The organism is Spirosoma terrae (assembly GCF_010435915.1).
In the GTDB taxonomy this organism is placed as follows: Bacteria; Bacteroidota; Bacteroidia; order Cytophagales; family Spirosomataceae; genus Spirosoma; species Spirosoma terrae.
The window spans coordinates 1-57,671 of record NZ_JAAFZH010000001.1; the positions used below are offsets into that span (position 1 = coordinate 1).

General features: G+C 45.8%; 46 protein-coding genes (1 of these 46 running past the window's edge). 15 read left to right on the plus strand and 31 right to left on the minus strand.

The features are described from left to right. Window positions 1–27: 27 nt before the first annotated feature. From GK108_RS00005 to GK108_RS00025, 5 genes are all read right to left on the minus strand, one after another. On the minus strand, window positions 28–1,836 hold the full coding sequence (locus GK108_RS00005; protein ID WP_246224597.1) for a tetratricopeptide repeat protein: 1,809 nt from the start codon (window positions 1,834–1,836) through the stop codon (window positions 28–30). A gap of 483 nt (window positions 1,837–2,319) precedes the next feature. After that, a complete protein-coding gene (locus GK108_RS00010; RefSeq protein WP_163940907.1) occupies window positions 2,320–3,201 on the minus strand; it encodes a class I SAM-dependent methyltransferase in 882 nt (293 codons plus the stop codon). 78 nt (window positions 3,202–3,279) lie between these two features. Continuing rightward, on the minus strand, window positions 3,280–5,139 hold the full coding sequence (gene mnmG / locus GK108_RS00015) for a tRNA uridine-5-carboxymethylaminomethyl(34) synthesis enzyme MnmG (protein ID WP_163940910.1): 1,860 nt from the start codon (window positions 5,137–5,139) through the stop codon (window positions 3,280–3,282). 155 nt (window positions 5,140–5,294) lie between these two features. After that, a complete protein-coding gene (locus tag GK108_RS00020) occupies window positions 5,295–8,597 on the minus strand; it encodes a DUF4175 family protein (protein WP_163940912.1) in 3,303 nt (1,100 codons plus the stop codon). 20 nt (window positions 8,598–8,617) lie between these two features. After that, window positions 8,618–8,962 (minus strand): hypothetical protein, encoded by a 345-nt coding sequence (locus tag GK108_RS00025; protein ID WP_163940915.1) that lies wholly within the window; start codon window positions 8,960–8,962, stop codon window positions 8,618–8,620. Between the two features lie 66 nt (window positions 8,963–9,028). Between GK108_RS00025 and GK108_RS00030 the strand changes: the two genes are divergently transcribed. After that, the gene (locus tag GK108_RS00030) at window positions 9,029–9,745 is read left to right on the plus strand and encodes a ComF family protein (protein WP_163940918.1); all 717 of its coding nucleotides are present in this window, start codon (window positions 9,029–9,031) and stop codon (window positions 9,743–9,745) included. Between the two features lie 38 nt (window positions 9,746–9,783). Here the strand turns inward: GK108_RS00030 and gldJ are convergent, their stop codons facing one another. The 8 genes from gldJ to pdhA form a co-directional block, all read right to left on the minus strand. Beyond that, window positions 9,784–11,040 (minus strand): gliding motility lipoprotein GldJ, encoded by a 1,257-nt coding sequence (gene gldJ, locus GK108_RS00035; RefSeq protein ID WP_163940921.1) that lies wholly within the window; start codon window positions 11,038–11,040, stop codon window positions 9,784–9,786. A 134-nt stretch (window positions 11,041–11,174) separates the two neighbouring features. Continuing rightward, the gene (mfd, locus tag GK108_RS00040; RefSeq protein ID WP_163940924.1) at window positions 11,175–14,528 is read right to left on the minus strand and encodes a transcription-repair coupling factor; all 3,354 of its coding nucleotides are present in this window, start codon (window positions 14,526–14,528) and stop codon (window positions 11,175–11,177) included. 104 nt (window positions 14,529–14,632) lie between these two features. After that, a complete protein-coding gene (locus GK108_RS00045) occupies window positions 14,633–15,079 on the minus strand; it encodes a barstar family protein (RefSeq protein ID WP_163940929.1) in 447 nt (148 codons plus the stop codon). Further along, the gene (locus GK108_RS00050) at window positions 15,076–15,579 is read right to left on the minus strand and encodes a ribonuclease domain-containing protein (RefSeq protein ID WP_163940932.1); all 504 of its coding nucleotides are present in this window, start codon (window positions 15,577–15,579) and stop codon (window positions 15,076–15,078) included. The genes GK108_RS00045 and GK108_RS00050 overlap by 4 nt, the downstream gene beginning before the upstream one ends. Window positions 15,580–15,662: 83 nt before the next feature. Then, window positions 15,663–15,959 carry a muconolactone Delta-isomerase family protein gene (locus GK108_RS00055; protein WP_163940935.1) on the minus strand — a complete coding sequence of 99 codons (297 nt, stop codon included), beginning with the start codon at window positions 15,957–15,959 and terminating at the stop codon, window positions 15,663–15,665. Between the two features lie 27 nt (window positions 15,960–15,986). After that, entirely contained in the window at window positions 15,987–16,619 is a 633-nt protein-coding gene (locus GK108_RS00060) for an alpha/beta hydrolase (RefSeq protein WP_163943688.1), read from the minus strand. Between the two features lie 77 nt (window positions 16,620–16,696). Continuing rightward, the gene (locus GK108_RS00065) at window positions 16,697–17,635 is read right to left on the minus strand and encodes a ring-cleaving dioxygenase (protein ID WP_163940938.1); all 939 of its coding nucleotides are present in this window, start codon (window positions 17,633–17,635) and stop codon (window positions 16,697–16,699) included. 161 nt (window positions 17,636–17,796) lie between these two features. After that, window positions 17,797–18,855, minus strand: a complete 1,059-nt coding sequence (gene pdhA, locus GK108_RS00070; protein WP_163940940.1) for a pyruvate dehydrogenase (acetyl-transferring) E1 component subunit alpha — start codon at window positions 18,853–18,855, stop codon at window positions 17,797–17,799. A gap of 176 nt (window positions 18,856–19,031) precedes the next feature. On the opposite strand from pdhA, the gene recF reads away from it, so the two are divergent. The 8 genes from recF to GK108_RS00110 all read left to right on the plus strand — a co-directional run bounded on the left by recF (window position 19,032) and on the right by GK108_RS00110 (window position 30,244). Then, window positions 19,032–20,132, plus strand: coding sequence for a DNA replication/repair protein RecF (gene recF, locus GK108_RS00075; RefSeq protein ID WP_163940943.1), 1,101 nt, complete (start codon window positions 19,032–19,034; stop codon window positions 20,130–20,132). Window positions 20,133–20,344: 212 nt separating this feature from the next. Then, window positions 20,345–20,977 (plus strand): TetR/AcrR family transcriptional regulator, encoded by a 633-nt coding sequence (locus GK108_RS00080; RefSeq protein WP_163940946.1) that lies wholly within the window; start codon window positions 20,345–20,347, stop codon window positions 20,975–20,977. Next, window positions 20,964–22,613, plus strand: a complete 1,650-nt coding sequence (locus GK108_RS00085; protein WP_163940949.1) for a TolC family protein — start codon at window positions 20,964–20,966, stop codon at window positions 22,611–22,613. Before GK108_RS00080 ends, GK108_RS00085 begins: the two co-directional genes overlap by 14 nt. A gap of 72 nt (window positions 22,614–22,685) precedes the next feature. Then, on the plus strand, window positions 22,686–23,813 hold the full coding sequence (locus tag GK108_RS00090) for an efflux RND transporter periplasmic adaptor subunit (RefSeq protein ID WP_163940952.1): 1,128 nt from the start codon (window positions 22,686–22,688) through the stop codon (window positions 23,811–23,813). 25 nt (window positions 23,814–23,838) lie between these two features. Beyond that, a complete protein-coding gene (locus tag GK108_RS00095) occupies window positions 23,839–27,273 on the plus strand; it encodes an efflux RND transporter permease subunit (RefSeq protein WP_163940955.1) in 3,435 nt (1,144 codons plus the stop codon). A 121-nt stretch (window positions 27,274–27,394) separates the two neighbouring features. Beyond that, a complete protein-coding gene (locus tag GK108_RS00100) occupies window positions 27,395–28,690 on the plus strand; it encodes a metallophosphoesterase (RefSeq protein WP_163940958.1) in 1,296 nt (431 codons plus the stop codon). A 124-nt stretch (window positions 28,691–28,814) separates the two neighbouring features. Beyond that, window positions 28,815–29,669, plus strand: a complete 855-nt coding sequence (locus GK108_RS00105; protein ID WP_163940959.1) for a dienelactone hydrolase family protein — start codon at window positions 28,815–28,817, stop codon at window positions 29,667–29,669. A 272-nt stretch (window positions 29,670–29,941) separates the two neighbouring features. Continuing rightward, entirely contained in the window at window positions 29,942–30,244 is a 303-nt protein-coding gene (locus tag GK108_RS00110; RefSeq protein ID WP_163940900.1) for a hypothetical protein, read from the plus strand. Window positions 30,245–30,339: 95 nt separating this feature from the next. On the opposite strand, the gene GK108_RS00115 is transcribed toward GK108_RS00110, so the two are convergent. Continuing rightward, the gene (locus GK108_RS00115) at window positions 30,340–30,780 is read right to left on the minus strand and encodes a gamma-glutamylcyclotransferase family protein (protein ID WP_163940961.1); all 441 of its coding nucleotides are present in this window, start codon (window positions 30,778–30,780) and stop codon (window positions 30,340–30,342) included. Between the two features lie 81 nt (window positions 30,781–30,861). Between GK108_RS00115 and GK108_RS00120 the strand changes: the two genes are divergently transcribed. Then, window positions 30,862–31,068 (plus strand): hypothetical protein, encoded by a 207-nt coding sequence (locus GK108_RS00120; RefSeq protein WP_163940963.1) that lies wholly within the window; start codon window positions 30,862–30,864, stop codon window positions 31,066–31,068. Window positions 31,069–31,285: 217 nt separating this feature from the next. After that, complete coding sequence (gene typA / locus GK108_RS00125) at window positions 31,286–33,100, plus strand: translational GTPase TypA (RefSeq protein WP_163940965.1); 1,815 nt, start codon at window positions 31,286–31,288, stop codon at window positions 33,098–33,100. 64 nt (window positions 33,101–33,164) lie between these two features. Here the strand turns inward: typA and GK108_RS00130 are convergent, their stop codons facing one another. The 10 genes from GK108_RS00130 to GK108_RS00175 form a co-directional block, all read right to left on the minus strand. After that, the gene (locus tag GK108_RS00130) at window positions 33,165–33,506 is read right to left on the minus strand and encodes a hypothetical protein (protein WP_163940967.1); all 342 of its coding nucleotides are present in this window, start codon (window positions 33,504–33,506) and stop codon (window positions 33,165–33,167) included. A 262-nt stretch (window positions 33,507–33,768) separates the two neighbouring features. Further along, window positions 33,769–34,347: a hypothetical protein gene (locus GK108_RS00135; RefSeq protein ID WP_163940969.1), complete on the minus strand. Its 579-nt coding sequence runs from the start codon at window positions 34,345–34,347 to the stop codon at window positions 33,769–33,771. Window positions 34,348–34,351: 4 nt separating this feature from the next. Beyond that, window positions 34,352–35,626, minus strand: coding sequence for an LVIVD repeat-containing protein (locus GK108_RS00140; protein ID WP_163940971.1), 1,275 nt, complete (start codon window positions 35,624–35,626; stop codon window positions 34,352–34,354). Window positions 35,627–35,807: 181 nt separating this feature from the next. Beyond that, window positions 35,808–36,242 carry a hypothetical protein gene (locus GK108_RS00145; protein ID WP_163940974.1) on the minus strand — a complete coding sequence of 145 codons (435 nt, stop codon included), beginning with the start codon at window positions 36,240–36,242 and terminating at the stop codon, window positions 35,808–35,810. Window positions 36,243–36,249: 7 nt separating this feature from the next. Then, entirely contained in the window at window positions 36,250–36,696 is a 447-nt protein-coding gene (locus GK108_RS00150) for an META domain-containing protein (RefSeq protein ID WP_163940977.1), read from the minus strand. Further along, window positions 36,697–37,140, minus strand: coding sequence for an META domain-containing protein (locus tag GK108_RS00155; RefSeq protein ID WP_163940979.1), 444 nt, complete (start codon window positions 37,138–37,140; stop codon window positions 36,697–36,699). Next, complete coding sequence (locus GK108_RS00160) at window positions 37,137–38,378, minus strand: serpin family protein (protein ID WP_163940982.1); 1,242 nt, start codon at window positions 38,376–38,378, stop codon at window positions 37,137–37,139. The genes GK108_RS00155 and GK108_RS00160 overlap by 4 nt, the downstream gene beginning before the upstream one ends. 83 nt (window positions 38,379–38,461) lie before the next feature. Further along, window positions 38,462–38,935: a hypothetical protein gene (locus GK108_RS00165; protein WP_163940985.1), complete on the minus strand. Its 474-nt coding sequence runs from the start codon at window positions 38,933–38,935 to the stop codon at window positions 38,462–38,464. Window positions 38,936–38,947: 12 nt separating this feature from the next. Next, on the minus strand, window positions 38,948–40,597 hold the full coding sequence (locus GK108_RS00170) for an anti-sigma factor (protein ID WP_163940988.1): 1,650 nt from the start codon (window positions 40,595–40,597) through the stop codon (window positions 38,948–38,950). A 17-nt stretch (window positions 40,598–40,614) separates the two neighbouring features. Further along, a complete protein-coding gene (locus GK108_RS00175; protein WP_163940991.1) occupies window positions 40,615–41,166 on the minus strand; it encodes an RNA polymerase sigma factor in 552 nt (183 codons plus the stop codon). A 161-nt stretch (window positions 41,167–41,327) separates the two neighbouring features. Here GK108_RS00175 and GK108_RS00180 point away from each other — a divergent pair, with 161 nt between their 5' ends. After that, on the plus strand, window positions 41,328–42,185 hold the full coding sequence (locus tag GK108_RS00180; RefSeq protein ID WP_163940994.1) for a sugar phosphate isomerase/epimerase family protein: 858 nt from the start codon (window positions 41,328–41,330) through the stop codon (window positions 42,183–42,185). Between the two features lie 70 nt (window positions 42,186–42,255). After that, entirely contained in the window at window positions 42,256–45,336 is a 3,081-nt protein-coding gene (locus GK108_RS00185) for a PVC-type heme-binding CxxCH protein (protein WP_163940997.1), read from the plus strand. 30 nt (window positions 45,337–45,366) lie between these two features. On the opposite strand, the gene GK108_RS00190 is transcribed toward GK108_RS00185, so the two are convergent. Next, window positions 45,367–45,951 (minus strand): peptidylprolyl isomerase, encoded by a 585-nt coding sequence (locus GK108_RS00190; protein WP_163941001.1) that lies wholly within the window; start codon window positions 45,949–45,951, stop codon window positions 45,367–45,369. A 155-nt stretch (window positions 45,952–46,106) separates the two neighbouring features. On the opposite strand from GK108_RS00190, the gene GK108_RS00195 reads away from it, so the two are divergent. After that, window positions 46,107–52,559, plus strand: a complete 6,453-nt coding sequence (locus tag GK108_RS00195) for an alpha-2-macroglobulin family protein (RefSeq protein WP_163941004.1) — start codon at window positions 46,107–46,109, stop codon at window positions 52,557–52,559. A gap of 3 nt (window positions 52,560–52,562) precedes the next feature. On the opposite strand, the gene GK108_RS00200 is transcribed toward GK108_RS00195, so the two are convergent. Further along, window positions 52,563–52,865, minus strand: a complete 303-nt coding sequence (locus tag GK108_RS00200) for a hypothetical protein (RefSeq protein WP_163941007.1) — start codon at window positions 52,863–52,865, stop codon at window positions 52,563–52,565. Window positions 52,866–53,180: 315 nt separating this feature from the next. Between GK108_RS00200 and GK108_RS00205 the strand changes: the two genes are divergently transcribed. Next, window positions 53,181–54,104, plus strand: a complete 924-nt coding sequence (locus GK108_RS00205) for a hypothetical protein (RefSeq protein WP_163941010.1) — start codon at window positions 53,181–53,183, stop codon at window positions 54,102–54,104. A gap of 32 nt (window positions 54,105–54,136) precedes the next feature. Here the strand turns inward: GK108_RS00205 and GK108_RS00210 are convergent, their stop codons facing one another. The 5 genes from GK108_RS00210 to trpB form a co-directional block, all read right to left on the minus strand. Beyond that, a complete protein-coding gene (locus GK108_RS00210; protein WP_163941013.1) occupies window positions 54,137–54,511 on the minus strand; it encodes a RidA family protein in 375 nt (124 codons plus the stop codon). Window positions 54,512–54,587: 76 nt separating this feature from the next. Beyond that, window positions 54,588–54,938, minus strand: a complete 351-nt coding sequence (locus GK108_RS00215) for a phage holin family protein (protein ID WP_163941016.1) — start codon at window positions 54,936–54,938, stop codon at window positions 54,588–54,590. A gap of 88 nt (window positions 54,939–55,026) precedes the next feature. Then, a complete protein-coding gene (gene hisIE / locus GK108_RS00220) occupies window positions 55,027–55,635 on the minus strand; it encodes a bifunctional phosphoribosyl-AMP cyclohydrolase/phosphoribosyl-ATP diphosphatase HisIE (protein ID WP_163941019.1) in 609 nt (202 codons plus the stop codon). Window positions 55,636–55,652: 17 nt separating this feature from the next. Further along, complete coding sequence (gene trpA, locus GK108_RS00225) at window positions 55,653–56,459, minus strand: tryptophan synthase subunit alpha (protein WP_163941022.1); 807 nt, start codon at window positions 56,457–56,459, stop codon at window positions 55,653–55,655. Between the two features lie 83 nt (window positions 56,460–56,542). Further along, window positions 56,543–57,671, minus strand: the 3' portion of a protein-coding gene (trpB, locus tag GK108_RS00230) for a tryptophan synthase subunit beta (protein ID WP_163941025.1). 71 nt of this gene lie beyond the right edge of the window; the window shows 1,129 of its 1,200 coding nt (coding positions 72–1,200); the start codon falls outside the window, past its right edge; it ends in the stop codon at window positions 56,543–56,545.

A 57,671-nucleotide genomic window follows, 5' to 3' on the forward strand; every position in this document is an offset into this window, starting at 1 on the left:
GTGGATAACTAATAGCATTGACATCGATTAATTTACAGTGTCTCCACGTAGTGATCGATATCGTTTCCTGGACTCTGCTCCGTAAATACTTCCTGGGTATTGAGTCAAAACTTTCTGATAAGCTTCCATAGCTGCAGTCTTATCCTTAAGCCGCTCTTCATAAATCTTAGCCTGGGTAAATAAAGCATCATCGCCTAAAATATCATTAGGAAACGCCGTAGTAATTTGCTTTAAATCTTCGAGCGCTTCAGCGTTCTTTCCCTGCTTCATATATGTATTTGCCCGAAGCCATAAGATTTCATCAGCCAGTGTATGGTCTTTATACCTGGTCCACATATCTTTCAACGCATCAATGGCCTCATCTGTCTTATTCTGGAACAGAAGCAGGTCAATACTGGCGTATTCTTTCATAGCCGCTTCTGTACTATCCATACCAGTGTTATCAACAATTAGCAAACTTAGCTGCTCAGCATCATTCGCTATTTCCCGAGATGTAGCCAGTTTCAATACGTCCAGTAAGTCTTTAGCAACGGCTAGATTTCCCTTGTAATAATGAAGCTTAGCATTTTTCAGTTTCGCTTCGTAGCCTAACAGTTCTTCCTTTTGCGATTTCTCTACCTGTGAATACAACAGGGTCGATTCCCAGGGTTCTCCTTTCAACAGATAAATATCCCCTTTGTCGAGCTTACACCGATCAACAAAATTTTTATCTGTCTTGCCTAAATCGATGGCTAAATCCAGGACAGTCAAGGCAGTGTCTTTGCTGTCTAAATAGTTACCATACAGATTGGCCGTGCTACGTAATGCTTCCAGTGTTTTTATATTTGTGCCAATCTCCTGAAGCATTTTCTGGTAATCTGTTATCAGCTTCCGGATTTCTGTTTTATCAACAGGATAGGTGTTTTTAACTTGTTCTTCTCTCGCCTGTATTACTAATCGACGAGCAAATGGATATAACTGTCCCTGTGGATATGTTGTTGTTATATACTCAAAAGCTTCGGCAGCTGTTTTATATTCCTTATTGTTCATTGCCAGCACACCCAAATCGTATACCCGGCTGCCGTTTAACTTCACCCGTTTATCGGTAGCTTTTTCCTGAAGTAATGCCCGGCTGAACTTCTGCTTCTGTATAAAGTACCAAATCAACAACTCGTTATAAGCTAATTCATTCGGCTCCTGCTGGATCTTTGTGTACAAAGCTTTTTCCACAAGCGGTTCTTCCTTTGTGTTAATATACCCTTGTAGAGCCGCTAACACCGATTCTTTCTTATCAGATTGCTTACTGGTCGTTATAATTTCGTCGATAGCTCGTTCGGTTTGGCCGGTACTTCTGTACAACGTCATTAAATCCTCGCTGTAAGCCGTTGGCTCCTTGCTGACCTCTCGGGCCATCTCGAGCGATTTAATGGCCCAGCGAGGCTCTCCGGCTTCGTTAAAGGCCGTTGCAACTTTTTCCAGCTTGTTTATCGATGATTTGCTTGCCTGCAGAGCCGCTGTATATAATTTGCTGGCAGAAATCGTATCTCCCTGCTGAGTTGCCAACTGGCCCAACAACAGTTCGTAATAGAATCGGTTTGGATCATCACTTTTTTGCTGTTTCCGCAAATATTTGTTTGCCTCATCTATTTTGTTACTTTTCTGCAAACTGTTTATATATCGCGACAGCCGTATCCACGTTACGTCTGTTCTTAACAGTTTGGCATACTCATTCGCAGCTTTTTCGAATTCACCAGCCTTATAATATTCTTCAGCCAAGGTCGTCCCGCTTTGTCCCCAAACAAGCCCGGTCGACAATAACCACATTAGCGTAATAACGACTTTTGACCTTATTAACATTTTATATAAAAGCTTTTTAAAAGAAACGTTATTATAACCATTAGCTATGTGGAAATGTGAACAAATAAGTTGTCCACTCTTCAAGATACGTATTGTGGATAATAGCTGCAAGTTATCCACTACCTTATCTTTACTTATCCACTTATAATCTATTCATTGTCAGATTAATAACATTTTATCCACAATAACCATGCTTTATTGATGTGGATTTGTGAATAAATTTTATACACAATGTTACGTGGGGAAATAGTGTGGAATTAATTGGGATATGTGGTCAATTCTCCACAAAATTCCATGTGTGGAAAAGCACTGTGGATTACTTAACGAATATTCCACAATAGAATCTCTCTTTGTAAACAGGTTATCCACTGATACTCAACAGTTATACACATAGTTATTCACACAAAACTTTAACTTTTTTAATTTAGAATAGACCTTTACCTGAATCAGAAAAAGGGTGCCCTGAGCGCCTATTTTAAGTGTCTATGCCTTCCTGAAGAGATAGATTAAACTTGACGAGTTGCCGCTTTGTTTGGCTTTGGCATTAGAGGCTAAACCAACCTCTACACTCTTCACATAATTTGTCTGCCCTGTCTGGTACTTGGTACTAAGCATAGCTATATAAAAAGCATCGAATACCATTGGCCTCTTACCTGTCAGTTTAAAACCATGCTTTTTAAATAATGGCTCAATGGTTGAAGGGGTAAAATGGTGTAAATGTCTAGGCACATCATAAGCAGCCCAATACTCTTTAAAAAATTGAGCGTCGTATGAATCTGAATTAGGTACAGCTATTAACAGCGTCCCTTCTGGTTTGAGGAGATTGTAAAGCTGTGGAATCACCTCGTTTAAATTTGGAACATGTTCTAATACGTGCCATAGTGTAATGACATTGAATGGTAACGTACCGCTTAGTGATTCTAAATTTGGTTGGATAACAGATTTCAGTTTTTCACGTGCTATAGTACGAGCGTCTTCATCCGGCTCCATGCCCTCTACCTGCCAATTTCCCTTCAGACATGTTTCCAAAAAGGCACCAGTTCCACAACCTACATCCAGTATTCGCCCCGTTCCTTTATTCAACTCATTAATCAATTTCAGCTTTGACTTGAGCGTATAATTTCGCACTAGTCGATACGCTGTATTGATGATTCCACCACTACTATCATTATGTGATACGTATTGTTCCGATTTATAATAAGCGCCTATTTCTTCTTTTCCAGGTCGAGGGCTTGTAAGTCGGAAACCACATTGCTGGCATTGCTGTATAGTGAAATTTTTCTGACTCACTAAATAATCCTGGCAGACTAAGAACGGGCTAAATGTATTGCTGCCACAATTGGGGCAGTTATCGACAGTTTCCAAAATAGTGATGGAGATTGATTGATATGAAAACAAAAAAGCCCTGGTCTTACAGTTTATTGTAAAAGCCAGGACCTGGAACTAGCGGCCTAAGTAGACCAGAAGTATTGATACATCTGAAGGACTAACGCCACTAATACGTGATGCCTGACCGATAGTTGCTGGGCGTAGACGTTTAAGTTTTTCTTTACCTTCAAATGAAAGGGCTTTTAATCTATCGTAATCAAAAGAGGGATTGATTGACAGGTTTTCCCATTTATCGAGCTTTTCTGCATTGAGCTTTTCTCTACTTAAATAGTCTTCGTATTTGATCTCAATAACGGTTTGCTCAATGATCTCCTCCCCTACCCCAGGCATATCTGGAAGTATTTCTAGCAACTCTTTGATGTCCTTTAACTCTATCTCAGGCCGTTTCAGGAGTGTATATAGATTACTTTTTTCTCGTAACGGCGCGCTACTTTTGGCCGCTAACCAGTTGTTAATCTCTTCGGGCTTTACTTTAGCCGCTCTAATGGCATCTGTTAAAAGAGATACGTCCTCTTTTTTAGCCACCATTTTTTGATACCGTTCCTCTGCCGCTAAACCAATTTTATACCCTTTTTCTGTAAGCCGTAAATCTGCATTATCCTGACGTAGCAAAGTTCTGTATTCGGCTCTTGAGGTAAACATTCGATAAGGCTCCTCGGTACCTTTCGTAATCAGGTCGTCAATCAGTACGCCTATATAGCCTTCCGAACGTTTGATGGTAAACTCGTCTTCCTCGCTTACATTCCGATGGGCATTAATGCCGGCCATTAATCCTTGGCAAGCAGCTTCTTCATAACCTGTAGTGCCATTTATTTGCCCGGCAAAGAACAAATTTTTAACAAGCTGAGTCTCTAAAGTAGGTTTCAACTGGGTTGGCGGGAAGAAGTCATATTCAACTGCATAGCCTGGTCTGAACATTCGGACGTTTTCAAAGCCCGGTATTTTTCGTAATGCATTATACTGTACCGTCTCTGGTAATGACGTAGAGAATCCATTTACGTAGACTTCCACAGTATCCCATCCTTCAGGTTCTACGAAGATCTGATGCCGATCTTTATCCGCAAATCGATTGATTTTGTCCTCCACTGATGGGCAGTAACGAGGGCCTAACCCTTTGATACGTCCCGTAAACATAGGCGATTTATCAAAGCCGGTTTTCAGCTCTTCGTGCACTTCCTGGTTTGTGTAAGTTATCCAGCAGCTACGTTGATTAGTTAAAACAGGGGTATCCATATAAGAGAACTTGCCCGGTTGCTCATCGCCGAACTGTTCTTCCATAGCGGCATAATTCAAACTTCTTCCGTCTACTCTTGGCGGAGTTCCTGTCTTCATTCTACCGGATTCAAAACCCAGTGTAACTAATTGTTCTGTTAAACCAGTTGCTGAGCGTTCAGCGGTACGACCACCTCCAAATACTTTTTCGCCTATAAACATTCGGCCATTCAGGAACGTACCGTTAGTCAAGACTACGGCACCAGCCAGGAACTCTACGCCCAGGCTTGTTTTTACGCCAGAAACTTTACCATCTTTTACCAGGATTTCATTGACTGTGTCTTGCCAGAAATCGATACGGCTATTTCCTTCCAATGCTTTTCGCCATTCCCATGCAAATACATTTCGATCGCTTTGACAACGTGGGCTCCACATTGCAGGTCCTTTTGAGCGGTTCAGCATTCGAAACTGGATCATGCTTTTGTCGCTTATAATTCCTGATAAACCTCCAAGCGCATCTACCTCTCGCACTATTTGCCCTTTGGCCACCCCTCCCATTGCCGGATTGCATGACATCTGCGCAATGGTTTGCATATTCATTGTAATCAATAAGACCTTCGAACCCATTGTTGCCGCTGCATTAGCTGCTTCACAACCGGCGTGTCCTGCTCCAACTACAATTACGTCGTAAGAAGAATGCATTTTTGCTGTCTTTTAAAAAATGTTTCACGTGGAAACTTTTCACAAATTTGTTGAAAGTTGTTGAAAAGGAGAAGTGTTATAAAAATAGGATAGTAAACCAACAAAAAACCGCCGGCCTTTGTGCCAAAGCCGACGGTTAAATAACGGATGCTTCTCTACTTACTTACTTTCTGTAAATATTGATTTGCCTCCTTCTTATAAAATAAATTATAATTCGGAGTAACTGATCTTAACACTTCAACCTGCTTGGTCTTATTTTGAAGGTTGGTTGAATCAAAAAAAGTAGGGGTACTACGCTTAGTTGATTTAGCAGTTTCAGCTTGACGCTTGGGATCTTCTTCTTGCTGCTTCAACGCTTTTTCCGATTCCAGAAGACGAGTTAAAATTTCATTTTGCCGATTAATGGTATTAGGATTGACACGCTTGTTGACTAAATCGGTTTCAGTCTCGTCCATCTTTTCCATCAACTCTTTTATTTGTTTTTCCTGTTGCTTTCCCGCTTCAGTGCCTTTTGCATTTTCTTCCAGCTTTTTAAGCATATTACGAATCATGGCTTGTTGCGCGGCAAGTTCAGAAAGTTCTTCAGAAAGCGCTCGGCCTCCTTTCCCTCCCTTCTGTAATTGTTGCATGCGACCATTCAATTCTTTCTGCATTTCGCCCATACCACCAGAATTCTCGCCCTTTTTGCTACCTTTTCCTTTACCTGGCATAGCCATTGCATTCATCTGCTGCTGCATATTTTTTAGGACATCGCTCAGCATTAAAGCTAGGTTATTGATAGAGGTCATGGCAAATTGTTGCTTAGAAGCAGCCATACTTAACCGACGATCGCGAAGTTGTTGAACACTTTCATCCATATAAGATTTCATGTTCGTTAACTCACGAGTGACAAATGACTGAATTTGAACAACACGGCTTGCCAGGGCGTTAAGACTGTCTTCGATTATTTTGGCATCATCCTGAAGTTTTAACTGCTCTTGCGACAATTTCGTAACTCGAGGATCCTGAAGACTCATGCCACGGAAATCCTTCATTACGCGTTCTTGGCCAAAAGAAAGCGTAATAAGATTGTCAAGAATATTTCGGAGATCGTCCATATTCTCTTCCATTTCCTTCATTTCGGCCGATTCCATAGATTCTTTCATCATTTTGCTCATCGCCCGCATCGATTTTGCCGATTTCTTTTGCGATGAAGAAGCTTTCTTACCCTGATTTTCTTTCATCTGCTTCATCGCTTCTTCCATCTCTTTCTCAATTTCCTTCTGCTCCTTTTCAGACGTTTCAGGTTTATTGAGATCATCTTTCTCAGCTTGCTTTTGGAGCTCTTTTAATTGCTCTTCTGTTTTCTTAAAATCTTCCTGAGACTTTTCCTGCTGATTCTGCTGCTCTTTGGATGTCTCATTTTTCTTGGAATTCTCATCCGCCTGCTTCTCAAGATTCTCCGCTTGCTTTTCAAGATTTTCGGCAATGTTATTTACCTTCTGCTCCAGTTGCATTTGCTTAAACAACTTCAAGGCACGATCTAGATCTCGCTCCATGTTGCGTTCCTTACGGCTAAGTTTATTCAGCAATTCAGAGGCTTTATCATCTTGTTTACGTTCCAGAAGTTGCTTTAATTGTTCGTACAGCTGCTTCGATTCAGGATCCATCAACTCATTGAAAAGCTTCTGCAATTGATCTAACTTTTGCTGTGTCTCCTGATTTTTTTCGGCGAAACGCTGCTGCGTATCATTTGTTTTCTGGAACTGCTCCTGAAGCTTCTGTATTTCCTTCATCAGCTCCTCCCGCTTCTGAAGTATGTCCTGGAGTTGTTTTTTATCCTGAAAATCGGACGTTTTCTTTGTTCTCATCCGATCTTCCATTGCGTTAATCTCTTTCTTAAGCTGTTGGGTTTTGCTCAACGCATTGTCAATTTGCTGTTCTGTTTGCTCTGCCGATTTATCAACTTGCTTCTGAATTTCGGAGTTAGAAGGAATAACAAAATCAAGTTGGTTTGAGCGACTCGATTTAGGTCCGTTTACGCCGTCATTATCCCATACCTGGACAAAATATTCCAAACGATCCTCCTGCCCTAACTTAAGGCTATCCAGCGACCAGTTGTAAACAAAATTCTGGGACGTAGTAGAGCGATTTACAGGAATAGATTTGCTATACTGTTGAGAAGGTTTTCCGTTACGTGTAATCTTATAATTTAATTGAAGTTTCGAAAAACCGTAATCATCAGATACCAAGCCTGAGAGCGCGATATAATTGTAGGTCACTGTATCCTGAATACGATCAACAGAAATTTGTGGGAATCGATCAGGGATAACCTGAACATTATATTGAATCGTAGATGGGCTAGCGATCTGACTATTCTTCAGCGATACTGTATACGTAGCGTTTTGCATAAGTCTACGGTTCACCGTAAACGTATTAGCTTCAGCAAGAAGCGCTGGGGTTGGTTTAGCATCAGTGTTGAAACGAAGCAAAAGCGAATCTGTATGGTCAGCGGCAAATTCCCAATTAACAACTGTGCCCTGTGGTACCAATAAATTACCAACATTAGCTAGTTGCTCCGTTGGCTTATTTAAGTAGGCAGGATAATCGAGTTTCACATTAAAAGAGAGCACAGCTGGCCGATCAATGAGTGAAATTTTATAAGTAGATGACCGATATCCGGATGCTTCTAAATAAAAATCCAGGTCGCGCTGCAGATTGTCGAAGTTATAGGTAAACTGATCGCCCGACTGATCTAACTTAAAACGTGTTCCATTGGTGACGACATAAACAGATTGAGGAATGGCGTCTCCCGTTAATTTGACAGAAAGTGGGAAGTCCTCGTTACGAAACGTTTTCATCGTTTTGTTAAGAACAAGGAACTTAAAAGGTGCTTCTTCAACGAACTCCTTGTTGTAGTTTACCAAGCGAGTCGAAGAGTTTGTGAAAAAGGTAGGGTTTACAATCAGAATCAATAAGATAAGAGCCAGTGGCGGAATTGCATATTTTAAAAACTGCTTGTTTCGGCTGATTTGAATGGCGCTGGCAAAGCGATTAATCAGTAACTGTTCGGAGCGTTGATTCAGGCTGGCTTGAAGTAAATCGCTCTGATCCGAAGTAATGCGTTGCAGTTGTAACGTATTAAGCAACTTATCCCCTACTTCAGGAAAAAAGGTCCCAATTTGGCGAGCTGCTTCATCGTTAGATAAAGGTTTGTTCAATCCATATAAGCTCATCAATGGCTTTATAACCAGAAGGTATAAGCCTGCCAAGATGGTCAGTAAAAATCCGAAGAATAGGATACCTCGGCCCACTGAATTAAAACGGCCAATAAATTCGGCTGTATTGATAAATAAATAGCCACTTCCCAGCAAAGCAATGAAGAACAAACTTCCTTTAACCAATTGGTTTTGGAAGTAACGTTTTTTGTATTCTTCGATGCGTTGCACTAACATCGTGTAAGCGTTTGACGAGTGCATAAGGATTCAGGTTGAGTAGTTTAAACGAGTTCTGATTGGAAGTAGGATATAATATGTTCTTTGAGGAAGTTTTCCTGAGTTAGCAAATCGGTATGGGGGATTGGCTTTGATAAGATCCATTGTGGCCATCCGTCTTTGTCATAACCCTCGAATGTATAATAGCCAGACTGGCTTAGTACCCGACAGACTGCAATGTGCATCAGGTCTTGTTTGGCTTCCTTAGAAAAGCGTTTAGGGCCTTTTCCAAGTTCTTGGATGCCGATCAAAAATAATACGGCGTTGAGGTCTGCAGGGCGCTTCCCAACCAGTAGTTCGAGTTGGTCGAGCAGCTCATCCCAGGCCTCATCTATGTTCTTGGTAATCACAATGATTCGGGATTTTGTTGGTATCTCTAATTTACAAGGAATTCTTATAACTAACGAACAATCACCATGTTTCGGTTTATTCAATCATATATAGCTGACTTTCTGGATCTGCTTTTTCCCAGCTTGTGCCTGGGCTGTAAACAGACACTAAGCGCAAACGAAAAAGTGCTGTGCGTAGCTTGTCGGATTAAGCTGCCCGAGACTAACCACCATGAAGATCCTTACAATCAAAATAGCCTCAATAAGTTTGCCGGAAAAGTGCCTATTCGATTTGTTATTTCATTCCTTTATTTTTCGAGAGGGAATCTTGTTCAGAAGCTGATTCATCAAATCAAATACCGAGGCCAAAAAGAAGCCGCTAAAGAAATTGCTACGTGGTACGGATTGAAGATTAAGTCGGAAAGCCAGCTTAGCGATGAAATAGACGTAATAATCGGTGTGCCGTTGCACAAGAATCGTTTACAGCAACGAGGTTATAATCAGGCCGATTGGATCGCAGAAGGTCTAGCGGAAGCGCTTGAATTACCGTCTCGGAAAGATATTCTAGTTCGTAAGCATTTTAAAGAATCTCAAACGCACAAAAATCGTCTAGAACGGTGGGAAAACGTTAGCAATGTGTTCGCAGTCGCGGAGGGTAAACAAAATGAATTAGAAGGCAAAAGAATAGCTCTCGTCGACGATGTATTGACTACTGGATCAACTCTTGAAGCCTGCGCGGCAGAATTAGTAAAAGCAGGCTGTAAATCAGTGGGTATAATAACAATAGCGGCCACTCATCGCTGAGTAGCCGCTACGTTACTTTGTAAGCTAGTTAGCTTATTTTATTTGTTACGTCCTACGCCGATCATGGCGCAACGGAAACCAATCATAGCTGTAGCTGAATCCTGATCCAGGAATCGACGCGTACCGGGTGATAACCAATAGGCTACGTCGTTCCAGGAACCGCCTTTGTAAACGCGGAGTCTGTCATCAATTAGCGATTGCTTATTTTTTGTATCGTAGTTTTTAGCATCATCCAGGTAACCATTCCGACGAATTGGGTTTAGATCATTTACGTCCTGATAAGACAGTGGACGATAAACGTCATATACCCACTCATTTACGTTACCAGCCATATTATACAGACCGAAGTCATTGGCAGGATAAGCATAAATTTCGGCTGTGATGATAGCGCCATCGTTCGAACGACCAGCTATACCGGCATAGTCACCACGTCCACGCTTAAAGTTAGCCAGCATCTGCCCTTGTTTCCGACCTTTTTTCGGATTCCGGACCGACGATCCATCCCAGGGATAAATACGCTGATTGATCTGGTTCTCATCCATATACTGCGTGCCAATCAACGCTTTAGCGGCATATTCCCACTCTGCTTCGGTTGGCAGGCGATAATCGGGCAGAATCATACCACTCTCAAGACTTGGCTTGGCAGGCGCTTCTGGAGCAGCTTCAGCCAGAGCGGTTTCATCCGCTTTCTTAGACTTACGTTTCAACGAGAAACCTCCTCCTTTTTTCTTGGTGCCCCCCTTCGCTAATTCGTTGTTGACAGCATTGGAACGCCAAACAGCGTAATCACTGGCCTGTACCCACGACACACCCACTACTGGATAGTATCGGAAAGCAGGGTAACGAAGGTATTGTGTTACGTATGAGTCATTGAAAGACAGGGGATTAGCCCATACAGTCGTATCTGGCAAGGCTGCTTTGACGACTTCTTCCGATGAATCCCGCTGAATAGCGTTTAAGTATTCAAGGTAGTGAACGTTCGCGATTTCGGTCTCATCCATGTAGAAAGACTGAATAGAAACAGTACGTTCGCGGTTGTCACGACTATTCATTACGTCTTCTTCAAGAGCCCCCATTGTGAAACGGCCACCCTCAACGAAAACCAGGTTTGGACCTGCTTTTTGTCCTGCAAATTTCTTTACCTGAAAACCATCTTTTTGGTTATAAGCAATTCCCGTCGCCGTACTTGTTTTTCCAGGCTTCACGCTGGTTGGGTGCTTAGTCTTGCAAGATGCAAGGGCCGCCGTTGCCAGCAGTACATAAGCCGCTCGTTGCAGGTGATACTTTTGAATCATTGCTCTATTTTGTGTAAAAACGTAAGTGCAAAATTAATTTAAGATGTAAGATTTAAGACAAGATCGAAAAGACTTTCCAGTTTCAATCTATTAATCCTGTTCCTTTTATCGTCTGGTCCCTTCCTCTGATAATCTTAACTGGCTAACTCGCCCATTATTTCATTTAATTGATCTACCGCATACACATCACTATGCGTGAAAATAAGGCGGCTTTTTGAGTCCTTCAACGAGCATTTGGCCGGGTTTCGTTTGATGTACTCAATTACCTTGCCAAACTGATCTGAATTGAAGAAGTGATCATTCCCGTTAGAAACGAAGTATCCTTTCAGTATATTATTCTTAAGCGTCAGTTTTTCAAGGTACAAGCGCTCTGCTTTCCAGCGAACATTAACCAGTTTAATCAGGTTTTCCACTTCTTCCGGCAACGGACCGAAACGGTCGATAATTTCCTGACGGAAGGATTGTAGTTCGTCGTCGTTCTGGATGCTATCTAACCGAGTATACAACGATAATCGCTCCGAAATATTCGTAACGTAGCGTTCGGGAATTACAACAGGCAGATCGGTTTCAATAACGGTATCGGGCAGTGATAGTTTTAGGTCGCCCGGTTTCGTTTCAAAAAGATCCTTAAACTCGTTCTCGCGTAGTTCCTGAACGGCTTCATCCAATACTTTATGGTACATTTCGAAGCCTAAATCATTAACGAACCCGCTTTGCTCGGCTCCCAGCAAATTACCTGCTCCACGAATATCAAGATCACGCATGGCAATTTTGAATCCTTCCCCCAAATCTGAGAAATCTTCAAGGGTCTGGAGACGTTTGCGCGCATCTGACGTCAATACCGATGGCGGAGGTGTCAGTAAATAGCAAAAGGCTTTACGATTTGAGCGCCCTACCCTACCACGCATCTGGTGAAGATCCGATAAACCGAAATGATGGGCATTGTTGATCAAAATCGTATTGGCATTGGAAATGTCCAAGCCTGATTCGATAATGTTGGTTGAAACCAGTACGTCGTAATCACCTTCAATAAAGCGAGTCATCACCCGTTCCAGCTTGTCGCCTTCCATCTGACCGTGCGCAATGCCAATCCTGGCTTCGGGTACGAGCCGGATAATCAGATTGCCAATCGATTCAATATCGCTAACCCGATTATGAACGAAAAAAACCTGGCCTCCCCGCCGAATTTCATAACTAACGGCATCGCGGACGATTGTTTCATTGAACGGATGTATTTCTGTTGTAACCGGCTGGCGATTAGGTGGTGGCGTAGCAATCACCGACAAATCGCGGGCGCCCATCAGCGAAAAATGGAGCGTCCGGGGGATTGGCGTAGCTGTGAGCGTCAGTACGTCGACTTCTACCCGCATTTCTTTCAGGCGATCTTTTGTTTTAACGCCAAATTTTTGCTCTTCATCAATAATCAGTAAGCCTAAATCTTTGAACTTAATGTCTTTGTTGACGATTCGATGCGTACCGATCAGGATGCCGATTTCACCCGTAGAAACACCCTTTAAAATTTCCTTGATCTGGGCGGCAGTCCGGAAACGATTGATGTATTCAATTTTTACCGGAAAATCGGCCATACGCTCACTAAACGTTTTAAAATGCTGCATGGCCAGAATAGTGGTTGGAACCAACACCGCTACCTGTTTATTATCGGTGACGGCCTTGAAGGCTGCCCGTATGGCAATTTCGGTCTTTCCAAAACCAACATCACCACAAACGAGCCTATCCATTGGGTGCGGCCGCTCCATGTCGTCTTTTACGTCGCTGGTGGCTTTTGCCTGATCAGGTGTGTCTTCGTATAGAAAGGATGACTCAAGCTCCGCTTGCAGAAAACTATCGCGGCTGTAGGCAAAACCAGGGGCATTTCTACGTTTTGCGTACAGCGCAATCAGTTCTCGCGCAATATCTTTGACCTGTTTCCGAATACGGGATTTCTTTTGCTCCCACTCCTGCGAACCAAGTTTGCTCATGGTTGGCGGCCCTCCCTCCTTACCACTGTACTTGGCAATCTTATGAAGGCTGTGGATACTAACCAGCAGAATGTCGTTATCCCGATAAATGAGACGTATCGCTTCCTGCTCATTGCCGGCATGATCGACTTTCTCAAGACCCGCAAAACGACCTATGCCGTGATCGACGTGCGTTACGTAGTCGCCGGGTTGCAATGTCTTTAACTCACGTAGCGTCAGCGCTTTCGATTTCGAGAACTTGTCCTGTACCCGATATTTGTAGTATCGGTCAAAAATCTGGTGATCAGTGAAACAGGCAATTTTTAGCGCATCATCAATGTAGCCTTCACGTAAACCAACGTTCATGGGATGGAACGTAACAAACGGGTCAAGCTCTTCGAAAATGGTACGTAACCGATCGAGCTGTTTGAACGATTCGGCGGCAATAATATTCGTATAGCCTTTGGCCTGGTTTTCACCTAGCGTATCAACCAGTCGTTTGAAATCCTTGTTAAACGATGGCTGGGGTTTCGAATTGTACTGTTGACGGCCTTCTGTTTTAAAATAGAATTTACGCCCAAATTCGACCGTTCTAAATTTTTTCAAGGCGTTCAGAAATGAGCGTCTGGTTTCAAACAGATCACCTGGATCGGATACGATCTGAATACCTCCACTGCTGGCCACAACTGAAGCAAAGCTCTGTTCTGCTTTCTCGTAACACTTCTCGATGATCTCAAGCGTAAACTCAACATCTTTGGCCCAAACCGTAGTATCATCGGGAAGAAAATCGAAGAATGGCTCGCGCGTTTCTTCGATGAGCTTGGTTTGAATGTTAGGAATGATATTGATGAAATCGACCGGATCGGTAGATAGCTGCGATTCTGGATTGAATTTACGGATGCTTTCCACTTCATCATCGAACAGATCGATCCGAAACGGAAATTCACTGGCAAACGAAAATACATCGATAATACCACCACGTACCGAAAATTGTCCGGCCTCATAAACGAAATCGGTTTTCTCGAATTCGTACGTCAGAAGCATTTCGGCTACAAAATTAGTATCGAGTTTCTCGCCAACCCGGATCGTTAACGTATTGGCCTGAAGCGAACGTTTGTTGATAACTTTTTCTGACAACGCTTCAGGGTACGTAACCATCAATAAACCGTCTTTAGGAGCCGGGTTGAGTTTATTGAGTACTTCGGCTCGCATCAATACGTTAGCATTTTCTACTTCTTCGTACTGATACGGCTTTTTATAGGACATAGGAAACAGCAAAACATCGCGATTGATGAGGTTTTGCAAGTCGTTGAAGAAGTAAGCTGCTTCGTCACGATCTGTTAAAATAAAGAGGTGATTCCCTCCCTGCGTTTTGTAGGTAGTAGAGGCTAAAACGGCGTCCAGACTGCCCGATAAGCCCTTAATTTGTAGGCGCTGAGGATCACCGGCAGACTTATGACTAAACGGTTCTGTCAGTAGTTTTATATAACTATCGTCGGCATAAAGGCCGATCAATTCGTCTGGTTTCAAGCGATGTTCAGGTTGAAATGAGTAAACACGAAAAGCCGCTGGAAGGGCATTCCGGCGGCATACTAGTGTAACACCAGGCTTTTCAAATTTGTTGCGTTTACCAATTATTTAACATCAGCCAGGAAAGAGTAGTTGATATTTTCCTGATCCAATAGTTTTCTAATCCGTTGACTATCCTCAAAAATGATGATAATCTCTTTGCTATCGGCTAGTTCATCGTCATCGACCCATTTCCAGTCTTCGGCGGTAGCATCGAGAATGCTCAACACACTGCCTAATTTAGCCGGGTCCCGTTCTTTACTGATAAACTCATCCGTATGGGTGAAATAGAGAATGATACGTTCATCTTCGAGCCACTGTAGATCGTTAAGCGAATCATTTAAGGCATCGAGGTTGAAACCAAAATCCGGGATTTCCAATAAATCAGCTATAGCCTCGTAAAACTGACGTAACGTAACGGCTTTCTGACCATCGATGTGGGCGATAAAATCATCAGCAAAGCGGGTTTCCAACTCACTTTCTGATTGACTTATAAAAATATTGGGTGTCATTTGATTTCAATAAATGAGTTATAGTGATCTCGGGTGTAATAAGCGCGGTTATCAGAGCCTGTGATCAATCGCTCAGCTCCTCGGTTTTGCCCGCGAATTTTTGGATTAACATCCCACTCCTGATAACGTATCCGTTTACCCAATCCATCCTGCTTGGGTAAATGATTTTCAAAGTTACCGAAGGTTCGGCCCCCTACGTATCCATCGGGAGCGCGTCCGTATTGCTGTATATGAGCCAATACATCGCGAACCTTCGACGGTACGTCTCCCTGTTGTCCATCTTCTGTTGATAAATCCTGCCGACGGCTTTTCTGACTGTATTGTTCAGCTTTTTGTTGGCGTGATTTGCGATGGTGTTTCTTATGATGCTGCGGAGCTTCTTGTTGAGTAGCCTGCTGATAATCCTGATGGCGATGGTCGGTTCGGCAGGCATCACCAACTAAAAGACAAGCAACAAACAGAAGTATTCGCAGGAGCGAAGCAGGAACAAAATGATTCATGGCCGACATAAATTGCGGCTCAAAAATGGAGAAAAAGCAGTGGCCTACAAAAAAGCCCTCCACGAAAGAGGGCTGATTTGTTTCTAATTGAGAGAAAACAGAGGAATTCTGGCCGCAACCATATTATGAAACATTAACTCCGTAATCATCGGTGTCATGTATTTAATAAGCGGAAATTCCGAGATTGATTCCATAACTTCAAGCTCCGAATCGGCTTTGAAAATACACCAGAGTTTTTGCCGATCCACTGAAAGAGAATAAGATAGAAGAAACCCCTTTTCCATCAATTCATCTACTTTGAGCCGTTGGGCCGGAATCCGGTTTGTGAAGCCTTCATCCATAACAGCCGGTAGATCGAATTCAACCATATACTGGCTCATAGGCATTGCTGTTAAGTGTTAGCCGGGTCATTTACTACCAGCTATCAGCAAATTAACAATGTTTAGCTCATCTTCGTTGATTGAATGCGGAAAATTTGGGTACAATTTAGTTGTTACGTCCGCCCCCATCTTTTTAAATACCTGTTCCGACTCCAGAACGCGCTCTTTCGGAACGTGCGTATCGTGATCGCTACAGCCTAAAAAAACAGGTGTTTTGTCAAGAATACCTTCGTACGCTCTTGGTGTATCAGGTGGGCCAATCAGGCCACCACTTAGCCCGAAAACGCCACCATATTCGGTAGCATGACGAGCTATAAACTCAAGCATCAAACAGGCCCCCTGCGAAAACCCCAGCCAATAAATTTGTGTCGGCTTAAAATTAAAATCGGACTGTAAACGGCCTCGTAAGCTTTCCAATACCTCCAAGGCCGATGATAAATAGGGCTCATTTTCCTGCATTGGCCGCAGAAATGAGTAAGGATACCACGTATTGTTATGCGCTTCCGGCGCTACGAAAGCAAAATCCTTATCGTTTATGTAATTCGACAAAGACAAAATATCTTGTGCTGATCCACCGCGTCCGTGAACCATCACCATCACTTTAGAGGCTTCTTCCAGCGGTTTGCCAGCAGTTCTGATATTATTCGGGTTGTGAATCATCTTGGTTTTATGTTTGTGGTTCATGGTTTACTGTTCTTCTCTTGAAAGTAATAAACCATGAACCCTGAAACGCTTGACTAGTTAAGTACAATCTGCGGTAATTCGGCCTCCAGTTTGGCTCGACGAGCTTCGTATTGAGCGGGTAGTTTCAACGTTGTACCTAACTCAGAAACGGGTTCATCGACCGAAAATCCTGGAGGATTGGTTGCTATTTCAAACAAAATACCACCGGGTTCACGGAAGTAAATACTATTGAAGTAATTACGATCCTGAACAGGCGTTACGTGATAGCCAGCCGATAGCAACTGCTCCTGAATGATTAACTGACTTTCGTCCGAATCGGTTGAAAACGCTACGTGGTGTACCGAGCCTGCTCCTTGCAGTGCCCGAACATCTTTAGGCGAATGCAATACGTCGACAAAGTTGCCCGAACCGCCCTGTCCAGCCTGGAACCTGAACCGCCCTTCCTCCTCGCCTACTAACGTATGTTGCATGTTTTCGGTTAGGAGTTTGATGGTTCGGTCTGGGTTCGATTCGTTTAACGTAACGGTATGAAAACCACGGACGGCATAGTCAGCAGGAATTCGGCCATTATCCCAGCCAGGCCGTTGGTCGTCATTGTTGAAAACCAATTCTATACCCATACCATCGAAGTCTTCAAAGCGTAAATAAGTCTCTGAAAAACGTTTGTATGGACCTGCATAAGGAATATGACGTTCGTGCAGACGATCCATCCAGTAGCTAAGTGAGGCAATGGGCACTGAGAACGCTGTATAGGTTAACTGGCCAGCTCCTTTTCGACCTCTGGGTAAATCTCCATATGGGAAAAACGTCAGAATAGTACCTGGGGCACCCGTTTCATTACCATAGTAGAGGTGATAAATATCGGGAGCATCGAAATTAACCGTTTTCTTAACCAGTCTTAGGCCTAAAATGTCGGTATAATAATCAACATTTTTTTGTGTATCACCAGCCAGGGTAGTTACGTGATGAAGGCCATTTATGAGCGTTTCCATTATTCTAAAAAGAGTTAAATGGGTGAGAATCTTATTTTTACTATTTAAATGTCGTTACATTTAATGTATATACATTTGATGATTAAAAAACGTTCAAAAAAAGAGTCCAGATTTTTAGACCTGGACTCTTTTTTTGAACAATGTATGGCAAAACGTTACTCTTATTCCATTAGGAAAGGATAGTCTTGTTGCATGTACACATCTTTATAAGCTTCTGATGGATCTGGGAAAGGCGATTCATCGGCAAACTTAACAGACTCGTCAACAATGCCTTTAATCTTCTGATCGATAGCGGCTAAATCCTCTTCGGTTGCGTGTCCGAGTTCTAAAATGCGAGCCTTAACGAACTCAATCGGATCACGACGTTTGTATTCTTCTACCTCATCCTTAGACCGATATTTCTGAGGATCAGACATAGAGTGTCCACGGTAACGATACGTACGGAATTCAAGGAAAGATGGACCTTCATCGGCACGAGCGCGTTCAGCGGCCCGGCTGACAGCTTCGTGAACCGCTTCCACATTCATGGCGTCAACTGGTTCGGAAGGCATATCGTACGCTTCGGCCAGCGTGTACAGATCCGTTACGTTCGAGGTCCGTTCTACCGAAGTACCCATGGCATAGCCATTATTTTCAACGACGAAAATAACTGGTAGTTTCCAAAGCATGGCCATGTTGAACGCTTCGTGGAAAGCACCCTGACGAACGGCACCGTCACCCATGAAACAGATACAGAGGTTACCTGTCTTGTTGTATTTCTCGGCAAAGGCAATACCAGCCCCCATAGGAATCTGAGCGCCTACAATGCCGTGACCTCCCATGAAGTTGACCGATTTGTCGAAAATGTGCATCGATCCACCTTTACCTTTAGAGGAGCCAGTTTGCTTGGCAAATAACTCCGCCATTACGGCATTAGGATCAGAACCAAGGGCGAGTGGAATACCGTGGTCACGGTAAGCTGTGATCCATTTATCATCTTTCGTCAAAGCAGTGTACGACCCTGACGAACCGGCTTCCTGACCGATATAAAGATGGCAGAAACCCCGAATTTTCTGTTGACCATAGAGCTGACCGGCTTTTTCTTCGAATTTGCGTTGTAGCTGCATCGATTCGTACCAGTACATATACCGCTCTTTAGGGTGCTGCGTTTTTGCAGCTGCCGGAGCCTTACCGTTCTGTTTGGCGGTTGACCGCTCGGATTTCTCTTTGACGCTTGCCATGAGGGAATAAGTTCAATAAAAGTCAGCAATCGCTTCTGGCGACCAACAGAGGTCCTGTTTACCTAACAAACCGACCGTATCTTTGTTGCCAATATCAATTAGCTTACTGGGTCACTAGATGAAGTAAGCAATTAACAGCCGCGAAATTACGCAATATAGCGTTATGCACTACACCTATGCACCTGGAAAAGCTGAGCCTGACCAATTTTAAGAACTATGAAGATGTCCGGTTTGCCTTTGGGCGGCAGGTAAATGTGATTGTGGGGCCCAACGGAAGTGGTAAAACCAATCTGCTGGATGCGGTTTATTTTCTGGCTCTCAGTAAAAGTGCCTTCCAAAGTCAGGACGCGTTAAGTATTCTGCACGATGCGGACTATTTCATCATTGACGGAATTTTTGCGGAAGAGAATAGAAACGTTCAGATAACCATCAGCCTGCAACGTGGCCAGCGTAAGGTGTTGATGGCGGATAAAAAGCCCTACGAACGTATCAGCGAACATATTGGCCGCTTTCCGGTGGTTATGGTTGCCCCAAACGATACCGACCTGGTACGGGACCATAGCGAAGATCGTCGCCAGTTTTTTGATGGCGTGCTTTCGCAGCTGGATGCTGACTATCTTCGCAACTACCTGATGTACCAGCAGGTATTGAAGCAACGTAACAGTTTGTTAAAACTTTTTGCGGAACGAAATCAGGTCGACAACGACTTGCTCGATACGTATGATGAACCGCTGCTGGACCTTGGGCAAAAAATCCATGACCGTCGCCAGCAGTTTGTTGAGGACTTTTTGCCGGGTTTTCGTCGGCACTACGCCTATTTGAGTGAAGATCGGGAAGCCGTTACCATTGTTTATGAGTCGGAAGTTGGGAATCCAAACTTTGCCGATGAGTTCAGGCATTTCCGTCGGCGCGACACGGTTCTGCAACGTACTACGATGGGGATTCATAAAGATGATTATGGCTTCATGATTGCCGGACACGCTGGTGAATCGGTGCCGCTGAAAAAATTTGGTTCTCAGGGGCAGCAGAAAACATTCGTCATTGCGCTAAAGCTGGCCCAGTTTGAGCAGCTTCAGGCCGAAAAAGGAATTAAACCCATCTTATTGCTTGATGATATTTTCGATAAGCTCGATGATCGACGTATCAGTAAACTCATCCAGCTAATGGATGAAGGCGCTTTTGGACAGCTTTTTATTACGGATGCCCGGCCCGAGCGCACAAAAGAATTACTGAATAACGTACAGGCTGACGTTCGTTTTTTCCAGACGGGCGAGTAGTATTTTCGACAAAAACTCACATTGGCTTTCTTCCTGTCTGGCTAATCCAGAGTTTGTTCATATGATGCTCTGCAACCATCAAATTCGTCGGCTTGTTGAGGTAGTTCACTCCTTTATTTTGGCCGTTCGTCACATATCTGGAAATAAGCCGGAAACTCTGAACTATCTTTGAGTTTCCAAAGTTCAGTCCGTAAAAGTTCTATTTTTTATTGATGAAAGAACGAATCCTGGCGGAGACAGAACGACTATTTTGGAAGTATGGAGTTCGATCCGTAACGATGGAAGACATCGCCAAACAGCTTGGCATCTCAAAGAAAACAATCTATCAGCATTTCACCGATAAAGAAGAAATTCTGTATCAGGTAATGCTCGATAAAATGGTTAAAAATCAATCAGAAATGGATTGTATGCCCGCCAAGATGGCTAATCCAATTGAAGAGATCCTGTCTGTAATGACAATGATACAAAAGCAGGCAGATCAGGTCAATCCTAACTTTCTAATTGATATCAGACGATATTACCCAAAAGCGTATTTGCTTTTCCGGCAATATAAAGAACAGTTTATAGTTCAGTCTATTCTTGAAAATATACAAAATGGTGTTTCTCTAGGCTTATATCGTTCAGATGTTAATCCAAGCATTATGGCTCGTTTGAGGGTCGAACAGATTGAACTTGCCTTTAATTGCGACATCTTCCCTACCAATGAATATAGCATGCTGGAAATACAGCGCGAATTGATGCATCACTTTGTTCGGGGCTTATTAACCGAGAAAGGCTTCACCATTTACAATGAACATGTTAATACTAAAAATGAGTACAACCAATCTGTCTATGAAAAGAAGTAGTCGACTTCTGATTGCTGCGCTCTGTCTGTCGACAAGCTGGTTTGAAGTGACAGCACAAGTCTCCGCTCAGCCTTCAGTTGGCCAGCAGCCCACCGGTGCAGCGGCCAGCGGCCAGCAACCCGGCGCTCAGCAACCGGCCGGTACGGGCGCAGTGGTCGCTCAGCCGGGCGTAACGCCTGGCACGGGAGTGGCTGTACCGGGTCAGCCTGGTACTACTGCGGGTGCTGCTCCTGCTTTGAACCCAGCTTCAGGGCCTGTAAACCTTCAGCCTACTGTTATTTCAACGTTTAATTCGGGTCTGGGACCCGCAGTAACCGGCCTCAAATCGTCAAACCAACAATCGAATGGACAATCCTTTACACTACAACAGGCAATTGATTTTGCCATTGAAAAAAATGTCAGTATACGTAACAGCAAGCTTGATGCTTTAAGCGCTGACGCACGGATAAAAGAAGTTAAATCGTCGGCTTTGCCTCAGATTGCCGCCAATGCTTCGCTGACCGATAACGTAATCATTCAGAAAGCTTTTTTACCAGCCAGTACGTTTGATCCAAGTGCACCCTCTGATGTATCGGTGGCGTTACCGTTTGGGGTTAGTTATTCAGCGAATGCTACGGTAAGCCTGAATCAGGTAATCTATAGTCCCAGCCTGAATGTCGGATTACGGGCGGCTGCTACGTATCGTGAGCTTGCTCAGCGGAATTTACAGGCAACAAAAGTTACCGTAGCCGAACAGGTTGCCAAGGCATATTATGGTGTGCTGGTGGCCGTAGAACGAGCTAAATTGCTCGATTACAACATTGGGCGGCTCGATACGCTCTTTACGGAGACAAAGGCCCTTAATCAGCAGGGATTTGTTGAAAAGCTCGACATTCAGCGACTGGAAGTGCAGGTAAATAATCTGCGTGCCGAACGCCAGAACGTTCAGAACCTAATTGAGTTGAGTTATCAGCTACTCAAGTTTCAGATGGGTTTGGGCGTGAATGACGAAATCTCGTTGGCAGAACAACTGCAGGACCGGGCTGTTGATGATTTACGTCCATTGATTTCACCAGATCCTACCTTTCGCTACCAAAGCCGGATTGAGTATTCGACGCTGGAAACACAGATCAGAATGGCGGAACAGGATATTGAGCTGACGCAGAAAGGTTATTATCCGTCTCTGGCCGCATTTGCTAACTACGGTTATAATACGGGCCGTAATAACTTTAGCCACCTTGTGACACAGCCCTGGCTCAATTTTGGAACCATTGGCCTAAGTTTACAAATCCCCATTTTCGATGGGTTTCAGAAACGCTACCAGATTGATCAGAAGCGTATTACGTTGCAAAAAGCACAAAATAGTGGTGAGCTGCTACGTAACTCCATCGATCTTCAAATCCGACAGTCGAGTATTACGTTGAATAACGGTTTACAAACCCTGGAAACTCAGCAACGCAACCGCGATCTGGCACAGGAAATTGTTCGGGTGGCTCGAGTAAAATATAAAGAAGGTGTCGGGTCCAGTATTGAAATCCAGAATGCTGAAGCTTCCCTCCGCGAGGCACAAACCAATTATTTCGCTTCTCTGTACGATTTCTTAATCGCGAAAGTTGATCAGGATCGCGCATTAGGGCGGCTCTACATAGGCAATTAACATTCAAAGTTCTCGCTGTTCGACTACATACCGAGCAGCATGGATAAGACCTTTTAAAATCAATTAGTTGACATGAAACCATATTACGCTATTGCCCTTGTGAGCCTCCTGTCAGCCTGCTCACAGGAAAATAAATCGGATCTGCAAAGCAAACGCGACGAACTCGCTCAGTTAAAATCGCAGCAAACCGAACTGAATACCAAGATCAAAGCACTGGAAAGTGAACTGACAAAGCTAGACCCTAAAAAAGCCGAAAACACACGTATAAAAGACGTAACGGTAAGCCCTGTATCAGCCACTACGTTCCGGCATTTTGTGGAGTTACAGGGTACGATCGATGCTAAAAATAATGTAGAGGTATCGCCTAAATCGGGTGGTGTCATAACGGCCGTTTACGTCAGAGAAGGCGATCAGGTGCGGGCGGGTCAGGCTATTGCAAAAGTGGATGATCAACTGTTACGTGAATCGATTTCAGAGGTGAAAACGCAGCTCTCGCTGGCTAATACAGTATTTGAAAAGCAGGAAGCATTGTGGAAACAGCAGATCGGCACCGAGATTCAGTATTTACAGGCGAAAAATAATAAGGAATCGCTCGAACGCCGGTTATCGACGCTGAATACGCAACTGGGCCAATCGACCGTAACAGCGCCGATTTCGGGAGTTGTTGATCAGGTACACGTTAAGGTGGGGCAGTCGGCAATGCCGGGTGTGGGTCTGGTTCGGGTTGTCAATCTGTCGCAACTGAAAGTAGTCGCGAAAGTATCGGATAGCTACTCGGGCAGTGTACGGAAAGGCGATGCCATAACGGTTGAGTTTCCTGATATTAATCGGAGGCTGAATTCGACCATTTCGTTCGTGGCTACAACCGTTGATCCGTTGAGTCGGACATTCACGATCGAAGCGCCACTGCCATCCGATAAGGCATTGAAGCCCAATATGCTGGCTCGCGTAAAAATCAATGATCAGACGCAGGCAAAAGCCATTGTTATTAATGAAAATCTGATTCAGGATACCGAAAATGGGAAGCTGGTTTATGTGGCTGTCAATGAAGGCGGCAAGAAGATAGCCAAAGCAAAAACGATCAAGACCGGACAGGCCTACGGTGGACAAATTGAGGTGACGCAAGGGTTACAGTCGGGCGATCAGATCGTTACGGCTGGCTATCAGGATTTAACGGATGGACAACCGATCAGTTTCTAACTGACAATCGAAAACTCATTTTCAGATGAAATTTGAAAGCTATAAAACCCTCGGATTCACCAACTGGTGTGTAGAAAACCGAACGGCGATTTACATATTCACCTTCCTGATCACTATTGGTGGGTTGTTTGTGTATAACAATCTGCCCAAGGAGCAATTTCCCGACATCAAAATACCGCAGGTATATATCAATACGGTATACGTCGGTACGGCTCCGGCCGATATTGAGAATACCATTAACAAGCAGATTGAGAAACAGCTAAAGTCGATCTCTGGCGTTAAGCGTATCAAATCGAATGCGTTGCAGGACGTATCGGTTATTCTGGTCGAATTTAACCCCGATGTTGAGTCGGCCGAAGCCTTGCAACGCGTTCGGGACGCTATTGATAAAGCGAAGCCTGATCTTCCTCAAAAACTGGATGCGGGTCCTACGGCGCAGGATGTTGATATTTCGGAAATGCCGATCATGAACATCAACATGGCCGGAAATTTCTCGCTGAAACAGCTGAAAGAGTATGCCGAAGATTTGCAGGATGTAATTGAAGGTATGCCCGAAATCCGTCGTGTCGATATTGTTGGGGCGCTGGAGCGTGAAATTCAGATCAACGTCGATCTACCACGGATGCAGTCTGCCGGGCTGGCCTTTACCGATATTCAGCAAGCGATTCAGGGCGAAAACATCAACGTATCGGGCGGTGATCTGAACGTTGATGGTGTGCGTCGGACAGTCCGTGTGAAAGGTGAGTTTACCGATGTATCACAGCTCCAGAACTTACAGATACGTACCGCAACGGGTGCTACAGTACGGCTGGGTGATATTGCGGAAGTAAGGGATAACTTCGAAGAACAGCAAGATTTTGCCCGTTTGAACAACAAGTCCGTTGTTACGTTGAACGTTATCAAACGGGCTGGGGCTAACTTGATTTCGGCTGCTGACCGAATTGAGTTAACCATCGAGGAATATAAGGAGACGCGTTTTCCGCAAGGACTGGATATTAAAATTACAGCCGATCAGTCGGAGCGCACCCGCGAAGAGGTAAACGACCTGATCAATACCGTTGTATTGGGATTCATCTTTGTGGTATTGGTCCTGATGTTCTTCATGGGTGTTCGGGATGCCATTTTCGTCGGCTTGTCGGTACCGCTGTCGGCACTGGTTGCGTTTGTCCTGATGCCGGTTGTTGGGCCAGTGGTTGGAGCCGCCTTTACGTTGAATACAATGGTGCTCTTTGCCTTTCTACTTGGTTTGGGGCTGGTTGTCGACGATGCTATTGTTGTGATTGAAAACTCTCACCGCCTTTTCAACGAGAACAAGGATTGGGATATCAAACAGGCCGTAAAAGCGGCTGCTGGTGAGGTATTCGCTCCGGTATTGTCCGGTACGTTGACCACTATTGCGCCTTTCTTCCCGCTTCTGTTCTGGCCGGGCATTGTTGGGGAATTTATGAAATTCCTGCCGTTGACGCTGATTCTGACGCTGTTTGCTTCGTTGTTTGTGGCTTATGTAATCAACCCTGTCTTTGCCGTTACGTTCATGAAGCGGCATGAAGATGACCACCACGAAGACAAGCAAACCTTTGAAGCCATCAAGCGGCCGTTGATAATCATGACCGTTTTAGCGGGCATTGGCTATGTAATCGATCGCGGTATCGGTAACCTGTTTGTGCTTTTTATCATCCTGTATACGTTCAATCACTACGTACTGACGCCGAAACTGATTGTTCCTTTCCAGGAGAACCTGTTACCTAAGCTGAAGAATGGCTACCGGAAGTTGATTTCCTGGATATTGCACGGCTGGCGCCCTGTATTGGCTATTGTAGCCGCCTTTGGTTTGCTGATTCTGACGTTTATTATTACCGGAATCGCCAAACCGCAAGTACTGTTCTTCCCGAGTGGCGAACCAGACTACGTATATATCTACAACGTAATGCCGGTTGGTACCGATGCCCGTGTAACGGACTCGGTGACGAAGGTGATCGAGAAGCGCGTGTTCAAGGTGCTGGATGATAGTAAGGCAACCGATATTGTCAACTCTGTGATCTCGAACGTAGGTAAAAACGCGGGCGATCCTATGAATCCCGATCGTTCTGATACTCCGCAAAAATCGAAAGTGACCATTGCCTTCAAACCCAATGAAGAACGGCACGGCATTTCGACCGATTCGATCTTGAGTAAAGTTCGTCGGGCCATGACGGGCTTGCCGGGCAGCGAAATTTCGGTAGAGCGGGAGTCTAATGGTCCACCAACGGGTAAACCAATTGCTATCGAGATTGCTGGTGAAGAATTCGATCAGTTGAAAAAGCTCGAAAAGGTGGTGCAGCAGAAAATTGCACAGGCAGGTATCCAGGGAATTGATCAGTTAAAATCCGATCTGATTACCAATAAGCCCGAGATTGTGGTTGATATCGATCGCGATAAGGCTGAGCGCGAAGGTATTTCGTCGGGGCAGGTAGCTATGGCTATCCGGACGGCTTTGTTTGGTCTGGAGGTCTCGAAGTTCCGCGACGCAAAAGACGAATATCCGATTATGGTACGTCTGAAACAGGACGACCGTAGTCAGATCGATCGATTATTGAGCCTGAATGTTGTGTATCGTGATATGGTGATGGGCGGACAACTACGTCAGGTTCCTATTACGTCCATAGCAAACATCAGTTATTCGACTACGTTCAGCCAGATCAATCGGAAGAATCAGGAACGTATCGTTACGTTAAGTTCCGACGTAGTGCCGGGCTACAACGCCAACGAAATTGTGGCTCAGATTCAGGAGGTTATTAAAGAAGTGGACGTACCGAACGGCTATACGGTCAAGATGGGCGGTGAGCAGGAAGATCAGCAGGAAGCCATGAGTTTTTTGGGATCGGCCTTTTTAATAGCGCTGTTGCTGATTTATCTGATTATGGCTACTCAGTTCAACTCGGTCGTGAAACCACTGATCATTTTCGTTACGATCCTATTCTCGCTGATTGGGGTACTACTCGGTTTCGTGATCTTCAATAAGGATTTTTCGGTGATTATGTCGGGCGTGGGTATTATCGCGCTGGCCGGTATTGTCGTCAAAAACGGGATTCTGCTGATTGAGTTTATTGAAGAATTACGCGGTCGTGGCGTTCCACTTCGCGAAGCCATTATCGAAGCGGGTGGTATTCGGCTAACGCCGGTATTGTTAACTGCGTCGGCCGCTGTACTGGGTCTTATTCCGCTGGCATTCGGGATTACGGTTGATTTCGTTGGTCTGTTCCGTGATTTCAAACCGCATGTAATCATCGGTGGCGATAGCTCTGTTTTCTGGAATATTCTGGCCTGGACCATCATTTTTGGTCTAACCTTCTCGACTGTTCTTACGCTCGTGATTGTGCCCTGTATGTACTGGATAAACGAACGTATCCGGATGAAATGGTTTGGTAAGAAAGACCCCGCCCTGGAACAGAAAAAACAGCTGGAAGAAGAGTTAGTCTAGTGGGTTAAAAAGCAGCGAAACAGCACAGAATATGCCGAATGGTAGTGATTCTGTGCTGTTTCGCTGCTTTTTAAACTATTGTTGTGACGGCCATGTTGTCATACATCGATTAAAAAACTATATGAACCGTACCGCCTTCTTGTTTGTCCTGCCAGCTATTATGCTGCTGATTGACTGGTATGTCTGGCAGGCTGTTAAAACCCTGAGCCGTTCGACATCTGAAAGTACCCAGCGTATCATTGCTATCGTTTTTTGGGGTATTACGGTGGCTTCCCTCCTGCTCTACGTAGCGCTTCAGTACATGCCGCCCGATTCGTTCGGAAAAAACACGCGTACCTTTTTGTGGGCTAGCATTGCTATTCCTTATTTCTCCAAGGTTTTTGCCGTTCTGATTATTTTCATTGATGATCTCGGACGATTTTTTCGCTGGATCGTATCGCTGTTCTACAAACCAGAAGTTCGTGAAGCGGTCATCGAAAAATCGAATGAGACTATCACATCTACTGGTACTATACCAAACGATGCAATTTCCCGCTCTGATTTTCTGATGAAAACGGCGCTGGTGGTTGGAACCGTGCCACTGGTGGGTTTTACCTGGGGTATTTTATCGGGTGCCCACGATTACCGCGTTCGCCGGATCAAACTGCCGTTGAAAAATTTGCCGTCGGGATTCCACGGAATGACCATTGCCCAGATTTCGGACATTCATACGGGTAGTTTTTTTAATAAAGTGGCAGTAAAAGGCGGGGTGCAGATGCTGCTGGATCAAAAACCGGATATCGTCTTTTTTACGGGCGATCTGGTCAATAGCCACGCCGAAGAAGCTAACGAATTTATCAATATTTTCGACAAAGTGAAAGCGCCACTGGGGGTTTATTCAACCCTTGGCAACCACGATTACGGCAAATACGTCCAGTGGCCGAGCGCACAGGCCGAACGTCAGAACGTACTGAACGTAGTGGCAGCTCACAAACAGATGGGCTGGAACATAATGCTGGATGAGAATAAGATCCTGGAGCAGAACGGCGATAAAATTGCTCTGATCGGTGTGCAAAACCTTGGTTTTGGACCGGCGGCACTACGTATGGGTAATCTGGCTAAAGCCTATCAGGGAGCCGAAGATTATCCGGTTAAACTGCTTCTATCACACGATCCTACGCATTGGGATGCGGAAGTTCGGCCAAAGTATTCAGCTATTGACGTTCAGTTTAGTGGCCACACACATGGCGCGCAGTTTGGCGTCGATCTGGGTGATGTCAGGTGGAGCCCGGCACAATATTTTTACAAGCAATGGGCTGGCCTCTACCAGGAAGGTGATCAGCGGCTGTATGTAAATCGGGGTTATGGCTATATTGGTTATCCTGGGCGAGTGGGTATCCTACCAGAAATTACCATTTTTGAGTTAGTAAAGGCTTAATTCGCTACGTAGTAAAAAAGGGTAAATTGTATGCGAATTGCAGACAGTTTACCCTTTTTGCATGTTAACTAATCGCTTTGTTACTTATTGTTTTTAAACGATCAATCAAAATCATCAATTGCTCATGAAAATCGTTTTCATTACCGGTATTTCTTTCTTTATGTCGTTATTCTCCTGGTTCTTGCCCGAGCAGGAAGAAACAAAAATTCCTGTCTGCCACACAGCTGGCAACGATATGTCGGCGATGGCAGCTGATCCTGCTTTTCAGCGGCTACACCCTGCTCCTCTCCCTTTTGTCTATACAGGTGCGGGTGAAATGATCAAATTCTCAACGCCGGATGGCCAATCGGCAAATGCTTTTTTTCTGAAAGCGAAGAAACCATCCAACAAATGGCTGCTGGTTTATCAGGAATGGTGGGGTTTGAACGATAACATCAAAAAGGAAGCTGAGTCGTATTACAACGATTTAAAAGATGTTAACGTAATGGCCGTCGATATGTATGATGGCAAAGTAGCTACTGAACCCGCCGAAGCTGGAAAATTGATGCAGTCAGCTAGCGAAACCCGGCTGGAAAGCATTCAAAAAGGAGCGATTGCTTACGCTGGTCCGAAAGCTGAATTTGCCAGCATAGGCTGGTGTTTTGGCGGTATGCTTTCCCTAAAATCGGCTCTATTGGAAGGAAAGCAGGCCAAAGGATGCGTAATGTACTACGGTCGGCCCGTGCAGGACGTAGACAAGCTAAAAACGCTGAATACCGACGTACTGGGTATTTTTGGTAGCCAGGATAAAGGCATTTCTCCCGAAACAGTGAAGACATTCGAAGAGAATATGCAAAAGGCAAACAAGAAAATAACCGTGAAAATGTACGATGCTGGCCACGGCTTCGCTAATCCCAGCAATCCGGTTTATAACAAAGAGGCTACGGCTGATGCGTATAAACTGTCTCTAAACTATTTGAAAGAGAAGCTCAAGGCCTAGAGAAACGTACTACCGACGTTTAAAAAGCCCAGCCTCATTAGTGAGTGCTGGGCTTTTTAATAAAACTTTAACCATGTCGGTTAAACGTAGCAAAGAGTTATTTGTCTAACCTACAAATCGTTAAAAACCGAATGGTTAAGTGCGTTTGAGTAGCCGTCATAGTTAATAAATAAACGCATTTTGATTGGATGGGTAGCTTATAAAGCTGCAATGACGATTTTTAAACTAAAGCGTAAAATGGTGGTTCAATAAATAAACAGCGAATAAAAATCATGAAAACGATAAAACTTTTGCCTGGATTGACGGCTGTTTTATTAGTCGTTCTGATGGCAAGCTGTGGTCCTTCTTATGTGAGCACAGGAGTAGGTTATGCCCCCCGGCCTTATTATGGATACGGGTACGGTTATCGCCCATACGGCGGCTATTATCGGCCTTATTATCGCCCACCGGTTGTGGTAAGACCTCAGGTAGTTCGCCCGCGTTATTATTCGTCTCCTCGTTATAATAGTCCGAATGCACGTAGTGGCTATAATAACGGCTATCGAGGAGGAAGCCGTAGTCGCGGACCAAGGTAGGATTCAGAACCGGGATTACACAGATTAGGGGATTAAGGTGATTTTGCTTAAGAAAAGCGCTTCAACGAAGCGAAAAACAAAATCACCTTAATCCCCTAATCTGTGTAATCCCGGTTCTGAAGAAACAACCTATAATCCCCCGACCGAATAATTGGCTTATTCACAACAGAATGGTTGTAGACATAGGCCCAGCAGGAAACAGTATTGGTCTGTCCATCGCTATCTGACGTAACAGGAATTATTATTCTTATATATTCAGTTGGTGGATCGAATTCATTCCCAACACCTTCGTAGACGTCAAGATAACGTAGAACGGCTTCCTGATTTTGGCCAAGGTCATATAGGGAGCCTACCACGGCAGTAGCACTACCTGCCTGATAAACAGCACCTGGATAATTACCTAAATCATACAGAAGCCCCGGAAAACGTCCTTCACCTACGTAGCGGGCTTGTTGACGGAGAGATTGAGCGAATGCATTATCAAAACCTGGACGTAGCGTACCATAAACGAAGAGAAAATTAGATGTATCGTTCATAATCAATTAAATAATAGATTTTTAACTAGTATTGTGACTAACGACCCCAAAAATTCGTTATGGACGAAACAGGTTGAGACAATGAAAAAGACGAAATTATTCTTACTGGCCGCAGCGTCCCTCCTACTGCTTGAGGTACCTCTTGAAACGATGGCTTCTGAAACCAAAAGCACAGCAGAAACCACAGTTATCGGTCGTAAGCGAAAAGGGTATAAACCTCGTCGGGGTGGGTTGTTTAATACTGGTTTATTTCGGAAAAAGAACCCTTGCGGTTGTCCTAATCATTAAGCAATCGTTAAGAAATTGTATTTATAGCAGAGCTAGGCCCTTTTCTGGGCCTTTTTTCGTTTTATTAGTTGTAAAATTCTGTGTTTCAGCGTAAAATTCTGTATCTTTGCGGAAAAATTGACTGTCTGAACTGTGATTTGTGTGATTGTATGATTACGCTGATTCGAGTAAATCATAGTTCATCAGAGCAATCAAAAGAATCACAGTTTAAAACTGTATGCAATCAATTCGCAACATAGCTATTATAGCACACGTTGACCACGGTAAAACGACGCTGGTTGACAAGATTATTCACGCGTCCAAACTCTTTAGAGACAATCAGGAATTCGGCGACCTGATTTTGGACAACAACGATCTGGAACGGGAGCGGGGTATTACCATCGTTTCTAAGAACGTATCGGTTCGTTACAAAGATGTAAAAATCAATATCATCGATACACCGGGCCACAGTGACTTCGGTGGGGAGGTTGAGCGCGTACTGAAAATGGCTGATGGCGTTTGTCTATTAGTCGATGCGTTTGAAGGGCCAATGCCGCAAACACGCTTTGTATTGAGCAAAGCATTGCAATTGGGGCTGAAACCGATTGTTATCGTTAATAAGGTCGACAAAGAAAACTGCCGTCCTGAGGAAGTGCATGAGCAGGTTTTTGATTTGATGTTCAACCTCGGGGCAACCGAAGATCAGCTGGATTTCCCAACGGTCTACGGTTCGTCGAAACAAGGCTGGATGGGCCCCGATTGGCAGAAGCCAACTGACAATATTACGTATCTGCTGGATACGATTGTTGAAACTATTCCAGCTCCGCCAATGAATGAAGGGCTGCCACAGTTGCAGATCACGTCACTTGACTATTCGGCTTTCGTTGGCCGGATTGCTATTGGTCGTGTTCATCGTGGTACGCTGAAAGAAGGGGCCAATATGGGCCTTGTTAAGTCGGATGGTTCTGTGAAACGGGTGAAAATCAAAGAACTACACTCGTTCGAAGGTCTTGGTAAACAGAAAGTGACTGAAGTACTCTGCGGTGACATCTGTGCCGTAACGGGTCTGGAGGATTTCGAGATTGGCGATACGTTAACCGATTATGATAATCCTGAAGCTATTGCTCGGATTTCGGTAGACGAGCCAACGATGAACATGTTGTTCACGATCAACAACTCGCCTTTCTTCGGTAAAGAAGGTAAATTCGTTACGTCGCGCCACCTGCGCGATCGCCTTTACAAGGAGATCGAGAAAAACCTGGCGTTACGTGTTGAAAATACAGATAGCGAAGACCGCTTCCTGGTGTATGGTCGTGGTATTCTTCACTTGTCGGTTTTGATTGAAACGATGCGTCGGGAAGGCTATGAACTGCAAGTTGGTCAGCCACAAGTACTTTATAAAGAAGACGAAAACGGCCATAAACTGGAGCCAATCGAAACGCTCGTTGTTGACGTACCGGAAGAAACGGCTGGTAAAGTAATTGAATTGGCAACCCAACGGAAAGGTGAACTACTGATTATGGAGCCTAAAGGCGATCTTCAGCACCTTGAGTTCGAAATTCCATCACGTGGTCTGATCGGTCTGCGCTCGAACGTACTAACTGCTACGTTCGGTGAGGCTGTTATGAGCCACCGTTTCAAGGAATATCAGCCATTTAAGGGCCAGATTCCTGAGCGGATCAACGGTTCGCTGATTTCGATGACTAGCGGTACTGCTACAGCTTATTCGATTGATAAACTGCAGGATCGTGGCTCGTTCTTTATTGAGCCTGGTGATGAGATTTATACGGGTCAGGTAATTGGCGAACACAATCGTCAGAACGACATCGTAGTAAACGTACAAACGGCGAAACAATTAACGAACATGCGGGCTTCTGGCTCGGATAATAACGTGAAGATTGCGCCAAAAATCACGTTCTCACTGGAAGAATGTATGGAATACATTCAGAAAGATGAGTACCTGGAAGTAACGCCTAAAGCACTACGTATTCGTAAGATTTTCCTTGATGAGAATGAGCGGAAACGTAATGCCAGTAAGTTTGCAATGGCGTAATCTGAATAGCTTAGAAATAAAAAATCCCGCTGATAATCAGCGGGATTTTTTATTTCTAGACAAACTAAGAGGCTTTCACCAATCGGAAAGCTACGGTTTGTTTAATATTATCGGGAACTGAAGTGGATGTTGTTGTATAGCCGGGGGCGGGAGCCGTAGCTTTGGCTGTCGCATATTCATTCTGACGATGAATTTGCTGATAACCGGCTACGAAAAGTGTTACGCCAACGACAATCATGGCCATTTTTCTCATAACGTTTTTAATACTGCTAGTTAATTGAACTCTATTCGAAAAAATAAGTAAAGCCGACTCCTCTGCTTCCTTTTCAGAATCACCTAACGCTTCCTGTCCAGAAAATACCTCCCAGTTATTACGTTGATTCGATTGCCAGTAGCCTGCTTCCATACTAATTGTTGCCTAATTCTATTATTTATAATCTCCGAAGAGCTATTTCACTTATAGGACACAAAAAACAGCTCTCATGGTTGCAAGTGCTGAAAAATATTTTCTGGGCCTATAAGGAGAATGAAAGCACAGCTTTCATTACTATGCTGTTATACTGATTTCGATTAAGAGGAAACCAGTATCTTAACTGAACAAATTCGTGAATTGTTAAGCCGTTTTACTTTGCGTATAAGTAAGACGGGGAATTTTCATTTGGTCATCTTTAAAAACTAACGCCTAGTCGTATAAGCATCCGGTTATAGACTCGTGTTTCATGTTTAGCCAGTTCATTCCAGAATAGTGGCTTATCGGCTTCGGCCTCCTGGCGTTTGTAACTGAGCGACATGATAAAGTTGGCATTGCTTGTCTTTCCTGTTCGAAACCCAATGCCCGGAGCAATAACCCAGCCTCCAGTTGTTTTATAACCCGTTGGGTCTTCCTGTAACCAGGCAAACCCCCAGCCGGTGTCGAGACTGGTAAAAACACGGAGGTTTTTTTGGCCGGGTCGAGCCAGATCGTAGCGCATACCGGCGCAAAGTGGTATGAGTAAAGCCGTGTTATACATATCAACGCCGATGGTTCCGCCAATTGCTAACCGTTGACTTACCTGAACGCCATTGAATGTCTGCGCTGTTAGGTTGACCCGTCGGGCGACCGACTCAGAAAATGGATTGCCGTATCGTACCTGACCAAACGAAGCCCCCAGTTCTGTCATATTGGTGAAAACAGGCTTAAATCGTTCCTGTTGCGCCTGAACCGGAAGAACATATAAGATAGCCAGCACCAGTAATAGTTGTTTCATGACTCTAGTAGGGACGATTAACCGGTATTTTACTGAGTTGGCGTAGCTGCGCTGGATTGGAGTAATCGAACTGGTAAAGACCATCCCGCCCAACCATGAGCAGTGTTTTATTCAACGCAATCACGTCGTAAGCGTTCATACCCTTCAGGTGCTCCAATTGCTTAATGTCGAGAGCAGAGCTGGCATTAAAGGTTTTAAGGCCGTGAGTGCCCTCGCAAATGAACAGGTTCGGGAAATCGACGCCAAGCCCGTGCGGATTCTCCATAGGGTAGCTTTTCAACAGGCGTGGATTGGTTAAGCTGCTAACGTCAATCACATCGAGTTGATTGATAAACCCACCGCATTGGGTGCCATTACGGAGCGTTACGTAGGCAATATTGTCGTGTACAACCACTGGATCGCAAACGCGGGCGTGCTGAAAAGTCGATAGCTGAACCGGACTCTCGGGGTTCGCATTATCGTAGATATGCATACCTGTCTGGGAGCCAATAAACAGTTTGTCTTTGTAGGGGAAAATGGTTTCAATTCCCCAACCCATGCTAATACGACTTCTGGGAACAGGATTAGCGGCATTGCGAATGTCGAACAGCTGCATATCTGATTGACTAACCGTATACAGAAAGTTGTCGTAAAGCGCGAATCGGGCCATCGAACCAGCCATGCCATTTGTGTTGGGTGTTGGTGCGCTTGCCGCGTTAAAACTTACATTAGCATCAAAAAATACGCAGTTTGGGCAGCCTGACCATTGGCCAGCTGTTTCGCAATCAGTTTTGACGGTTTCTGTTACGTAGTCTACGCGCTGATCGCTGAGCATAACGGTTTGCGGATTTACCACCCATGATCCACCGTCAAATTGTCCTCTCGGAAAGATGGATTGAACACGGCCTACTTCGCGAGGATGTACGGGATCACTGATATCGAATGCGACCAGATCCATATAGCTATCCGCGTAGAGAATGTTGTTTCGAACAGCCATATCTCCGTTGCCGGGAATCCGTAAAAATGCAACGGGTGTTGGCGAGGATGGGTTTTTATTGTCGAACAGATGGATGCCTTCCTTGATCTCGTTGATAAAGAGATAGCCGTCTTTTGTATAGATTTTACCAGGATTTTGAAGCTCGCGGGCCTCTTCTACCCGTACGCCTTCCCGTACTTGTTGAAGTGTTAATGTAACAGGCGTAAAGCGCTTAAAGGTGCGTGTCTCCTCACATTTATCCGTACAGCCGGTAAATATGAACGTGAGGGACATAATCAGAAGAAGTAAACAAGTTGATTTCATAGGCTCAGGAGTTGAGGTTTTGGTAATCAAGACCCTGTGCCTGACGAAAGCGTTGGAAATGAATGAAATAAAATTGCCCGGCTGTCTTTACTACGGCCGGGCAATTTGGTCTTACACAAAAAGTACAATGAATTGTTGACTGCGCTGATACCAGTATACAGTTAACGTACTAGTAAAATCGTTACCGATTGTATTCGTATGTTGACCCATCGGCAATCACAACATTTTGCCGAGTGCGCTCGGCTAAAAACAGCTTGTTGTCGGCTAACCGAAATGATTGCTGGGTTGTGTCTATTCGGAAATAAATAATGCCCTCTGAATTGCCTCCATTCGGGAAATTGATAGAAAATTCACTGGTTTGAACCGGAATACCGTTACGAACCAGTTTAAAATTACCACTCCCATAATCGCCCAGAAACGATATGGTTTCCGTATAACCCGCTTCTTGTGGAGTTACCGTTTTCTGTGTGAGGCCGTATGTGATTTTAGCCAGTTTCCAGTCGCCCTTCAGCGGTGATTCTGGAAATACACAGCCACAAGCGGGTTCCTCTTTGATACAGCCAAATACAAGGGCTGTCAAAACGAATGCAGAAAAAAGGCTTCGCAGGCGTTTCATGACTGAGCTATTTTTTTTTAAATAACAGACTGCCAGGTGTACTGCCACCATGAAAAAGACGCAGTTCATTCGAGGAGGTTTCCTCAAATCGAACAACGCTTCTTAGTTTGGCAAAATAGTTTGCTTCAAACTGCATGGCTGCTGACGTGCCCGCTATCTCCGTGTTCGCCAGCTCATTAATTTGCATCGTACCATCAATCGTGGCAAACATTCGGGCCGAATATTGATTTACCGACGATTTTCCACTTGCCAGAAAGGGCGTTATATCAATAGGTGGATTTCGGTCGTCGTACGCAAACTCTAGTGTTACGGCATAGCTCGAATCAGAGTCTGCTAATTGCCAGGTTCCAATCAGGTTGGCTAAAGCAGGCGCGACCTCCCGGTTCCGCTTTCCGCATCCGGCGAACAGAGCAAAAAGCAGCAATGCAAGACTTATGACACGATAATTGAGCATCTACTTTATTTTTTCATACACTAAAACGCCTGACTCTGCATGTTCGTAATAAAGTCTCAGTTTGTCGGTTATTTCGTAACGATTAACCGCATCCAGATTGGCAGAGTAGGTTTTTTCAAACTGCATTTCCTCAACAGAGCCGCCTATTTTCGTCGAACCAGCATAGTCAACATCCAGGCTTCCGGTTTCTGAATTAAGCAGTCGGGCTGTTGCCATGTACGTATTGACAGCTGCCTTACCTGTAAGTTTCAGCGAATAAATACCCGAAATAGTTCCGCCCGATGGTTGATCTACCTCAATGGTCAGCGTTGTCGAGAACTTCGAGGTAGGCTCAACTAGTCGCCAGTTACCCAACACCTGCTGACTATCAGTAGAGGCTGGGTAATCGGTACGTTCACAGCCAAAGGCCAGAAACGTAAGGGCTAAGATGAGCCAGACTCTCATGAGTTTGTTTTCGTTGGGTCAGCGATTTTGCCTACAAATAATACAGTTCCAGACGTTTTTTCGTGAATAACGAACACAAATGGCCGGTCGCAAAGCTTAGGAATAGGGACAGACGTAGTAGAAACGCCCCCGGTTGTAACCGCTGCAGCCTCAGTACCTTTCTCGTCAACGGCAACAAACGTATTTTGCTTGATGAAACTTAGTTTCAGTCCCCCCTTGTCGTTCATTTTTGACAGGTCGGCCTGATCCGTGAAGACTGTTGGCATACCCATCGTGGTCAGTACGTCGTTGAGCTTCACTTCATACTCCAGCGTAAACTTCGGTAAGCCGAAATCCAGCATGGTGTTGGTCATATCTTTCTGCAACTGGCTCCATTCAGCGTTATTGAAACTAGTCAGCAAGGCATCGGCCGACGACGTTTCTGCGGGTAGCAAGACGGTCATGGCGAACTTGTCGGAGCCATAAGGCAGCTCGAACGCCGAGTATGTTGGGCGGAAGGCTTGCCGAACTTTTGTGTTCAGGCGCATCATGCGAACCGATGTTTCACCGCCCGATGCCAGTTTAAACGGCGCGTCAATCGTTTGCTCAGGTTTGAACTGCGTTTTCCAATCGCCTTTAAAATACAGGGCATTGAGTAAGAACAGTACGTTATCTGGCTCGATCTGATCGATCACTTTGGGTATCCGACCTTTAGTTTTCTCGCTTGCCCAGCTGTTTATTTTGCCAACCGTTGCCGGATCATCAAAATTCTGTGCCGAAATTTCAGCCTTGAAGGTTTCTTTCAATACATCCTGAAAGGACGTAGCAATGCTGAACGTATTCCGGTACCAGACTGAATTGGCCAGTGTCAGCGTTACGTTCGGATCGACGGATGGCAGGTTTTCCATCAGATTCTGATACGTCTGATTGGCTTCAGCCACGGTCTGAGCGTCCAGTTTCAGCGTTTTTTGAATTTCCTGGGCAGTTTGGCCATTGGCTCCATTCAGAATCATGCCCAGGGCTATATGAAGACTTAGGGGCGAAATAAAGACGTTTTTTGCTGGCCCTTCTTTTGTATTAACCTGTTTGGCCAGATCAAAAGCGAATTGCGTGGTCTGATTGGCAAATGGAGCCGATACGCGCAAGTCGCCAGTGGGTACAGACGTATCGGGCGATAGGTTAGTATTTTTGCAGCTAACAGCTGTTAGCAAAAAAACAGCGATGCTGGCCGTTATAAGCGAAAAAGGGTTCGTTTTCATCGTATTGTTGTTAAAGATGGTTGAAAGGCAGATTAAGACGATGGCCAGTCGTAAAATCAGCTCATTACACCAGTTGGTTTATACTAATTACACTCGTTAAATGCTTCTCGTTGAGCCCGTAAAGCATTTACGAGCGATTCTGATCCTGGAATTGTGGAACTGTGTTCAAACGTAACGCGGTGTTTACGCCCGTCCGCTTCCAGCTCTATATATTCAGCTCCACCATCGGCGCAGTCGGGGCAGCCAATGCGTTCGGGTTGCTTACTGAAGTTTTCAAAATTGGCAGCGGCTTTGATAGCCGACCAGTCTTCCTGGCTAATTGTTTTCTGACAGGTTTTTGCGGGGTTTTTGGGCGGATTCAGGTTTTCTTTCTGCGTCAATGAAAGAGAAGTGCCGTTCAAAACATATTCTTTCACGCAGTAACCCACACACATACCAAAAGAGGTGCCCGTACGGATAATTAAACCGTCGGTAGCCAGAGTTTCCTCTTCAGGAGATATGCTTGTACAACCACAAAATGCTGTAACAAGCAAGATACCGATCATGCGAAGTTTCATAGCGCTAACGTATTAAAAGTGATAATCAAGGCCAAAACTCATTCCGGTCGATGTTGGCGTGCTTTGTATCTGCGACTCTGGGCGTGTTCCTAATCCCAGAGAAGGCTGATACATACCTGCCAGCGAGGCCGACCAACGTTGCGATGGCCGATACCGGAACCGGGCACCCATAGAAGCGGCTACCGAGAGCGGCCGATAAACACCGTCTTTATTTGTAATGACCAGATCGTTGCCGACGGTGTTACGTACAAAAATATTCGTTAAGAACCCACCTAGTAACGATAGGCCCAGGCGTTTGCTAGGCAGCAATTGATAACCAACCTGAACAGGCACCTGCACATAATCGAAATTATTGGTAACAGACTGCTGGTATCGATTATCGTAATTCTGATAAGCCATCATTGCATTCCCAATCTTATCGTAATTGCCCGGACTAGCGTAACTATTAGCAGCGTTCGCGTCTGGATGGACACTGTTGCGAACAGCGGTTACGTAAAAATTATTGGCAACTGAGGCATCCAACTGAGGAACCGTGTTAGCTACCAGGCTGGAATTATAGGTATAGATCGAGCCTGGACTTTCAACCGTTGACCGGCCGGATAGGTAACCTATTCCTGATTCAATCGACCAGTGTTTATTCAGCTGAACGCCCGCTCCTGCCTGATAGGCCACTGAGAAATCAGCTCGGCTATTGACCGAAGGTTGATTCGACCTCGCCGTGTTCAATGCTGTGGCCTGCATGGAACGAATCGACACCGATGGGTTAAATGAACTCGGCATCATGCTGACCGATGCCCAGGCTTCTCTAGCCTCGTGTTTGGATTTACTACGTTCTGGCTCAACGGATAATTCAGCTGGGCGGAACCATACAATCCGGTAAATTGGCCCTGGCGAACGAAGGTGCATCGGACGGGTTGCCAACTCATTAATTTGCGCGTTTTGCCCAGACACTGATTCTGTCGATTGAGCCAGGGGTGTATTGATTAACGACGATTGAGACGAAGCCGCTTTCGCGTAGTTGGCAGACGTAACCGGATTTTGGCCAGAGTTACGTAACGACATCGCTACATTCGGCGAATCGAACGGTATTGAAGCCTTTCGCTCTGACGCCGGTAGACGCGATGTAACACGGTTTTCAGGAGTAAAAGCTGGCTGATTCAGTTGCTTTATTCGTCTACCAATCGATGCTTTTACGGGATTTGCCTTCGATTCTGGGGCTACAATACGTTCTTTTTCAGTTGATGTTGCTACGTTATTATCGGCGATCAGCGTTTCTGATTCGCTTGTTGTTTGTTTATCCGGTTGTCTGGTTCCATCAGCCGATGTTGTTTCTGGGGTTGACTTGGCTTGATTGCTTGCGGTTTGGTCGGTATGCTTTGACTCCGTAACCTGAGCAACCCGATTACCGGTATTGGTCGATTGTGTATTGATGGCCCACCAGCCCACCAGGAATAAGGCCATAGCAGCGGCTACCCCCATTCCCCATTGTAACGGACGCGATGCCGATAGGCCAAATCCCCACAATGGCACTATTTTCGGTCCGTTTGATTCGTCCAGCCGACTTTCGATAGCGCTCCACACCCGAGGGGGGGGCGCTTCGGAAGCTTCGTCAAAAGCCTTCCGCCAAAAGTCGTCCGGAATATTTTTTTCTAATTCGTCCATCTCATTCGTATTAGTCGTTATGACCGTCCTTCAGCAGGGTGTCCATCCGATTGTAATTTCTGTAGTAAAAGTCCCCTTGCACGGGCATATTGTGATTTTGATGTCCCCTCAGCAATATCCAGCATAGCTGCGATTTCGGGGTGATTATAACCTTCTATAGCGTATAAGTTAAATACGGTGCGACAACCGGGCGGAAGCTCCTGAATCAGTTGCAGCAGATATTGATAGTTTAGCGTTGGTAAACTTTCGTCGGCCTGAGGTAGTACAGGGGCCAGATCCTGTACATCAGCGGTGTTTTCCCACGGTTTTAATTTACGTAGATGTTTAAGAGCAGTATTTATAACAATGCGTTTTAACCAGGCTTCTAACGGACATTCAAATCGAAACGAATCGATATGCCGGTAAATCTTGACAAATGCGTCCTGCAGCACATCTTCGGCTTCGTCGGGGTCACGGATATATCGCTTGCAAACGACAAAGAGCTTCCCGGCGAATCGCTCATAGAGCTGTCGCTGTACAATTCGATCTTGTCGTCGGCACCCTTCGACTAATGCGTATTCATCCTGCATGGCATGTTAACAACCTGAAGACCCTACTTCAACCGAAACGGTTGTAATAGCATCGAAGTTTTTTCGGATTTTATACCCGTATTACAGTAAACACGAAAATAGGATAATTTTTACTGGGTAAAGTAATACACGTATCTTTGAAAAACCTCTACTAAAGAAGTATGAACCGTCGAAGCGCGATACGTTATTCACTGGGAGCTGGTTTAACGGCACTAACGTACCCGATAGTTTCCTCGGCAGGAAATAAGCCGGATCGATTCAGCATTGGAGCTTGCGATTGGTCGATTGGGCCGGCTGGCGATAGTAGCTCGTTTGCTGTGGCGAAAACAATAGGGCTCGATGGAGTCCAGGTGAGTTTAAATACGGCTTCGGATCACGAGCACTTACGAAAACCCGCTATTTTAAATGCGCATAAGCAAGCCGCTGAGGAAGCGGGCGTTCGTGTTAGCGGTTTGGCAATTGGGCTATTGAACGAAATTCCCTACAAATCAGATCCTCGCACGGAAGAATGGGTTCAGGATAGTGTAGACGTAGCGAAAGCACTAGGAGTCAAAACGATCCTTTTGGCCTTTTTCTCGAAAAATGACCTGAAGAACGACCTTAAAGGAACGCAGGTTGTTATTGACCGTCTGAAAGCCGTAGCACCCAAAGCTGAAAAAGCGGGCGTTACGTTAGGCATAGAGTCCTGGTTATCGGCGGCTGAGCATCTGGCCATTATGGATGCGGTAGGTTCTCCGGCTATCAAGGTGTATTACGATGTCTGTAATTCATCGGTGATGGGCTATGACATCTTTCGCGAGATTCGCGATCTTGGCAAAGAGCGTATCTGCGAGTTTCACCTCAAAGAGAACGGTTATTTGCTGGGAAAAGGCAAAGTTGATCTGGCAAAAGTTCGACAAGCGCTCGATGACATTGGCTATTCGGGGTGGCTTCAGCTAGAAGGAGCCGTGCCACCGGGTAAGTCGAAGCTGGAAAGCTATATCGAAAATAATAAAACAGTACGTTCCCTATTTGTTTAATTTTTACAGGGCAAACCGCCGAATTGACGCTTCAAGTACCAATTTAATAGGTTTGTCTCTGCTTATGTCTATGAGAACAGTCTTTTCCGTTAACACTACCCCCCTGATTTTTACGACCATAGGGTTGTTTCTGCTGGCAGGTCAGGTATTTCAGCCTAAACTAGCGTTTAAGTCTGGCTATCACAACGAGCCTCCATCGTTACGTAGCGTGGCGGTTAGCGCTGATTCAAGCACGAATACCTTGTATTTGCCCGACGATCTTGAGGCTACGTTGTGGGCCGAAGCACCGATGTTTTATAATCCAACGAACATCGACATCGATGCCAGAGGACGGGTTTGGGTTACGGAAGCGGTTAATTACCGAAAATTCAATAATAAACCGGAAGGTCGGCTCGACCATCCCGAGGGAGAACGTATCGTTATTCTGGAGGATACCAACGGCGATGGTAAAGCAGATAAGAGTAAGGTATTTGTGACCGATCCTGAGCTGGTTTCGCCAATGGGCATTGCGGTTATCGGCAATAAGGTGATTGTGTCCTGTGCACCAAATTTGGTCGTTTATACGGACGAAAACGGCGACGATAAGCCCGATCGGAAGGAAGTCATGCTCACCGGTTTTGGAGGATTAGATCACGATCACTCGCTTCATGCGCTGGTGGCTGGCCCCGACGGGAAGTATTATTTCAATACCGGCAATGCTGGCCCACACGTCGTAACCGATAAAGATGGCTGGACGCTACGTTCCGGTAGCTTGTATGTTGGAGGTACGCCATACAACAAAATCAATCATGGTAATCAGGTAAGCGACGATGGCCGGGTCTGGACAGGCGGTATGGCGTTACGTATCAACGCTGACGGATCGGACTTAAAAGTGATGGGCCACAACTTCCGTAACAATTACGAAACGGCACTCGATTCGTACGGAAATATGTGGCAGAATGATAACGACGATGAAGTGGTTGCCTGTCGGACGAGCTGGTTGATGGAAGGCGGTAATGCAGGTTATTTCAGCAATGACGGTACACGTACCTGGAAAGCCGATCAGCGGCCCGGACAAGTGATTCCAACGGCTCATTGGCATCAGGAAGATCCTGGCGTTATGCCCGTGGGCGACATTACGGGATCGGGCTCTCCTACGGGTATGGTCATGTATGAAGGCGATGAGCTGGGGCCAAATTATCGGGGTATGCTGTTGAGCGCTGAAGCTGGACGTAACGTTATTTTTAGCTATAAGCCTGAGCCTGTTGGGGCTGGTTTTCGCTTATCCCGAACTGATTTTATCAGTACGTTCCCGAAAGTTGATGAGAACTATAAGTGGAACAATATCGAGAAAGATACCCGTAAATGGTTTCGGCCAAGCGACATAGCGGTGGGTACAGACGGCGCTATTTATGTTGCTGACTGGTACGATCCTGTTGTTGGTGGGCATCAAATGAAGGATCAGACAGGCTATGGCCGTATTTATCGCATAACTCCCAAAGGTAAAAACCTTAAAGCGCCTAAAATCGATCTGAGAACAACGCAGGGCCAGATTGCGGCCTTGCTGAATCCAGCCGTAAATGTTCGTGTACTGGGTTTCGAAGCGTTGGAAGAGCAGGGCGAGAAAGTCATCGAACCGGTTATGGCTTTACTGACTTCGCCAAATCCCTACCATCGGGCGCGGGCTATTTTCTTACTGGCGCACCTGGGTGCTGAAGGACAGTTTGAGGTGGAGCGGCTTCTGAAAGCTGTTGATACGCCCGTACGTATCACAGCCCTACGGGCGCTACGTAGTATAACGCCCGAAAACTCAAAATCGATTCCGGCGTTAACGGCTTCCCAGAAAGCGCTTCTCCCCTTATTAGGAAATCTGGCCAATGATCCCAGCCCAGCGGTTCGGCGTGAAGTTGCTATTGCGCTACGGGATGTTCCGTACAACGATTGTCGATTTATGTTGCTGAATCTGATCAAGGGCTACGACGGTCAGGACCGTTACTATTTGACTGCACTTGGTCAGGCCGCCGACGGGAAGGAAGATGCCCTGGTAGCCGACTTACGTTTGTCAATGGGTACTGATCCGCTCGAATGGGATCAGAAGACGGCTAATCTGGTGTGGGAGTTACATCCCGCTACGTTGGTGCCCCAGCTTAAAAAACGCGCTGAATCGTCGAAATTGACGGTCGATGCTCGCAAGCAGGCTGTCGTTACGTTAGGCTTTATCAAGAGTCAGGCGGCAGCCAAAGCGATGGTAGATCTAACTAAATCGCCGGAAAAAGATATCGCCGATCAGGCTAACTATTGGGTTAATTTCCGGCGCGGTAACGACTGGGCCACCCTGTTGAATTGGGAAGACGTAGCACCCACTAAAATTTCTGCTGAAGAACAAGCCATGATTGCTAAACGGGAGCTATTTCTCAATGAGTATACGTCTAATTCAGAAAAGCGCAAGGCTGCCCTCCAACTGGCTCGCGATCCCGAAGGCGGCAAAGTGCTGGTGGGGCTTGCTGCCGATGGTAAGCTATCCGACGAGTTAATAAAAGCAGTTGGGCCCGCCATCCTGAAAAACCCAGATCAGAGCGTTCGGACAATGGCGAAAGAGTATTTTTCTAAAAAGTCAGAGCCCAAACCAGAGAAACCGGCCATAGCAGAAATCGCCACCGCTAAAGCGCCTGCTGAAACAACGTCTATCGATAAATCAGATACGAAAGGAACTGGTTCAACACCAACTAACGCCGATTCGCCAATTACACAGATTGCGCTGTTGACGGGCAACGAACAATCGGGCCGTACCGTTTTCAGAACGAATTGCGCTACGTGTCATCGGCATGGCCAGCAGGGAGCCGACATTGGCCCCGATCTGACGAAAATACATCAGAAGTTAGATAAAAATGGCCTTCTGGATGCGATTCTCTATCCTAGTGCTGGCATCGCGTTTGGCTATGAGCCCTGGCTAATCACGACCAAGAAAGGACAAACGTTTTATGGGTTTCTGGTCAGCGATAGCGAGCAGTCTGTTGTAATAAAAGGCATTAAAGGCTTTAAGCATACCATACCTGCCGATCAGATCTTCTCGCGTCGTCAGTATAAAACCAGTCTGATGCCTGATCCGGCGGCAATGGGGCTGAGCAATCAACAATTGGCTGACCTGGCTGCTTTCTTGTTGAAACAGTAAATAGTCTTTAAATCAGGGTGTTGTAGTAGGTTATTTGTTAACCGTATACCCCAATTTTTTCAATTCCGCAGCCGTCAGATTTACTACGTTCACGTCCAGCTTGATGGGTGATAAAGGTGTATCGGTAGAGTCGGTTTTGACGGCGACAATAGCGTCAATAACATCCATGCCCTTAAAAACCTGACCAAAAACGGTGTATTTGTCGTCGAGTCGGTGTAGGCCTTCTTTGTTCTGAACGATATAAAACTGACAACCCGCTGATAACATGCCGGGATTGTCGTCGCGCCCGGCTCCAACCGCACCATATACGTGACGGATGGTTGGGCGAAACTCGGGTTTCAACAGATAAGGAGAGTCAGAAAAACCCGCAGGCGTATCAGGGCAGCCGCCCTGAGCAACAAAGTTTTTGATGACCCGATTGAAGGTTAACGTATCCCAATACTGTTGATTGGCCAGTTTAATAAAACTGGCTTTGTGAGTAGGTGTTTCGTCATAGAGCCAGAAAAGCACCTCTCCCATATTGGTTTTGATCTGACCAATCGGGTAGGTTTTTTCGGGTTTGGGTGGCGTTAGGAACGTAGCAGCGTAAAAAAGCAGGAGTAAAACGGTTGGCATAGTCATTCTTGGTTAGCAGGCTGTAAGCCCTTAAATATACCCAGCAACAGCAATACATTAAACCCTAACTCACAAATTGGAGTCATAGATGTGGGTTTGTGGAAAAACAGCTGTTCATTCATCTATCACAGCAATCTACCTACGTAACAAAAGCTATGCATTATAGTCTCATCCTGATTCTTCTGTTCACTACGTTGACTACTTCAGCTCAGAAAGGCGGAACTGTGAATCCCCCTGATTATACCCGCGACTGGCGACGAGCCGATTCGTTAGCGGACAAAGGACTCCCAAAATCAGCGTTGGCCATTGCCAATCGAATTTATAAAGAAGCTAAAGCGCAGAATAATTACCCGCAGATAGCCAAAGCGGCCATGCACCGGATGTTTTTTCGTAGCTATTCCGACGAACAGGCTTATGTCGAACTGGTTCGTTCGATGGAGGCCGATATACGCGATACACCCGAGCCTGCCAAGTCGGTATTACAGTCGGTAATGGCGGATATTTACTGGCAGTATTTTCAGCAAAACCGGTATAAGTTTTATAACCGCACTACAGTTGGACGACCTATAAAAGGCAGCGGGCAACCGAATGTGTCAACAGGAAATACAGAAACGACCGATTCTACTGCCGATTTTAGAACCTGGGATGCCAATCATCTTATCGAACGTATAACCGAGGCTTATCTGGCATCGGTAAAGGCGAAGGATATTCTTCAAAAAACGCCCGTGTCCGCCTTCGATGTGCTTATTGAAAAAGGTGATCCAGAAACGCGCCCACTACGTCCTACGCTCTATGATTTGCTGGCCCATCGGGCTATTGGCTTCTTTCAGAATACAGAACCCGATTTGCTGAAGCCTATTTTTAAGTTCGAGCTTGATCAGCCGGGCTATTTTGCGAGCCCCGATGCCTTTACCAAACTGACGATTCAGAGCCGGGATTCGTTGTCGGGCCGTTTTCAGGCTTTGCTGCTTTATCAGCAATTACTGGCTTTTCATTTGGCCGACAACAACGCGGCCGCTCTGGCTGATGTAGATGTATTGCGGCTATCATTTGTAAACCAGCATAGTGTTGTTTCCAATAAAGATTCGTTATACCAGCAAGCGCTCGAAAAAGGAATCGCGCAGTATAAAAATCAACCTGCTGAAGCCGTTTATGCGTATCAACTCGCGGAAGCGTTAGCCAATTTTGATCCTCCCGTGCGTCCGCTCGACGATAATGAGTTGACCGCTGAAACGGAGCCAGAAAAGCAGTCGCGCTGGAACAACAAGCGAGCGGCTGATCTTTGTCAGGATCTCATCAAACGCTTTCCCAAAACGCAGGCCGCAAAAAAAGCGACGTTGTTATTAAGTCGTTTACTCAATCCAACATATTCGTTGCAGGTAGAGCACGTAAACGTCCCAGATCAGCCGTTTCGGGCATTGGTCAGTTATCAGAACGTCCGAAAAGTTACGTATCGCATCATACGCTTATCGGTTGCGGAATTAGAAACGTATCGCGACAATCAGGGTGAGGAAATCCAGCGGAAGAAATATGCGTCCTGGCTAAAGCGGGCGGTAGTACTTGAAAACTCAGTAAACCTTCCTGACGATGGTGATCTGAATCGACATTCGGTTGAAATGCCGATAAAAGGGTTGCCACTAGGCCATTATCTGCTTCTGGCAATAACCGACGATAAATTCACGGAGAAAGCAGAAACGGTTCAGTACGCAGCCTTCTCGGTTTCGTCGCTTAGTTATTTGCTTGAGCCAGTGAATAACAACAACGAAGCCAGTCAGAAACTGATCGTTGCCAATCGTACAACGGGTGCGCCGTTAGCCGACGTAGCGGTAACCATTGTTGAAACGGGGAAAGTAAACAACGCTGACAAGCGTACGCTTGGCCTAACCGATAAAAACGGGCAGCGTACCGTATCGATGAGTTTGCTGCCAACTCAAAGTGCATTTGTATATCTGATTGCAAGTGGGAAAGATACATTAGTTTCCGACCGTCAATATCATTATCGATTTGCCAATAATACGGATGAAGAGCGTTCTCAAACCGTTACGAAGCTATTCACTGATCGGGCTATTTATCGGCCCGGCCAGCTGATTTATGTGAAAGGTTTGGTTTACGAAGGGAAAACGAACCAGTACGCTGTGGTGGCCGATCGGGACGTAGCGATTGAACTGATTGATTATAACGGCGAACGAGTATCGAAACAAACACTGAAAACAAACGAGTTTGGTACGTTTGCCGCTACGTTCACCGCTCCGGTTGGGAAACTGACGGGCGCGATGACGATTCAGAGCGCCTTCGGATCGGCCAGTGTTCGGGTTGAGGAATACAAACGGCCAACCTTTGAGGTCAAGACTAAGCCAATCAAAAGGGCATTCAAATTAGATCAGCTTGTTACGGTAACAGCCGAAGCCAAAACCTTTTCGGGGGCGACTGTTGATGGAGCCGAGGTGCGCTATCGGGTTGTGCGAAAACTTCGTCAGCGCTGGTATTGGTGGTATATGCCCCGAAACGTAAATCAGACCGAAATTGCGAACGGAACGGCTCAAACTGACGAGAAAGGAAATGTGAACATCAGCTTCACCGCCCTGCCAGATCGGGAAAAATCTCGCCAGGATAACCCCGTTTTTGATTTCGAACTAACAATCGACGTAACAGATCGTGCTGGCGAAACACGTAGCACAACCCAAACGCTCAGCATTGGTTATTCGGCTTTACAGGCTGAACTCGCCATACCCGATCAGATAGAAAAGAATAATCCTGAGCCATTTCCGATACGTATCACCAATCAATCGGGTGAAAAAGTATCGGCCAAAGGCCAGCTAACCGTCTATAAACTGCAACCGCCCTCCCGCCAACTGCGAAATCGTTTGTGGAGCCGCCCAGATCGGCAGTTATTGAGTCGGGACGAGTTTGAAAAATTGTTTCCCAATGATTTGTATGCTGCTGAAAATGATCCGCGTTCCTGGCCTAAAGGCGCTGTCGTACAGCAACAAGCCATTACGTATCCGGCTGATTCGCTCGTAAAACCGACTATTAATACCTATAGCGCTGGCGAGTACGTAGCGGAATTTAGCGTAACAGATTCGTCGGGAGAAACTACCAAAGAGCGGGCCTTTTTCGCCGTCGTTGATGACAAGCAGCCAACGGCATCGGCACGTATCGATAGCTGGGTACAAGTCCGTAAAGCTACGGCCGAGCCAGGGCAGGAGGCTATTTTCTGGGTTGGTAATCGCCAGCCGTCCTGGGTGCTGATGTTAGTCGAGCAAAACCGACGCATTGTTCGGCAGGAATGGATTCAGACCGACGGCAAGCCGAAACGCATAGGGTTACCCGTAACGGAAAAAGAAAGAGGAGGTTTTGCCGTTCATTTTGCGATGGTACAAGATGGTCGGCTGTATCAGAAAACACAGCCGATAACAGTTCCATTTACCAACAAACAGCTTACCATCAATACGCAGACATTTCGGAATAAGCTCAAACCCGGTCAGCAGGAAGAATGGACACTAACGATCGCTGGACTTGACAAAAAGCCTGCCGAAATGGTAGCTACGCTGTACGACGCGTCGCTGGATATGTTTGATCGGCTCGATTGGCAAACATCTGTCTATCAGGTTTATTCTCCAATGTTTTACGGTTGGCAGTCTGGTAGCTTTAATGCGCAACACAGCAATGCACTTTTTTACCAATATCGGCCACAGCCGCAGTTTCAGACCCTTCGCTACGATCAGTTAAGCTGGATGGGGTATCGGTATTCTCCGTACGGAAACCGTCCATTTTCGCATATAGTACGTACCAGTACACTGAAAGAACTGGATGCCGCCGTTCGCCTGTCTATTCAACGTAGTGGAAATACAATCAGTGGTACGGCCAAACTCAAAGATGGTTCGGCTGTTCCGGGCATTACTATTCTGATAAGTGGTTCAACAACGGCTGCTGTAACGGACGCGAAAGGTAAATTCTCATTAACAGCCGGTTCGGCGAAAGAAGACGTAATGCTGGTGATTTCGGCTGTAGGATACACAACGAACGAGGCTGTTATCAAGCAAAAAGCTGTCTCGATTCGCTTGACCCCCGATACTCGTGAACTAAGCGAAGTGGTTGTAGTCGGATATGGCACACAGCAGCGGAGAGATGTTACCGGTGCAGTTGCCAAGATGAACACGGCTCGAATGGCCGCTCCTATGGCTGTTGAGGCATCGGTGGCAGCCGAAAAGGATATGGCTAACCTGTCGAACGATGCGGCAGGTGCACCCAACAAACCACAGTCGCAGCCAGAGTTGATAAATCCCCGCCGGAATTTTAACGAAACGGCGTTCTTTATTCCGCAGGTCAAAACAGATGATCAGGGACGTATCGTGCTTAAATTTACGATGCCTGAAGCCTTAACCCGCTGGCGTTTGTTGGCCTTTGCCCACACAAAGGATCTGAAAACGGGTACGCTCGAACGGGAAGTGGTTACGCAAAAAGAGCTGATGATTACAGCGAATGCTCCTCGCTTCATGCGTGAAGGAGACACCATTCGCGTAACAGCCCGCGTGAATAACCTGACCGATAAGTCGATGGCCGTAGTTGCCAGCCTGAATCTGGTGGACGGCTTAACGGGGGAGCCTATCAATCAGAAACTGCTACGTAGTAACTCACAAACGAACGTAACCATAGCGGGCGGCCAGGGGCAGGCCGTCGGATGGACATTGATTGTTCCGGCTGGGGTTGAAACCGTTACGTATCGACTGACAGCCCAGTCAGGAAGCTTTACCGATGGCGAAGAATTTACGCTGCCCGTCCTGCCAAACCGGATGCTCGTTACTGATACGCAGCCATTTTGGATAAACGGATCGCGTTCGGGCGAAACGAAAGAATTTAAGCTGAAAGCGCTGACCAGTCTGAACCCTGAGTTGCCGGTTCAGCATGAGCGACTGACGGTAGAAGTAACGAGCAATCCGGGCTGGTATGCGCTTCAATCGCTGCCCTATCTGATGGAGTATCGGTATGAGTGCGTTGAGCAACTGTTCAGTCGTTTGTATGCCAACAGCCTGGCTGCTCATATTATTAACAGTAAGCCTGCCTTTAAGCAGGTTATTGCCGAGTGGCAAAAGAATCCGCCCAGAAATCCGCTGCAATCAAACGAAGAGCTACGAGCCGTAGCGCTCGAAAACTCGCCCTGGCTGGCTGAAGCTCGTTCGGAATCCGCTCGTCAGGCGCAACTAGGTATACTGCTCGATCAAAACCGGCTAAGTCTTGAACAGGAGCAGGCGTTTGCAAAACTAGCACAACTCCAGGCTGAGAATGGCGGCTTCCGTTGGTTTGGTGGTATGCAGCCCAGCTTGCCAATGACACTGCACATTCTGAGTGGATTAGGGCATTTACAAAAACTGGGCGTAAACTTTTCCTCCGACTTGCAGGCGTCTATCACCGATATGCAGACGAAAGCGATTCGCTATGCAGATGCCGAAATGGAAAAGTGGGTTGAGGAGCAGAAGAAAAATAAGACGAACAGCATCTGGTACTTTTCGGCAACGCAGTATCTGTATGCGCGTAGCTTTTATCAGGATAAACCGCTGGATAAAGCCCTGCTTGCTTACCTGAAGCAACGTGTTGCCGAAGACTGGCTTAAGCAGAGCTTGCAGGGACAGGCGTTCTCGGCCCTGGCCTTGCATCGGTTTGGCGACAAAGTAACGCCTAATGGTATTTTGAAATCGTTGCTCGAACGGACTCGTCAGTCGGAAGAGCTGGGAACGTACTGGCCCGATAACGTAAGTGGCTTGCAATGGTACCAGACGCCTATCGAAACCCAGGCGTATCTGATTGAAGCCTTTGATGAAATCAGGCAGGATCAGGCTCTGGTCGATGCTATGAAACGCTGGTTGCTACGTCAGAAACAGACCCAATCGTGGTCATCGACGAAAGCAACGACCGAAGCTGTTTATGCCTTGTTGCTACGTGGTGGCGACTGGCTCGATACGAAAATGAATACGCAGGTTAGCCTGGGGGGGCAGTCTATCGAGAGCCGGATTACGAAAACCGAACAAATTACCGGTTATGAGAAAATAACCTACGTAGCGTCGGAAATTAAACCCGATATGGGCGTAATCCAGATTACTAAAAAAGGAGAAGGCCCAGCCTGGGGGGCGCTGTACTGGCAGCATTTTGAACCACTCGACCGTGTGATGCCTGGTAGTGCCGGACTATCGGTTCAGAAAACACTGTACATACAACGTGATTCGCCAAGCGGTCCTGTTATCACACCCGTAGATGGCAAAACGTCGCTTAAGCCGGGCGACCTAATTAAGGTGCGGTTAATTCTGAAAACGGACCGACTAATGGAATACGTCCACCTGAAAGACAGCCGGGCATCCGGTTTTGAACCGGTAGCGGCTTTGTCGGGCTATAAGTATCAGAACGGGTTAGGCTATTACGAAGCGCCCCGCGATGCCAGCACCGACTTCTTTATGAATTACCTGCCTGTGGGTACACACGTGTTTGAGTATGACTTGCGCGTTGCTCAGACAGGTAATTTCTCGGCGGGAGTCGCTACGGTACAGTGCTTCTATGCGCCTGAATTTGCAGCCCATTCGGCGGGTGGTCGGGTGCAGGTAGCGCCTACGAAGTAAGGTTTAATTGCAACTGCTAACCAGAGATGCTCGGGCATCCTGAATGGCTTTCAGTTGCGCCTGTGTTACGAAATTACAGTTCTGGGCTGCGGCCAGATAGGCATCGTATGCCGCAACAACCGATTTGCAGTTAGCCGAAGTTGGGGAAGCTGCATATGTGTTAATAGCCGCCGAATAAGCGTTCGATTTGGCCGTTAGGTTTGCCTGCGTACAAGGGCCTCCTGGATCTGGATCACTATTTTTCTTGCAGCTAACAGCAAACGTGAATAGAACGATCAGGATGGCAAGAATAGAACGTGTCTTCATGGTAATGAACAAGATAAGTGTGGATAAAAGTAAATAGAAGAACGTGTATGGCTTTCATTTGAGTTAGTAACCGGTCAGGTTGACTAACTCAAATGAAAGGCTAAAAAAGGCTCAAATTCATGATCGAGGTGTGGCCCGACGTAACAGAGTTTATGCGATTAGAGTCCTCAATGGAAGAATGTTGAAGCAAATGTAGCATAGGTCCCAGGACCGCAAGTTTATTGGAATATATACTAGGTTTATGGTTTCGATTAAAGGTTTGACGCTATTCGGACCTATATTCAGGCAGGCTAACAGACCTCACGTTTGTGTCGTATGAAAAGAAAAATAAGGCGATTTCTCAACGAACCCCTGCAAGAACAAATTCGCGAAGTACAAAACCAGCTTCGACAGGCAAGAGAAGATAATGCAGCGACTAAACTGGTGATGGGCGCAGCGTTAGCGAAACTAGCTCGACAAGCTAATTCCCTGAGAGAAGCAGAATTTAAAGTATTTTCCCAGTTTGGCGATGATGGTATTATTCAATACTTAATCAGTCGTATTAAACCTCGTGTGGATACGTTTGTTGAATTTGGTGTTGAAAATTACGAAGAAGCCAACACCCGGTTTTTGCTACTGAACGATAATTGGAAGGGGTTGATTATCGATGGTTCGCCAGCCTTCATCGATTCCATTAAGGCCAGTGCATTTTACTGGCGTCATAGCTTAAAAGCTGTTGCGAGTTTTGTTACCGCTGAAAACATCAATCAGTTGCTCATTAACAATGGAATTACTGGGCAGATCGGGTTGCTCAGTATTGATATCGATGGCAACGATTATTGGGTCTGGAAAGCAATTACCGTGGTTGATGCCGATATTGTGGTTGTTGAATATAATAGCCTTTTTGGGGCTGAGCGATCAATTAGCGTCCCTTATAAGCCTGATTTTGTGCGTGAGCAGGCTCATTACTCCTACTTATACTTCGGCGCTTCGCTCCCCGCCTTGTATAATTTAGCCATCGAAAAGGGATATGCCTTCGTTGGCTGTAATCAGGCAGGAAACAATGCCTATTTTGTCAAGCAGGATAAATTAAACGGCATACCTGGTCTGTCCGTTGATGAGGGTTACGTCTATTCTCGTTTTCGGGAAAGCCGGAATCAGGAAGGACAAATGTCTTTTCTGGATGGCATCGAACGTAGCGCCCTAATCGAAGGTCTTCCGGTTATTAATACACGAACGAATAAAGAAGAAACGTTGTAAGCTAGAGGCATTGACAACTCCTTTAGTTAGGGTCAACGTGTAGCAACGGCTTCTAATTCAATCTTTAAACCATAATGTAGCGGCAAAACCGGCACAACGGAACGAGCCGGTTTATGATCGCCAAAGAACTGCGCATACACCTGATTGACTGATCCCCAGGCACTCATATCGGTGATAAAAACAGTTACTTTGAGCACGTTGCTACGTTCACTGCCAGCGGCAGCGAGAATGGCGTCGAGATTCTTCAGAACCTGTTCGGTTTGCTCCGAGAACGTAGCGTCGGTCAATTTTTCACCGGCTGGCGTAATGGGTAGAATACCTGATATAAATATCAGACCATTATGCTCAACGGCCTGTGAATAATGGCCTCCAGGGGCAGGTGCTTCGGACGTTTCAATAAAGTTCATTCGGCTATATTACAGCTTACAACGAGAAAAAGCCATATCCGTAAGGTATGGCTTTTCTAAAATGAATAAATAGTAATTAGACAATAGCGTCGATAAGCGCGGTTATTACAGAAACAACAAAACTAAAAAGTAGTGCTGTAATGAAATAGCTAATACCGGAACCTGTTATATCGAAACCAGAAATCAACGAATCGGCTAAATACACCATCAATACGTTCAAAACCAGCAGGAATAAGCCCAGCGTAACAATGGTAATTGGAATGGTCAGAACGGTCAGGATCGGCTTAACGAATGCGTTCAGGAAGCCCAGTACAATGGCTACAATAAGATATGTTCCGGCACCGCCAGCTACGGAAACACCTGGAATAAATAAGCTGGCAACGTAAACCGCCACCGCGCTAATCAGGATTCGAATAATCAGTCCCATGAAAAAAGAGTTTGTGTTTGGTGAGCAACATTACTCAGGCAACACTGTGCTGCCTGATAACGCTGAAAAGCAAACCGCAAACCTGAGGCTATTGTTTTTGATGCCGGGACTGTAATACGGCCACAATATCGTCCAGATGCATATTTTTTTGCTCCAGAAGCACCAAAAAGTGAAAAAGTAAATCAGCCGCTTCGCCTTTGAACAGGTCGTCGTTATCATCTTTAGCTTCGATAACCAGCTCGACGGCCTCCTCTCCCACTTTCTGAGCGATCTTGTTAACGCCTTTGCTAAATAAAGAGGCTGTATAGGATTTCTCCGACGGATTGGCACGGCGATCGTGAATAATGTCCTGCAAATAATTGAGGAACTGGCCTTTCCCACGATTGGTCTCTTCAAAACACGTGTCAGCACCCGTGTGGCAAACTGGCCCTGCAGGAGTGGCTTTAATCAACAACGTATCGCCGTCGCAATCGACAAGAATATCCCGTACATGCAGGAAGTTATTGGATGTTTCGCCTTTGGTCCAGAGCCGTTGCTTGCTGCGACTGAAAAACGTAACAATATTATCTGAAACGGTTTTATCGTAAGCCTCCTGGTTCATATAGCCCAGCATAAGAACCTTACCCGTTTCGGCATCCTGAATAACGGCCGGAACCAGCCCATCAGGCGATTTATCAAAATTAATGTCGGAATTCATGCTACAAAGGTAAATCGCTAGGCGCGAATCGTCTGCACGAACGCCCGAATGCTGTCTGCGGACGTACCGTTTTCCTGTAAGTGTCGGATAAATGCACTACCCACAATAGCGCCATTAGCGTACTGAGAGGCCGTGTCGAAGGTTTCGTGGTTATTAATACCGAAGCCAATCAAGCGTGGATTTTTCAAATTCATCGCCTGAATGCGCTCAAAATAAGCTTTCATAGAGTCGCTTATCCCTTTCACAGATCCTGTAATACTGGCCGACGAAACCATGTAGATAAAGCCATCCGATTCGTTATCGATGAATCGGATGCGTGCTTCTGAGGTCTGCGGGGTAATCAGGTTTACATTAAGAATACCGTATTCTCGGAAAACGTGTGCATACTCAGCTAAATACAAATCGAGTGGTAGATCGGGTAGAATAACGCCGTCGACACCTACTTCCTGGCACTTTTGACAGAATTTTTCGATGCCGAACTGAAGAATTGGATTGATGTAGCCCATCAGCAAAATGGGAACGCTGATCGGGCCATCGGGTTGATCCTTCCGGCAGTCGGCTAATTGGTCAAACAGTTTCTTGACGGAAATTCCATTCTCCAGCGCTTTTCCGTTACTCTGCTGAATTGTTTCTCCATCGGCTACCGGATCGGAATACGGCATACCAATCTCAACAATATCGACACCCGCTTCCTGCAAACTACGCAGAACGGTTACGGTATCGTCTAAAGCAGGAAAGCCAGCAGTAAAGTAAACATTCAAAATCCGTTCACGCTTATGCGTAAACAGACTGGTTATGCGGTTTTGGGTTAATTCCTGAGTCATAGTTGTAGCGTGGACGTTTACGTCCGTGTAGCTTGGTGCATGTAAAAGTGATCAACGCGGACGTAGACGTCCACGCTACGTCCTTACAGATGCTTTGAATAGGTACTTAAGTCTTTATCGCCCCTACCCGACAGACAGACAACGACAACATCGTCAGCTTTCAGATTCATTTTTGATAGAGCCGCCAGCGCATGGGCTGATTCAAGAGCTGGAATGATTCCTTCGAGCTTACTTAGTTCGAAACCAGCTGCCAGGGCTTCGTTGTCCGTAATGGCGTAAAAATCTCCGCGACCCGAATCGAAGAGATGCGCATGAAGTGGTCCGATGCCCGGATAATCCAATCCGGCAGAAATAGAGTATGGTTCAACTACCTGGCCATCTTCGGTTTGCATCAAAATGGTCCGGCTACCATGCAGTACCCCTGGCTTACCTAAAGCTGTTGTTGCGGCCGAATGTCCCGACGTAACGCCCTGGCCAGCGGCTTCTGCTGCTACCAAACGTACGGAAGGTTCGCTCAGGAAGTGAAAAAAGGCACCTGCCGCATTGCTGCCGCCCCCAACGCAGGCCACTACGTAGTCGGGGGTTTCGCGACCTGTTTTGGCTGCGAGTTGTTTTCTTATTTCCTGCGAAATCACAGACTGGAAACGGGCAACCATATCTGGATAGGGGTGCGGGCCAACTACCGAACCAATAATGTAGTGGGTGTCAACTGGATTGTTGATCCAGTGGCGCATGGCCTCGTTAGTTGCATCTTTCAGCGTCTGGCTTCCCGACGTAGCCGGAACAACAGTAGCACCCAGCATACGCATACGATCTACGTTCGGTTTCTGCCGCTCCATGTCGATGCTTCCCATGTAGACGATACATTCCAGGCCCATCAGCGCACAGACAGTGGCCGTGGCAACGCCGTGTTGACCAGCGCCCGTTTCGGCTACGATTCGTTTTTTGCCCAGTCGTTGCGCTACCAGAATCTGCCCAATGGTATTATTCACTTTATGCGCACCCGTATGGCACAAGTCCTCCCGCTTGAGGTAAATTGTTGCGCCAATTTTATCGGACAATCGTTTCGCTAAAAACAGAGGAGTTGGCCGGCCAACGTAGTCTTCAAGCAGTTGCCAGAACTCAGTTTGAAAGGAAGGGTCAGCTATGATACTGAGATAGTTCTGACGCAATTCCTCTACGTTAGGGTAGAGCATTTCAGGGATAAAAGCG

Coding starts and splice junctions, on each gene's coding strand:
- GK108_RS00005 (WP_246224597.1), bottom strand. CDS start 1,836: ATGTTAATAAGGTCAAAAGTCGTTATTACGCTAATGTGGTTATTGTCG.
- mnmG (WP_163940910.1), bottom strand. CDS start 5,139: ATGCATTCTTCTTACGACGTAATTGTAGTTGGAGCAGGACACGCCGGT.
- GK108_RS00020 (WP_163940912.1), bottom strand. CDS start 8,597: ATGCACTCGTCAAACGCTTACACGATGTTAGTGCAACGCATCGAAGAA.
- GK108_RS00030 (WP_163940918.1), top strand. CDS start 9,029: ATGTTTCGGTTTATTCAATCATATATAGCTGACTTTCTGGATCTGCTT.
- gldJ (WP_163940921.1), bottom strand. CDS start 11,040: ATGATTCAAAAGTATCACCTGCAACGAGCGGCTTATGTACTGCTGGCA.
- GK108_RS00045 (WP_163940929.1), bottom strand. CDS start 15,079: ATGACACCCAATATTTTTATAAGTCAATCAGAAAGTGAGTTGGAAACC.
- GK108_RS00050 (WP_163940932.1), bottom strand. CDS start 15,579: ATGAATCATTTTGTTCCTGCTTCGCTCCTGCGAATACTTCTGTTTGTT.
- GK108_RS00055 (WP_163940935.1), bottom strand. CDS start 15,959: ATGAGCCAGTATATGGTTGAATTCGATCTACCGGCTGTTATGGATGAA.
- GK108_RS00060 (WP_163943688.1), bottom strand. CDS start 16,619: ATGATTCACAACCCGAATAATATCAGAACTGCTGGCAAACCGCTGGAA.
- GK108_RS00065 (WP_163940938.1), bottom strand. CDS start 17,635: ATGGAAACGCTCATAAATGGCCTTCATCACGTAACTACCCTGGCTGGT.
- pdhA (WP_163940940.1), bottom strand. CDS start 18,855: ATGGCAAGCGTCAAAGAGAAATCCGAGCGGTCAACCGCCAAACAGAAC.
- recF (WP_163940943.1), top strand. CDS start 19,032: ATGCACCTGGAAAAGCTGAGCCTGACCAATTTTAAGAACTATGAAGAT.
- GK108_RS00080 (WP_163940946.1), top strand. CDS start 20,345: ATGAAAGAACGAATCCTGGCGGAGACAGAACGACTATTTTGGAAGTAT.
- GK108_RS00085 (WP_163940949.1), top strand. CDS start 20,964: ATGAAAAGAAGTAGTCGACTTCTGATTGCTGCGCTCTGTCTGTCGACA.
- GK108_RS00090 (WP_163940952.1), top strand. CDS start 22,686: ATGAAACCATATTACGCTATTGCCCTTGTGAGCCTCCTGTCAGCCTGC.
- GK108_RS00095 (WP_163940955.1), top strand. CDS start 23,839: ATGAAATTTGAAAGCTATAAAACCCTCGGATTCACCAACTGGTGTGTA.
- GK108_RS00100 (WP_163940958.1), top strand. CDS start 27,395: ATGAACCGTACCGCCTTCTTGTTTGTCCTGCCAGCTATTATGCTGCTG.
- GK108_RS00105 (WP_163940959.1), top strand. CDS start 28,815: ATGAAAATCGTTTTCATTACCGGTATTTCTTTCTTTATGTCGTTATTC.
- GK108_RS00110 (WP_163940900.1), top strand. CDS start 29,942: ATGAAAACGATAAAACTTTTGCCTGGATTGACGGCTGTTTTATTAGTC.
- GK108_RS00115 (WP_163940961.1), bottom strand. CDS start 30,780: ATGAACGATACATCTAATTTTCTCTTCGTTTATGGTACGCTACGTCCA.
- GK108_RS00120 (WP_163940963.1), top strand. CDS start 30,862: ATGAAAAAGACGAAATTATTCTTACTGGCCGCAGCGTCCCTCCTACTG.
- typA (WP_163940965.1), top strand. CDS start 31,286: ATGCAATCAATTCGCAACATAGCTATTATAGCACACGTTGACCACGGT.
- GK108_RS00130 (WP_163940967.1), bottom strand. CDS start 33,506: ATGGAAGCAGGCTACTGGCAATCGAATCAACGTAATAACTGGGAGGTA.
- GK108_RS00135 (WP_163940969.1), bottom strand. CDS start 34,347: ATGAAACAACTATTACTGGTGCTGGCTATCTTATATGTTCTTCCGGTT.
- GK108_RS00140 (WP_163940971.1), bottom strand. CDS start 35,626: ATGAAATCAACTTGTTTACTTCTTCTGATTATGTCCCTCACGTTCATA.
- GK108_RS00145 (WP_163940974.1), bottom strand. CDS start 36,242: ATGAAACGCCTGCGAAGCCTTTTTTCTGCATTCGTTTTGACAGCCCTT.
- GK108_RS00150 (WP_163940977.1), bottom strand. CDS start 36,696: ATGCTCAATTATCGTGTCATAAGTCTTGCATTGCTGCTTTTTGCTCTG.
- GK108_RS00155 (WP_163940979.1), bottom strand. CDS start 37,140: ATGAGAGTCTGGCTCATCTTAGCCCTTACGTTTCTGGCCTTTGGCTGT.
- GK108_RS00160 (WP_163940982.1), bottom strand. CDS start 38,378: ATGAAAACGAACCCTTTTTCGCTTATAACGGCCAGCATCGCTGTTTTT.
- GK108_RS00165 (WP_163940985.1), bottom strand. CDS start 38,935: ATGAAACTTCGCATGATCGGTATCTTGCTTGTTACAGCATTTTGTGGT.
- GK108_RS00170 (WP_163940988.1), bottom strand. CDS start 40,597: ATGGACGAATTAGAAAAAAATATTCCGGACGACTTTTGGCGGAAGGCT.
- GK108_RS00175 (WP_163940991.1), bottom strand. CDS start 41,166: ATGCAGGATGAATACGCATTAGTCGAAGGGTGCCGACGACAAGATCGA.
- GK108_RS00180 (WP_163940994.1), top strand. CDS start 41,328: ATGAACCGTCGAAGCGCGATACGTTATTCACTGGGAGCTGGTTTAACG.
- GK108_RS00185 (WP_163940997.1), top strand. CDS start 42,256: ATGAGAACAGTCTTTTCCGTTAACACTACCCCCCTGATTTTTACGACC.
- GK108_RS00190 (WP_163941001.1), bottom strand. CDS start 45,951: ATGCCAACCGTTTTACTCCTGCTTTTTTACGCTGCTACGTTCCTAACG.
- GK108_RS00195 (WP_163941004.1), top strand. CDS start 46,107: ATGCATTATAGTCTCATCCTGATTCTTCTGTTCACTACGTTGACTACT.
- GK108_RS00200 (WP_163941007.1), bottom strand. CDS start 52,865: ATGAAGACACGTTCTATTCTTGCCATCCTGATCGTTCTATTCACGTTT.
- GK108_RS00205 (WP_163941010.1), top strand. CDS start 53,181: ATGAAAAGAAAAATAAGGCGATTTCTCAACGAACCCCTGCAAGAACAA.
- GK108_RS00210 (WP_163941013.1), bottom strand. CDS start 54,511: ATGAACTTTATTGAAACGTCCGAAGCACCTGCCCCTGGAGGCCATTAT.
- GK108_RS00215 (WP_163941016.1), bottom strand. CDS start 54,938: ATGGGACTGATTATTCGAATCCTGATTAGCGCGGTGGCGGTTTACGTT.
- hisIE (WP_163941019.1), bottom strand. CDS start 55,635: ATGAATTCCGACATTAATTTTGATAAATCGCCTGATGGGCTGGTTCCG.
- trpA (WP_163941022.1), bottom strand. CDS start 56,459: ATGACTCAGGAATTAACCCAAAACCGCATAACCAGTCTGTTTACGCAT.